Source organism: Acidovorax sp. IB03 (genome assembly GCF_016406015.1).
GTDB classification, from domain to species: domain Bacteria; phylum Pseudomonadota; class Gammaproteobacteria; order Burkholderiales; family Burkholderiaceae_C; genus Acidovorax; species Acidovorax temperans.
The window spans coordinates 57,672-104,576 of sequence record NZ_JAEFCH010000013.1 but is presented as its reverse complement, the minus strand read 5'-3'; the positions used below and the strand labels follow the sequence as shown (position 1 = coordinate 104,576).

At 62.9% G+C, this 46,905-nt stretch carries 49 protein-coding genes (1 of these 49 cut by a window edge); 21 read left to right on the top strand and 28 right to left on the bottom strand.

The annotated features are described in order from the left end of the window. Positions 1 to 225 precede the first annotated feature (225 nt). The 6 genes from IHV84_RS09870 to IHV84_RS09845 all read right to left on the bottom strand — a co-directional run bounded on the left by IHV84_RS09870 (position 226) and on the right by IHV84_RS09845 (position 5,449). A complete protein-coding gene (locus tag IHV84_RS09870) occupies positions 226 to 576 on the bottom strand; it encodes an RNA-binding protein (RefSeq protein ID WP_142083682.1) in 351 nt (116 codons plus the stop codon). Positions 577 to 688: 112 nt separating this feature from the next. Next, a complete protein-coding gene (locus IHV84_RS09865) occupies positions 689 to 928 on the bottom strand; it encodes a hypothetical protein (protein WP_370541244.1) in 240 nt (79 codons plus the stop codon). A 311-nt stretch (positions 929 to 1,239) separates the two neighbouring features. Next, the gene (gene coaD / locus IHV84_RS09860) at positions 1,240 to 1,740 is read right to left on the bottom strand and encodes a pantetheine-phosphate adenylyltransferase (RefSeq protein ID WP_044398053.1); all 501 of its coding nucleotides are present in this window, start codon (positions 1,738 to 1,740) and stop codon (positions 1,240 to 1,242) included. 159 nt (positions 1,741 to 1,899) lie between these two features. Beyond that, entirely contained in the window at positions 1,900 to 2,595 is a 696-nt protein-coding gene (rsmD, locus tag IHV84_RS09855; protein WP_198846726.1) for a 16S rRNA (guanine(966)-N(2))-methyltransferase RsmD, read from the bottom strand. Continuing rightward, positions 2,592 to 3,953 carry a pitrilysin family protein gene (locus IHV84_RS09850; RefSeq protein ID WP_198846725.1) on the bottom strand — a complete coding sequence of 454 codons (1,362 nt, stop codon included), beginning with the start codon at positions 3,951 to 3,953 and terminating at the stop codon, positions 2,592 to 2,594. Before IHV84_RS09850 ends, rsmD begins: the two co-directional genes overlap by 4 nt. 20 nt (positions 3,954 to 3,973) lie before the next feature. Beyond that, the gene (locus IHV84_RS09845) at positions 3,974 to 5,449 is read right to left on the bottom strand and encodes a pitrilysin family protein (RefSeq protein ID WP_198846724.1); all 1,476 of its coding nucleotides are present in this window, start codon (positions 5,447 to 5,449) and stop codon (positions 3,974 to 3,976) included. Between the two features lie 28 nt (positions 5,450 to 5,477). Here IHV84_RS09845 and ftsY point away from each other — a divergent pair, with 28 nt between their 5' ends. The 4 genes from ftsY to IHV84_RS20780 all read left to right on the top strand — a co-directional run bounded on the left by ftsY (position 5,478) and on the right by IHV84_RS20780 (position 9,617). Then, positions 5,478 to 6,812 carry a signal recognition particle-docking protein FtsY gene (ftsY, locus tag IHV84_RS09840; protein WP_198846723.1) on the top strand — a complete coding sequence of 445 codons (1,335 nt, stop codon included), beginning with the start codon at positions 5,478 to 5,480 and terminating at the stop codon, positions 6,810 to 6,812. A gap of 140 nt (positions 6,813 to 6,952) precedes the next feature. Next, positions 6,953 to 7,516: a LytS/YhcK type 5TM receptor domain-containing protein gene (locus IHV84_RS20790; protein ID WP_370541243.1), complete on the top strand. Its 564-nt coding sequence runs from the start codon at positions 6,953 to 6,955 to the stop codon at positions 7,514 to 7,516. Next, the gene (locus IHV84_RS20785) at positions 7,435 to 8,340 is read left to right on the top strand and encodes a PAS domain-containing protein (RefSeq protein ID WP_370541242.1); all 906 of its coding nucleotides are present in this window, start codon (positions 7,435 to 7,437) and stop codon (positions 8,338 to 8,340) included. Before IHV84_RS20790 ends, IHV84_RS20785 begins: the two co-directional genes overlap by 82 nt. Beyond that, positions 8,259 to 9,617 (top strand): putative bifunctional diguanylate cyclase/phosphodiesterase, encoded by a 1,359-nt coding sequence (locus IHV84_RS20780; protein WP_370541241.1) that lies wholly within the window; start codon positions 8,259 to 8,261, stop codon positions 9,615 to 9,617. The genes IHV84_RS20785 and IHV84_RS20780 overlap by 82 nt, the downstream gene beginning before the upstream one ends. A 39-nt stretch (positions 9,618 to 9,656) precedes the next feature. On the opposite strand, the gene IHV84_RS09830 is transcribed toward IHV84_RS20780, so the two are convergent. Then, positions 9,657 to 10,751 carry an ornithine cyclodeaminase gene (locus IHV84_RS09830; RefSeq protein WP_198846722.1) on the bottom strand — a complete coding sequence of 365 codons (1,095 nt, stop codon included), beginning with the start codon at positions 10,749 to 10,751 and terminating at the stop codon, positions 9,657 to 9,659. Between the two features lie 123 nt (positions 10,752 to 10,874). On the opposite strand from IHV84_RS09830, the gene IHV84_RS09825 reads away from it, so the two are divergent. The 3 genes from IHV84_RS09825 (at position 10,875) to IHV84_RS09815 (ending at position 13,516) form a co-directional block, all read left to right on the top strand. After that, complete coding sequence (locus tag IHV84_RS09825; RefSeq protein ID WP_066692852.1) at positions 10,875 to 11,294, top strand: Lrp/AsnC family transcriptional regulator; 420 nt, start codon at positions 10,875 to 10,877, stop codon at positions 11,292 to 11,294. 85 nt (positions 11,295 to 11,379) lie between these two features. Further along, positions 11,380 to 12,321: an RNA polymerase sigma factor RpoH gene (gene rpoH / locus IHV84_RS09820; RefSeq protein ID WP_142083671.1), complete on the top strand. Its 942-nt coding sequence runs from the start codon at positions 11,380 to 11,382 to the stop codon at positions 12,319 to 12,321. Between the two features lie 187 nt (positions 12,322 to 12,508). Further along, complete coding sequence (locus tag IHV84_RS09815; RefSeq protein ID WP_198846721.1) at positions 12,509 to 13,516, top strand: tripartite tricarboxylate transporter substrate binding protein; 1,008 nt, start codon at positions 12,509 to 12,511, stop codon at positions 13,514 to 13,516. 72 nt (positions 13,517 to 13,588) lie between these two features. On the opposite strand, the gene IHV84_RS09810 is transcribed toward IHV84_RS09815, so the two are convergent. The 5 genes from IHV84_RS09810 to IHV84_RS09790 are packed head-to-tail and all read right to left on the bottom strand — an operon-like array spanning position 13,589 to position 17,746. Beyond that, the gene (locus tag IHV84_RS09810) at positions 13,589 to 14,200 is read right to left on the bottom strand and encodes an SCO family protein (protein ID WP_044398036.1); all 612 of its coding nucleotides are present in this window, start codon (positions 14,198 to 14,200) and stop codon (positions 13,589 to 13,591) included. Between the two features lie 2 nt (positions 14,201 to 14,202). After that, entirely contained in the window at positions 14,203 to 15,096 is an 894-nt protein-coding gene (cyoE, locus tag IHV84_RS09805; RefSeq protein ID WP_198846720.1) for a heme o synthase, read from the bottom strand. After that, complete coding sequence (locus IHV84_RS09800) at positions 15,093 to 16,292, bottom strand: heme A synthase (RefSeq protein ID WP_198846719.1); 1,200 nt, start codon at positions 16,290 to 16,292, stop codon at positions 15,093 to 15,095. The genes cyoE and IHV84_RS09800 overlap by 4 nt, the downstream gene beginning before the upstream one ends. Position 16,293: 1 nt before the next feature. Continuing rightward, positions 16,294 to 17,037, bottom strand: coding sequence for a hypothetical protein (locus IHV84_RS09795; RefSeq protein WP_198846718.1), 744 nt, complete (start codon positions 17,035 to 17,037; stop codon positions 16,294 to 16,296). Then, complete coding sequence (locus IHV84_RS09790) at positions 16,979 to 17,746, bottom strand: SURF1 family protein (protein ID WP_198846717.1); 768 nt, start codon at positions 17,744 to 17,746, stop codon at positions 16,979 to 16,981. Before IHV84_RS09790 ends, IHV84_RS09795 begins: the two co-directional genes overlap by 59 nt. A gap of 15 nt (positions 17,747 to 17,761) precedes the next feature. Here IHV84_RS09790 and IHV84_RS09785 point away from each other — a divergent pair, with 15 nt between their 5' ends. After that, positions 17,762 to 17,983 carry a twin transmembrane helix small protein gene (locus tag IHV84_RS09785; protein ID WP_198846716.1) on the top strand — a complete coding sequence of 74 codons (222 nt, stop codon included), beginning with the start codon at positions 17,762 to 17,764 and terminating at the stop codon, positions 17,981 to 17,983. Positions 17,984 to 18,087: 104 nt separating this feature from the next. Here the strand turns inward: IHV84_RS09785 and IHV84_RS09780 are convergent, their stop codons facing one another. From IHV84_RS09780 to IHV84_RS09755, 7 genes are all read right to left on the bottom strand, one after another. Beyond that, positions 18,088 to 18,969 carry a cytochrome c oxidase subunit 3 gene (locus IHV84_RS09780; RefSeq protein ID WP_044398025.1) on the bottom strand — a complete coding sequence of 294 codons (882 nt, stop codon included), beginning with the start codon at positions 18,967 to 18,969 and terminating at the stop codon, positions 18,088 to 18,090. Positions 18,970 to 19,025: 56 nt separating this feature from the next. Further along, positions 19,026 to 19,238: a DUF2970 domain-containing protein gene (locus IHV84_RS09775; RefSeq protein WP_198846715.1), complete on the bottom strand. Its 213-nt coding sequence runs from the start codon at positions 19,236 to 19,238 to the stop codon at positions 19,026 to 19,028. Next, positions 19,235 to 19,852: a cytochrome c oxidase assembly protein gene (locus tag IHV84_RS09770; protein ID WP_198846714.1), complete on the bottom strand. Its 618-nt coding sequence runs from the start codon at positions 19,850 to 19,852 to the stop codon at positions 19,235 to 19,237. Before IHV84_RS09770 ends, IHV84_RS09775 begins: the two co-directional genes overlap by 4 nt. A gap of 10 nt (positions 19,853 to 19,862) precedes the next feature. Next, positions 19,863 to 19,973 (bottom strand): cytochrome oxidase small assembly protein, encoded by a 111-nt coding sequence (locus IHV84_RS20395; RefSeq protein ID WP_211360764.1) that lies wholly within the window; start codon positions 19,971 to 19,973, stop codon positions 19,863 to 19,865. Positions 19,974 to 19,983: 10 nt separating this feature from the next. Further along, positions 19,984 to 21,618, bottom strand: a complete 1,635-nt coding sequence (ctaD, locus tag IHV84_RS09765) for a cytochrome c oxidase subunit I (RefSeq protein WP_044398020.1) — start codon at positions 21,616 to 21,618, stop codon at positions 19,984 to 19,986. Positions 21,619 to 21,648: 30 nt separating this feature from the next. Next, positions 21,649 to 22,818, bottom strand: a complete 1,170-nt coding sequence (gene coxB, locus IHV84_RS09760; RefSeq protein WP_198846713.1) for a cytochrome c oxidase subunit II — start codon at positions 22,816 to 22,818, stop codon at positions 21,649 to 21,651. Positions 22,819 to 23,468: 650 nt separating this feature from the next. Next, positions 23,469 to 24,365 carry a methyltransferase domain-containing protein gene (locus IHV84_RS09755; RefSeq protein WP_198846712.1) on the bottom strand — a complete coding sequence of 299 codons (897 nt, stop codon included), beginning with the start codon at positions 24,363 to 24,365 and terminating at the stop codon, positions 23,469 to 23,471. A 277-nt stretch (positions 24,366 to 24,642) separates the two neighbouring features. Between IHV84_RS09755 and IHV84_RS09750 the strand changes: the two genes are divergently transcribed. After that, positions 24,643 to 25,134, top strand: coding sequence for a ComF family protein (locus IHV84_RS09750; RefSeq protein WP_338071819.1), 492 nt, complete (start codon positions 24,643 to 24,645; stop codon positions 25,132 to 25,134). 38 nt (positions 25,135 to 25,172) lie between these two features. Here the strand turns inward: IHV84_RS09750 and IHV84_RS09745 are convergent, their stop codons facing one another. The 5 genes from IHV84_RS09745 to IHV84_RS09725 all read right to left on the bottom strand — a co-directional run bounded on the left by IHV84_RS09745 (position 25,173) and on the right by IHV84_RS09725 (position 29,874). Next, positions 25,173 to 26,162, bottom strand: a complete 990-nt coding sequence (locus IHV84_RS09745) for a branched-chain amino acid ABC transporter permease (RefSeq protein WP_066693358.1) — start codon at positions 26,160 to 26,162, stop codon at positions 25,173 to 25,175. Positions 26,163 to 26,173: 11 nt separating this feature from the next. Then, positions 26,174 to 27,058 (bottom strand): branched-chain amino acid ABC transporter permease, encoded by an 885-nt coding sequence (locus IHV84_RS09740; protein ID WP_066693355.1) that lies wholly within the window; start codon positions 27,056 to 27,058, stop codon positions 26,174 to 26,176. Positions 27,059 to 27,123: 65 nt separating this feature from the next. After that, positions 27,124 to 28,320: an ABC transporter substrate-binding protein gene (locus IHV84_RS09735; RefSeq protein ID WP_198846711.1), complete on the bottom strand. Its 1,197-nt coding sequence runs from the start codon at positions 28,318 to 28,320 to the stop codon at positions 27,124 to 27,126. A 56-nt stretch (positions 28,321 to 28,376) separates the two neighbouring features. After that, the gene (locus IHV84_RS09730) at positions 28,377 to 29,102 is read right to left on the bottom strand and encodes an ABC transporter ATP-binding protein (RefSeq protein ID WP_066785538.1); all 726 of its coding nucleotides are present in this window, start codon (positions 29,100 to 29,102) and stop codon (positions 28,377 to 28,379) included. 1 nt (position 29,103) lies between these two features. Beyond that, positions 29,104 to 29,874, bottom strand: a complete 771-nt coding sequence (locus tag IHV84_RS09725; RefSeq protein WP_198846710.1) for an ABC transporter ATP-binding protein — start codon at positions 29,872 to 29,874, stop codon at positions 29,104 to 29,106. A 292-nt stretch (positions 29,875 to 30,166) separates the two neighbouring features. On the opposite strand from IHV84_RS09725, the gene IHV84_RS09720 reads away from it, so the two are divergent. Both IHV84_RS09720 and IHV84_RS09715 read left to right on the top strand, forming a co-directional pair. Beyond that, complete coding sequence (locus tag IHV84_RS09720; RefSeq protein ID WP_198846709.1) at positions 30,167 to 31,987, top strand: ABC transporter transmembrane domain-containing protein; 1,821 nt, start codon at positions 30,167 to 30,169, stop codon at positions 31,985 to 31,987. A 37-nt stretch (positions 31,988 to 32,024) separates the two neighbouring features. Next, positions 32,025 to 32,519, top strand: coding sequence for a tRNA (cytidine(34)-2'-O)-methyltransferase (locus IHV84_RS09715; RefSeq protein ID WP_198846708.1), 495 nt, complete (start codon positions 32,025 to 32,027; stop codon positions 32,517 to 32,519). Between the two features lie 6 nt (positions 32,520 to 32,525). On the opposite strand, the gene IHV84_RS09710 is transcribed toward IHV84_RS09715, so the two are convergent. Beyond that, positions 32,526 to 33,491 (bottom strand): LysR family transcriptional regulator, encoded by a 966-nt coding sequence (locus IHV84_RS09710; RefSeq protein ID WP_044397997.1) that lies wholly within the window; start codon positions 33,489 to 33,491, stop codon positions 32,526 to 32,528. 213 nt (positions 33,492 to 33,704) lie between these two features. Here IHV84_RS09710 and IHV84_RS09705 point away from each other — a divergent pair, with 213 nt between their 5' ends. Next, positions 33,705 to 34,022 carry a DUF4148 domain-containing protein gene (locus IHV84_RS09705; RefSeq protein WP_066785528.1) on the top strand — a complete coding sequence of 106 codons (318 nt, stop codon included), beginning with the start codon at positions 33,705 to 33,707 and terminating at the stop codon, positions 34,020 to 34,022. 80 nt (positions 34,023 to 34,102) lie between these two features. On the opposite strand, the gene IHV84_RS09700 is transcribed toward IHV84_RS09705, so the two are convergent. The 3 genes from IHV84_RS09700 to IHV84_RS09690 all read right to left on the bottom strand — a co-directional run bounded on the left by IHV84_RS09700 (position 34,103) and on the right by IHV84_RS09690 (position 36,059). After that, a complete protein-coding gene (locus IHV84_RS09700) occupies positions 34,103 to 34,567 on the bottom strand; it encodes a MaoC family dehydratase (RefSeq protein WP_044397993.1) in 465 nt (154 codons plus the stop codon). A 101-nt stretch (positions 34,568 to 34,668) separates the two neighbouring features. Next, complete coding sequence (locus tag IHV84_RS09695; protein WP_066694989.1) at positions 34,669 to 35,289, bottom strand: ParA family protein; 621 nt, start codon at positions 35,287 to 35,289, stop codon at positions 34,669 to 34,671. Between the two features lie 131 nt (positions 35,290 to 35,420). Next, positions 35,421 to 36,059, bottom strand: coding sequence for a LysE family transporter (locus tag IHV84_RS09690; RefSeq protein WP_198846707.1), 639 nt, complete (start codon positions 36,057 to 36,059; stop codon positions 35,421 to 35,423). Between the two features lie 185 nt (positions 36,060 to 36,244). Between IHV84_RS09690 and kefC the strand changes: the two genes are divergently transcribed. The 9 genes from kefC to IHV84_RS09645 all read left to right on the top strand — a co-directional run. Then, positions 36,245 to 38,155, top strand: a complete 1,911-nt coding sequence (gene kefC / locus IHV84_RS09685) for a glutathione-regulated potassium-efflux system protein KefC (RefSeq protein WP_198846706.1) — start codon at positions 36,245 to 36,247, stop codon at positions 38,153 to 38,155. Positions 38,156 to 38,364: 209 nt separating this feature from the next. Next, positions 38,365 to 39,771, top strand: coding sequence for a Fic family protein (locus IHV84_RS09680; RefSeq protein ID WP_198846705.1), 1,407 nt, complete (start codon positions 38,365 to 38,367; stop codon positions 39,769 to 39,771). A 150-nt stretch (positions 39,772 to 39,921) separates the two neighbouring features. Then, on the top strand, positions 39,922 to 40,563 hold the full coding sequence (locus IHV84_RS09675) for a trimeric intracellular cation channel family protein (protein WP_142083659.1): 642 nt from the start codon (positions 39,922 to 39,924) through the stop codon (positions 40,561 to 40,563). Positions 40,564 to 40,627: 64 nt separating this feature from the next. Beyond that, complete coding sequence (locus IHV84_RS09670) at positions 40,628 to 41,095, top strand: hypothetical protein (RefSeq protein ID WP_370541240.1); 468 nt, start codon at positions 40,628 to 40,630, stop codon at positions 41,093 to 41,095. Between the two features lie 119 nt (positions 41,096 to 41,214). Further along, positions 41,215 to 42,561: a tRNA (N6-isopentenyl adenosine(37)-C2)-methylthiotransferase MiaB gene (gene miaB, locus IHV84_RS09665; protein ID WP_198846704.1), complete on the top strand. Its 1,347-nt coding sequence runs from the start codon at positions 41,215 to 41,217 to the stop codon at positions 42,559 to 42,561. Positions 42,562 to 42,586: 25 nt separating this feature from the next. Further along, complete coding sequence (locus IHV84_RS09660; protein ID WP_198846703.1) at positions 42,587 to 44,035, top strand: sensor histidine kinase KdpD; 1,449 nt, start codon at positions 42,587 to 42,589, stop codon at positions 44,033 to 44,035. After that, a complete protein-coding gene (locus IHV84_RS09655; RefSeq protein WP_233099934.1) occupies positions 44,025 to 44,720 on the top strand; it encodes a hypothetical protein in 696 nt (231 codons plus the stop codon). The genes IHV84_RS09660 and IHV84_RS09655 overlap by 11 nt, the downstream gene beginning before the upstream one ends. Positions 44,721 to 44,732: 12 nt before the next feature. Next, positions 44,733 to 46,145, top strand: a complete 1,413-nt coding sequence (locus IHV84_RS09650) for a sigma 54-interacting transcriptional regulator (RefSeq protein ID WP_066692535.1) — start codon at positions 44,733 to 44,735, stop codon at positions 46,143 to 46,145. A gap of 192 nt (positions 46,146 to 46,337) precedes the next feature. Further along, positions 46,338 to 46,905: the start of a glucan biosynthesis protein G gene (locus IHV84_RS09645; RefSeq protein ID WP_198846702.1), read on the top strand. It continues 1,001 nt past the right edge of the window; the window shows 568 of its 1,569 coding nt (coding positions 1-568); its start codon is at positions 46,338 to 46,340; its stop codon lies off the right edge, out of view.

Below are 46,905 nucleotides of genomic sequence, written 5' to 3'. Positions count from 1 at the left end.
TGCTGGGTGCGGCCATGGGGAATCAAAGTGTCACTAGCATTCGCTAGAAGAGCCTAAAAAGTGCTTCTAGCGCTTATTGAGAAAGCGCAAGCAGCTACTATTTTGATAGCAAACTTATTCCTGGACGCACAGGGCCCAATGCCCCATCCACGCTGTGCGCAGACATAAAAAAACCGGCCTCCAGGGCCGGTGTGTGCAGGCAGCGCGGGACACCCCGCGCAGGGATCAGTACCGGCCGCCGCCGTAGCCGCCATTGCCGTAGCCCACATCGGCACGCTTGCTGGCAGTGAAACCGCCAGCGTTGTAACCGCCAGCGCCGCCACCGGCTTCACGGGGGCGGGCCAGGTTCACCACAATCGTGCGGCCATCTACGGACATGCCGTGCAGCGCATCAATGGCGGCCTGGGCGACCTCTGCGGAAGCCATTTCCACAAAGCCAAAGCCCTTGGAACGGCCGGTTTCGCGGTCTGTCATGACCTTGGCAGAAGAAACGCCGCCGAATTCGGCGAAGTTGCTTTGCAGGCTGGAATCGGTCACGGAGTAAGGCAGGTTGCCCACATAAATTTTGGTGCTCATGGAAATGTCTTTCTATGGAGAAGCGCGCAACGAAGGGCACGCAGGGGAGAAATGGGATGCGAATCGGGGACTGCGCTGCGATGGCCCGGAAGGCGCGCAGCGAAGGGGATGGTCAGCACACGGGTGGGCGGGACATGCACGCCTGCAACCAACCCTGGGTGACGGCAAACAGCCGGGCGATTTCGGGGGAGGCAAAGGTCTTGTCAAAGCGAAACACGCGGCAATAACCACCGTTGCTTTGGGAGCGCTGGACGGAGAACGAGGCGCGGAAGCGGCCGCAATCGGTCGGGTGTGTCGCGGGCGAAACGACGTACTGGCCCATGGAGATGGCTGTCTTGGAAATTGGGTGCATTCAGGGGAAACGCAAGCCCGGGCCGGGTTGCGTGAGCATCAAGGGATCACAGCTGGCTGCAGCTCTACAGTCCAACTGGGCGACAAGGATGTCGCAAAAGGCGGCCAGTGCGGGCGGCTGAAACCACCGGGCTGGCGTTGCAAGAACTGCGCGGAACCCGCGCAACGTCACTGCAATGGGGTGGAGTATATGGCTGCAAACATAAAAAGTCCAGCCAATATTCTCTAAAGTTTTAAAACGCCGTCCTCCCGCCCGTGCGGCGCGGCGTGCACCAACCGGCTCAGCGGCCGCCGGTGATGCACAGGGCACGCTCACCCTGCGGCCATTCCCTGGACTTTGGCAGCCAGGCGCTGCTGTACGGCGGGCGAAACGAATTTGTCCACCTCGCCGCCCAGCACGGCGATTTCGCGCACGAAGGTGCTGCTGATGAACTGGTATTTGTCGCTAGGGGTGAGGAAGACGGTTTCCACCTCGGGCATCAGGCTGCGGTTCATGCCGGCGAGCTGGAACTCGTAGTCAAAGTCGGTCACGGCGCGCAAGCCGCGCACCATGGCCTTGCCACCACGCGCCACCACAAAGTCACGCAGCAAACCCGAAAAACTCTCGACCTGCACCTGCGGATATTGGCGCGTAGCCTCGCGCACCATCTCGATGCGCTCTTCCAGGCTGAACAGGGTTTTCTTGTGGTGGCCCGCGGCCACGGCCACGATGACCTGGCCGAACAATTGGGTGGCTCTGCGCACCACGTCTTCATGGCCCAGGGTGATGGGGTCGAAGGTTCCGGGGTACACGGCGAGAACGTTGTTGGCCATGGCGGGTTGTCTCCTGTCTGGCGAAATGGGGCGTTGGCCGGGCATTCCCGGCCGCTGGGGCGCATTATGCAGTGCACTGCAACATGGGCGCTGCAATGCAAAGAAAACAGCCGCTAGCGCTTGATGGGTAAGCGCCAGCAGCTATCAAAAAAAGAGCAATTACAGCGCCCCCACCCGGCGCAGCAGGTGGGCATGCACCGCACCGGCCTTGAGGTGGCGGTGCACCGCCAGGCCCCAGGCAGCCAGTTCATCGTCGGCCCAGGCGCGGGGGGCTTCCAGGTAGACGAAGCCATCGGCTGCCACTGCCTGGGCCGCAGCCTGCAGGGCGGGGTTGAACAAATCGCTGTCAAAAGGCGGGTCCAGCAGCACCAGGTCCAGGCTGGCGGGCGCGGCTTGCTTCAGGGCCGCCACGCCATCGCCGCGCTGCACGCGCATGGCGGTGGCCTGCAGGCGCTGCTGCAGGGTGTGCAGCTGGGCGACCAAAGCGGCGTCGCTTTCCACCAGTTGCACGCTGGCGGCGCCACGCGAAGCGGCCTCAAACCCCAGCGCGCCGGTGCCGGCAAAGGCGTCCAGGCAGCGCCAGCCGCTCAGGTCCTGGCCCAGCCAGTTGAACAGGGTTTCGCGCACACGGTCGGGCGTGGGGCGCAGGCCCGGGCGCTGGGCCACGGGCAGGCGGGTACGCTTCCAGGCACCGCCGATGATGCGGATCTCGCCCGCGCCTTTGGGGGCTGCGGCAGCGGGCTTGTCTTTGGCCGTGGCCTTTTTACCTGCTGGGGCAGCGGGCGCGGCGGCAGCCACCTGGGCCTTGCGGATTTCGGCGTTGATGGCGCTGGTTTTGAGGGTGGAACGGCTCATGGCTTGCCCCCCACCACCACGGTGACCATGCGCTCGGGCTGTAGCTTGCGGGCCATGGCGGCGCGCACATCAGCCACAGTGAGGGCTTCGACCTTTTGCGTCCAGTGGTCCAGGTAGTCGAGCGGCAGGTCGTTCCAGGCGATGTTGGCCACGTTGCCAAGCAGCTTTTTATTGCTGTCGATGCGCAGGGCGAAGCCGCCGATCAGGTTGTCCTTGGCGGCGCGCAACTCGGCCTCGGTGGGGCCTTCGGCCACAAAACGCTGCACCACGTCGCGCACCACCTTCACCGCCTGGGCGGCCTGGTCGGGCCGGGTTTGCAGGCCGATGGTGAAGGCGCCAGCGTGCAGGCCGCCGGCAAAGTAGCTGTACACGCTGTAGCTCAGGCCGCGCTTTTCGCGCACTTCTTCCGTCAGGCGCGAGACGAAGCCGCCGCCGCCCAGGATGTGGTTGCCCACCAGCAGGGCCAGAAAGTCGGGGTCGCGGCGCGGAAAGCCGGGTTGGCCGATCAGCACATGGGCCTGGGCCGAGGCGAAGGGAATGGCCTGCTCGACTGCGGCTTTGAGGGGTTCCACCTCAGGCACTGCCGGCAGGGGCGCGCAGTTGCCGCTGCTGGCCGGCAGACGGCCCAGCAGCTTGGCCACCAGCTCTTGCGCCTGCGTGCGGTTCACCGCGCCGACGATGCTCACGCGGGCGCGGCAGGCGGCCACCGTTTGGGCGTGAAAGCGCTGCATGTCGTCCACGGAAATGCGCGCCAGCGTTTCGGGCGTGGTGCGCTGGCCGTAGGGGTGATTGCCGTACACGGCGGCGGCGAAGGCCTCGCCCGCCACGGTAGACGGGCGGGTGGCGGCTTCGCGCAGGCTGGCGGACCAACGGGCACGGTCCCGCGCCCAGATGTCGGCGGGCCAGCTGGGCTCGGCCATCTGGCGGGCGGCCAGGCGGGCGGCGCGGTCCAGCAGGGGCGCGTCGGTCAATGAGCGCAGCGAATAGCGCAGCGCGTCGTTGTCGGCCCCGGCTTCAAAGCCAGCGCCCAGGTCGGCCCAGGCTTCGCCCAGGGCGTTTTCGTCGAGGGCGTGCTCGGCGCCCTGCCCTTCTTTACCGCCCTTGACGCCCTTGGACGCCATCAGCGCCACGCTGGCCGCCAAGCCGGCCTGCGCTGCGGGGTCGCGGCGGCTGCCGCCATCGAAGTCCACCTGCACATCCACCATGGGGATGACGGGGCTTTCGACCAGCCACACCTTGGCGCCGCTGGGCTCCGTCCAGTGCTGAATGGGCAGCAGCGCCCAGGCAGATGGAGCATAAAAAATGGCTCCAGCGCAAGCGCATAAAGCGCTAGCAGCTACTTTTTTAATAGCAATCATGTGACAAATCCTGGTCCGGTTCAATGGCGGGCGCCAGCAGCGGGCGCGGGGCGCTTGCGGGCACCTTCCAGCGGCTGGGGCAGCAGCGTGGCAATGGTGAGCTGGTCGTCGCCAAAGTACTTGGCGGCCACGGCCTGGACTTCTTCGGCGGTGATGGTGCGCAGCAGGGCCAGCAGGCGCTCTTCGGCATCCAGCGGAAAGCCCTGCACCCAGTTGCTGCCCAATTCCTGCGCCTGGTTCTGCACGGAATCGCGCTCGTACACGGTGGAGGCGATCCACTGCGTCTTGACGCGGGCCAGCTCGGCTTCGCTGATGCCCTCACGGGCCACGCGGGCCAGCTCGGCGCGCAGTGCGTCTTCCACCTGCTGGGCGGTCTTGCCGCCCGCAGGCACGCCGGTCATCAAAAACAGCGCGGGCCCCCGCCCGGTGATCATGGCGGAGCTGCCTGCGCTGTCGGCCACGGGCTGCTCGCCCTGGGTCAGCGCGCGCTCCAGCCGGGCGCCGTCGTAGCCGCTGAACACGGCCGACAGCACCAGCAGCGCCAGCGCGTCGCGGTCGCTGGCCTGCAGATCCTGCACGCGGGTGAGAGACGGCACACGGAAAGCCAGGGCAACGTAGGCCTGCTCGGCAGGTGCCTTCACGGCGATGCGGCGCAGGCCACGTTGTTCGGGCTCGGTGCGGGGCTTGCGCTCGGGCACCGCATGCGCGGGCAGCGAGCCGTAATACTTCTCCGCCAGGGCACGTACCTTGTCTACCTGCACATCACCGGCCACCACCACCACCGCATTGGTGGGCGTGTACCACTGGCGATGGAAGGCGCGCACGTCGGCAGGCGTCATGGCGTCCAGGTCGCTCATCCATCCCACCACCGGGCGGCGGTAGGGAGACGCGTTGAAGGTACTGGCAAAGAGCTGCTCAGCCAACAAAGCACGGGGCTGGTCTTCGGTGCGCAGGCGGCGCTCTTCCTTGACGACCTCGATCTCTTTCTTGAACTCTTCGTCAGGCCAGTGCATGTTGGCGAAACGGTCAGACTCCAGCCGCATCACGTCTTCCAGCTTCTGGGCGGGAATCTGCTGGTAATAACCGGTGTAGTCGCGGCTGGTGAAGGCATTTTCACGCCCGCCCAGGGCCGCCACACGGCGTGAAAAATCGCCCGGAGCCACGGTTTTGGAGCCCTTGAACATCATGTGCTCCAGCACATGGGCCACGCCCGAGGTGCCATCCACCTCGTCCATCGAGCCCACGCGCAGCCACACCATGTGCACGGCCGTGGGGGCACGGTGGTCCGGCTGCACGATGAGCTGCATGCCATTGGCCAGGGTGAAAAGCTGGGCGCCTGCCGCGTTGGTGCGCGGGCTGTCGGCCGCTGCCGCACGCACTGGCGCGGCGGCCGTGGCCTGGGCCACAAGGGGTGAAGAACCCGGTGCAGCCACATTGGTGGCGGCCCCGGCGCTGATGCTGGCCAACAGGCCAAGTAGGGTGAAAGCGCGTTTCATAGAATGCAGTGATTCTAAGAACCCGCCAATGTTCAGTTTTTTCAAGAAAAAGCCCGCCCCCCCGCCCGCAGTCGCTGATGCCCCGGCACCCGCGCCCGCGCCCGTGACGCCCCCGCCTGCCACACCGGCCCCCGCTGAAGCCGCTGCGCCCCCTGCAGCCGCCGCCCCGGCCACAGGCTTTGGCTGGCTGCGCAACCCCTTCGCCACCAAGCCACCCGCCAGTGCCCCTGCGCCCACACCCACGCCCGCCGTCGATGCCGCGCCCACGCAGCCAGCCCCGGTCGGCCCACCTGCTGCTGCACCGGTGCAGCCAGTGGCCCCGGTGGCGAAGCAAGCGGCCCCAGCGCCCGCCCCTGTTGCCGTAGCGGCACCGGTAGTGCCCCCGGTGGTGCCAGCGCCTGTCGCTGCGCCAGCGCCCCTCCCAGCACCAGAACCTGTTGCAGCCCCCGCCCCCGTGGCGGCAGAGCGCAAAGGCTGGCTTGACCGCCTGAAAGCGGGCTTGCGCAAGACCGGCTCCAGCATCGCCACCGTGTTCACCGGCACGCAAATCGACGATGCGCTGTACGAAGAGCTGGAAGAAGCCCTGTTGATGGCCGACACGGGCGTGAAGGCCACCCAGCACCTGCTGGAAGACCTCAAGCGCCGCGTGAAGGAAACCAAGACCACCGACCCCGCCGCCGTGAAGGGCCTGCTGGCTGATGCCCTGGCCGAACTGCTGCGCCCGCTGGAAAAAGCCCTGGTGATTGGCGAGCACACACCCACCGTCATCATGGTGGCTGGTGTCAACGGTGCAGGCAAAACCACGTCGATTGGCAAACTCACCAAGCACCTGGCCAATGAAGGGGCCAGTGTGCTGCTGGCCGCAGCCGACACCTTCCGCGCCGCAGCGCGCGAGCAGCTGGGCGTTTGGGCCGACCGCAACACCGTGGAAATCGTGAGCCAGGAAGGCGGCGACCCCGCTGCCGTGAGCTTTGACGCCGTGACCGCCGGCAGGGCCCGCGGCAAGGACGTGGTGCTGGTAGACACCGCAGGGCGCCTGCCCACCCAGCTGCACCTGATGGAAGAGCTGAAAAAGATCCGCCGCGTGGTGACCAAGGCCGACGCCACCGCCCCGCACGAGGTGCTGCTGGTGATTGACGGCAACACCGGCCAGAACGCGCTGGCGCAGGTGCGCGCTTTTGACGATGCACTGCAGCTCACCGGCCTGGTGGTTACCAAGCTGGATGGCACCGCCAAGGGTGGCGTGCTGGCCGCCATTGCGCAGGAGCGCCCCATTCCCGTGTATTTCATCGGCGTGGGCGAGAAGCTGGAAGACCTGGAAACCTTCAACGCGCGCGAGTTCGCGCAGGCCCTGCTGTCCTGATCTTTTGAGCAGCTACCGTGGCGCCCCGGCTGGCGCCACGGGTGCGCGCCGCCACAACGCTACGGCGCGCACACGAATTCCGTTTACAAAATGTGGCTTCCCCCGGATGATGGGCTTAGATCCCACCCAGCCCGAAGCCCATGTTCCTTGAACTGATCAAAGGCGTTGCACTGTTGCTGGCGCTGTGCTTTTTGCACGGCGTCAACATCCGGCTCTGGCGGCAAAAGCCCCTGGTCGGGCAAATCGTTTCGGGCGTGCTGTTCGGCGGCATCTGCGTGGTGGGCATGTTGATGCCCCTGGTCTTGATGCCTGGCGTGATTTTTGACGCCCGCTCTGTTGTGCTGTGCATGGCAGGTCTGTTCGGCGGGCCGGTGGTGGCCATCATTGCCGGCACCCTGACCATGGCGTGGCGCCTGTGGCTGGGCGGCGCTGGCATGGGGGTCGGCTTGCTGGTGGTGGTGATTTGCGTGTCGCTGGGGCTGCTGTACCGCTATGCGCGCCAGCGCGGCAAGCTGGACGTGGGGCCCCGCACCTTGCTGCTTTTCGGACTGGTGGTGCATGTGGCGGTGGTGGGGGCGTTACAGCTTTTGCCTGCGCCGGTTGTGCAGCGCATCAATGGGTTGTGCAGCGCATCAATGAGATGGTGGCCCTGCCCTTCATCGCCATTTTCACGGTGGCCACCTTGCTGCTGGGCACCGCGCTGAAAGACCTGGAGGAGCGGCTGGCAACCGACCGTGCGCTGAGCGACAGCTCAGCCCGGCTGCGCGCCATCACGCAAGCCATTCCTGACGTGCTGCTGGTGCTGGACCGCAACGGGCGCTACCAGGAAGTGCTCTCTAGCGACAAGGCCGCCTTGGTCGCCAACGCCAACGACCTGCTGGGCAAGCACCTGAGCGATGTGCTGCCTGCCGACCAGGCACAGCGCTACCTGGAACTCATCCACGAAACCCTGCGCACCGGCCGCACCCAAACCCTTGAATATGAAATCTGCACCCTGGATGGCGTGCGTCAATTCGAGGGGCGCACCCAGCCGCTGGGCGTGCCCGTGCAGGGCCAGGAAGCCGTGGTGCTGCTGGCACGCGACATCACCGATCGCAAGCGTGCTGAAGCGGCCCTGCGCGAGTCAGAGCTGCGCTTTCGCTCCCTGTTGCTGAACATACCGTCCATCTCGGTGCAGGGCTATCTGGAAGACGGCACCACCAGTTACTGGAACAAGGCGTCAGAAGCGCTGTATGGCTACACCGCCGATGAAGCCATGGGCAGCAACCTGTTCGAGCTGATCATCCCGCCCGTGATGCGCGATACCGTGCGCAGCCACGTGGAGCACATGTTTGCCACCGGCGAGGCGATTCCGGCAGGGGAGTTGCAGCTACAGCGCAAGGACGGCAGCCTGGTCGATGTGTTTTCCAGCCACGCCTACATCCGCGTACCGGGACAGGCCCAGAGATGTTCTGCATCGACATCGACATTTCGGGTCGCAAGGCCGCCGAGGAAGAAGCCCGCTACCTGGCTTTTTACGATGCCCTGACCGAGTTGCCCAACCGCCGCCTGCTGGTAGACCGCCTGCAGCAGGTGCTGGCCAGCAGCAGCCGCACGGGAATGGCGTCTGCCGTGCTGTTTGTAGACCTGGACAACTTCAAGACCCTGAACGACACGCGCGGGCATGAGGTGGGCGACATGCTGCTCACGGATGTGGCGCGCCGCCTCAAGAGCCATGTGCGCGAACTCGACACCGTGGCGCGCCTGGGTGGAGACGAGTTCGTGGTGGTGCTGCAAAACCTGGGCACCGACCCCACCGAGGCCGCAGGTCAGACCCGCATGTTGGGCGAAATGCTGCGCGCGCACCTGGCACAGCCCTACGACTTGGCGGGGCACGAACACCATTGCTCGGCCAGCATCGGCATCACGCTGTTGCACGGGCAGCGCACCAGCGTGAACGAAATCCTCAAACAGGCCGATATGGCGATGTACCGCGCGAAAGACGCGGGGCGCAACACGCTGCGCTTTTTCGACCCCGACATGCAGCAGGCCGCGAACCGCCGCGCCACGCTGGAAGCAGCACTGCACAACGGTCTGCGGCAAAACCAGTTTCTGCAGCTCTACCAGGCCCAGGTGGATGAAACCGGCCGTATCGCAGGGGCAGAAGCCCTTGTGCGCTGGCAGCACCCGGAGCACGGCATGGTGTCCCCGGGTGAATTCATTGCCTTGGCGGAAGACACCGGCCTGATCGTGCCGCTGGGGCACTGGGTGATGGAAACCGCCCTGCGCCAGCAAGCGCAGTGGCGCCAGCACCCCCAACTCGCCCACCTCACGCTGTCGATCAACGTCAGCGCGCGCCAGTTTCACCAGGATGACTTCGTGAGCCAGGTGGTTCGCCTGCTTCAGCTCACGGGGGCCGACCCTACACACATCAAGCTGGAGCTGACCGAGAGCCTGCTGCTGAAAAATGTGGAAGGCGTGATCACCACCATGCTGGCGCTGCGCGAGCTGGGCCTGGGCTTCTCGCTGGACGACTTTGGTACCGGTTATTCATCGCTGAGCTACCTCAAGCGGTTGCCGCTGGACCAGATCAAAATCGACCAGGGTTTTGTGCGCGATGCACTGGTGGACCCCAACGATGCGGCCATTGCCCGCTCCATCATTGCTCTGGCCAACAGCCTGGGGCTTGACGTGATTGCCGAAGGGGTGGAAACCGAAGAACACCACCACTTCCTGCTCCAGCATGGCTGCCGGGCCTTCCAGGGTTACTTCTTTGGCCGCCCGGTGCCTCACACAGATTTCGAGCGGGCCGTGCTGAACCGCTAGACCGCCGGCATCAGCGCCTGCACGCTCCGCGGGCTCTCCTCAAGCCTCTGCCATCTCGGGCAAGTGCTGCAAGCGACTGGCCAGTGTGGGTTGCCGCAGGAGTGAAAACAGGTCCTTGGGATCGTCCAGCGCCGGGATCAGGGTCATGCGCTCGCCCATTCCCAGCGCCAGGGCCGTATCGCGCATGTAGCGCAGCGCAGAAAAATCTTCCAAAGCAAAACCGACCGAGTCGAATACGGTGACCTGGGTGGCGCTGGCGCGGCCCGCGTGGCGCTGGGAGAGAACCTCCCACACCTCCGTCACCGCAAAGTCGGAAGGCATTTGCTGGATATCGCCCTCCACACGTGTCTGCGGGGCATATTCCACAAACACGGCGGCGCCACGCAGCACATCTGGGTGCAATTCGGTCTTGCCGGGGCAGTCACCACCCACCGCATTGATGTGCATGCCGGGCTCCACCATGTCGGGCGTGATGATGGTGGCCTTGGCCTTGTCAGCCGTGACAGTGGTCACGATATCGGCACCACGCACGGCCTCTGCCACGCTGATGCATACACGCACCGTCACGGGCAGATCGCTCAGGTTGGCAAGCAATTTGCGGGTGGCCTCCCGGTCCGTATCGAAAAGACGCAGTTCGGTGATGCCCAGCAGGTGGTAGAAGGCCAGGGCCTGGAATTCGCTTTGCGCGCCGTTGCCGATCAACGCCATGCTGCGGCTGCCGGGCCGGGCCAGTGCGCGCGCCGCCACGGCAGACATGGCGGCAGTTCGCAATGCGGTGGTGAGGGTGAGTTCAGACAGCAGCAGGGGCATGCCCGTGGCCACGTCGGCCAGCACACCAAAGGCCATCACGGTAGATAAGCCCAGGCGCGTGTTGCCCGGGTGGCCATTCACGTATTTGAACGAGTAAGTCATCTCATCGGCAATGGGCATCAGTTCAATGACCCCTTGGCGCGAGTGGCTGGCCACCCGAGCTGTTTTGTCAAAGTCAGCCCAACGCAAAAAGTCCGCCTGGATGTTGTCTGCAATACCCTGCAAACAGGCGCGAAGACCCTGGCGACGCACCAGTTCAACGACTGCTGGAGCGCTGAGATACAACGTTTCTGAGGTGCGCGAAGTCGAGGGGGTGAAGTTCATGGCCAGTCTCCGTTGTTGTGATGGCCCAGTGTCTCGCGCACGGATGGCAAAGTGAATCGGCAATCTTGTACCGTATTGCAGATGTTTTTGCCAAAATGACAGTAATCAATACCATTTTGAAACATGGACGAACTGGACCACTCCCTCATCAGCCTCTTGCGCACCAACGCCCGGATGAACATCGCCGACCTGGCCCACAAGCTCGGCGTATCCCGCGGAACCGTTACCAACCGTCTGCGAAAGCTGGAAGACACTCAGGTGATCGTGGGTTACACCGTGCGGCTCAAACCCGAGGCAGAACCTGAACGCATCCGTGCATGGATGGGTGTCTTGGTGGAAGGCAACCAGACGCGACAGGTCATTGCCAGCTTGCTGGGCGAACCAGGGGTCTCGGCCTTGCACGACACCAACGGCCGCTGGGACCTTCTGGCAGAGCTTGAAGCGCGCTCCATGAGTGAGCTGTCGCAAGTGCTGGAACGCATCCGCCTCATCTCCGGCATTCGCAGCACAGAAACGAGCATCCATCTGACAACGTACCGATGAAAAGATAAGCCAGACGGGAACTTTGGACTTAGCACTCTCTCAAATCGAGTGCTAACATAATGCCCTTGAGGAAAGGATTCCCGGCATGACACTTTCATCTGGAACCACTGCAACCGCTCTGACACCCACCAACCCCTGGGCGCTGGTGCCTGCGTTGGGCAACCTCGACGCCTACATTTCTGCCGTCAACCGTCTTCCTTTGCTGACCCAGGAAGAGGAACAGAAATACGCCCGCCAGCTCAAGGAACACAACGATGTGGACGCTGCGGGGCGCTTGGTGCTGTCGCACTTGCGGCTGGTGGTTTCCATTTCCCGCCAGTACCTCGGCTACGGCCTGCCCCATGGCGACCTGATTCAGGAGGGCAACGTGGGCCTGATGAAGGCGGTCAAGCGCTTCGACCCCGACCAGGGCGTGCGGCTGGTGAGCTACGCCATGCACTGGATCAAGGCAGAAATCCACGAATACATCCTGAAAAACTGGCGCATGGTCAAGGTGGCTACCACCAAAGCCCAGCGCAAGCTGTTCTTCAACCTGCGCTCGATGAAGCAGGGCTTCAAGGCGGATGCCAGCGCCGCAGATGCTGCCACCCACCGTGACACGTTGTCTGACCACGAAATTGATGTGGTGGCCGCCCAACTGAACGTGAAGCGCGAAGAAGTCATTGAGATGGAAACGCGCATGTCTGGCGGCGATGTGCTGCTGGATCCCACACCTTCGGACGACAGCGAACAGGCCTTTGGCCCGATTGCCTACCTGTCGGACGCATCGCACGAGCCCACCGCCGTCATTGAGTCGCACCAGCGTGACGTGCTGGCCTCTGACGGCATCGCCAACGCCTTGGCAGGACTGGACGAGCGCAGCCGCCGCATTGTGGAAGAGCGTTGGCTCAAGGTGAACGACGATGGCTCGGGTGGCATGACGCTGCACGAGTTGGCTGCTGTGTATGGCGTGAGCGCAGAGCGCATTCGCCAGATTGAAGCGGCCGCCATGAAGAAGATGAAGAAAGCGCTGACAGAAGCAGCTTGATTCGCCCAGCGGCAGATGGGACAAACGTTACCATTTGCCACTGCGCCGCCCCCTAGGCCCGCTCATAGGCCGTTGAATCCTGCCCCAGCGAACCCAAAGGTTTGCTTCAGCAGACAACTCAGCGGACTTGGCGGGCTTTTTTCATGGTCCGGGCGGGTACCGTATTTCTTGTTGCTGAAAGACTCCCATGCAATCCCTGTTTTCGCGCCGTACCGCCCTTGCTCTGGCCTTGACGGCTCTGGCGGCACCATGGGCCGCAGCCCAGAAGGCGCCCAGCGCCGCCACCCCCTGGCCCACGAAACCGCTGAAGATCATCGTGGGCTTTCCACCCGGCTCGTCGCCTGACCTGACGGCGCGCACCTTCTCGGAGCCCCTGGCCAAAGCCCTCGGGCAACCGGTCATCGTCGAAAACAAGGTGGGTGCGGGTGGCAACATCGGCGCCGATGCCGTGGCCAAGGCCCGGGACGACCACACCATTGGGCTGATGATCAACGGCAACATGACGATTGCCAAGCTGATCAATCCAGCGGTGCCGTACGACCCGCTGAAGGATTTTGCGCCGCTGACGCTGGTGGGCACCTCGCCTTTGGTATTGACTGCGCCGGTGAGCCAGCCTGGCGTGGCAGCCACAGCGAGTGCCCGCGAATTTCTGGCAACGGCACGCAGCGCTGGGGACCAATGGAGCTATGGCACCCCTGGGGTCGGCACGGTGGGCCATATTGGCACCGAACTGCTGAAGTCACGCAGCGGGATCAACCCCGTGCACGTGCCGTATGCCGGCTATCCCCAGGTCGCGACGGCCATGCTGGGCGGCCAATTGCAGATGGCGCTGCTGCCGCCTGCGCTAGCGCAGGCGCAAGTGAAGGCAGGCAAGCTGCGGGCCATTGGCGTGACATCGGCCGGCCGCAGTGCGCTGGCGCCCGATGTGCCGAGCTTGGCCGAAGCCGGGATTCAGAATTTTGAACTGGAGATCTGGAACGCCTTTGCAGCCCCAGCGACCATGCCCAAGGCCTTGCAGGTGCGGCTGGCCACGGTGTTGGCCGACATTGCCCGCACGCCAGAGGTGCGCGCCAAGCTGTTCCAGCAAGGCTGGCAAGTGGCAGGCACATCGCCTGAGGGGCTGGCCAACCGGATCAAGGCAGATACCGCAGCGCTGGGGCAAATCATTGCGCAGCGGGGCATCAAGGCCGAGTAAGGGAATAAGGGCGCTGCGGGTTGCACGCCAAGGCAACCCCTGGGATTGGGCGCCCCCAGTGGGCGCTGCAACTTATTTCGCCTCTTTGAGCAACGTGGCCACGTCGGCGGCCAGGGCCTGTGCGCCGCTGCCGTAGCGGTGGTACACGCGCAACCGCCCGGCGGGGTCATAGACGTAACTGCCGGCAGAGTGATCCATCGTGTAGCTGGTGTCTGTTTTGCCTTCGACCTTTTTGTAATAGATCTTGAAGTCCTTGGCGACGGCGGCCAGTTGCTCGGGGCTGCCACGCAGAGCCAGGAAGCTGGGGTCGAAGTTGCCCATGTAGGCCTTCAGCACCTCGGCAGTGTCCCGCTCAGGGTCCACGGTCACGAAGATGCCTTGCAGGCGATCGCCATCTGCGCCGAGGGAACGCTTGACTTCGGCCAGTTCCTGCATGGAAGTGGGACACACGTCGGGGCACTGCGTGAAGCCGAAAAACACCACCACCACCTTGCCCGCGAAGTCTTTCAAGCTGCGCTGCTGGCCGTTGTGGTCCGTCAATGGCAGATCGCGGGCGTATTCGGCGCCAGTGACATCAATGCCCCGAAATTCCACCTTTTTCTCAGAGCAAGCAGAAAAAAGCACTGTAGCGCCCGCCAGCAAAGCGCAAGCAGCTACAGATTTAATAGCATTTCGTTTGTTCATGTTCACATCACGTAGTGGTCCACCAACAGCGCAGCAAACAGCACGCTCAGGTGAATCAGGGAAAAGCGGAAAGTCTTGCGGGCCAGGGCGTCGGAGTAATTGCGCCACAAGGCAAATCCATAGCCGCAAAATCCCAGGCTCAGCACCACGGCAAAGGCCAGGTACAGCCACGAACTCATGCCATACACGAAGGGCATGAGGCATCCCGCAAAAAGAATCAGCGTGTACAAAAAGACCTGCAGGCGCGTGAACTCGTTGCCGTGGGTGACAGGCAGCATGGGCAGGCCTGACTTGCGGTAGTCCTCCACCCGGTACAGCGCCAGCGCCCAGAAGTGCGGAGGGGTCCACAGGAAGATGATGAGAAAGAGAATCAGCGCTTCGGGCCCGACATCCCCCGTCATGGAAGACCAGCCCAGCACAGGCGGCATGGCCCCCGAGGCACCGCCAATAACGATGTTCTGGGGCGTGAGCGGCTTGAGGATGACGGTGTAGATCACCGCATAGCCCACAAAGGTGGCGAACGTCAGCCACATGGTCAGCGGGTTGATCCACACGTACAGCAATGCAGACCCTGCAGCGCACAGCACCGCAGAGAACACCAGGGTCTCCTGGTTCGACAACTCACCCTTGGCGGTAGGGCGCCAGGCAGTGCGCTTCATCTTGGCATCAATGCCCTGCTCCACGATGCAGTTGAAGGCAGCGGCGGCCCCAGCCACCAGCCAGATACCCAGGCTGGCCAGCGCCATCTGGCCCACCTGCGCCCAACTGGGCAAGCCCGGCACAGCCAGCACCATGCCGATCAAGGCACAGAACACAATCAATTGGACGACGCGCGGCTTGGTCAAAGCATAGAACTGCGCGAATCGCGACGGAGGGGAAACGGCAGCAACACTCATGCAATCACTCTCGGTGCGCGCGCTGGCGCAGAAATCTCGTTCGGGGCGGCGCTGGTGCGGCTGGCCGCCAAGGCCCAGGTCAATACCACCACCAATGCGGCAGCCCCCCCGGTGTGGAGCACCGCCGCCAGCAGGGGCCAATCCAGAATCACGTTAGACAAGCCCGTGGCCAGCTGCAGCGCAGCCAGCGCCAACAGCCAATGCGCTTGCGCTTTCAGAGAGGGACGCAGTTGAAGCGCGAGCCACACCATGGCTGCAAGGACGACATAGGCCATCAAGCGATGAACATAGTGAATGGCCGTCAAACCCGCAAAACTGATGTGACTGCCGTCTTGCAGCATGCCCAGTTCACGCCAAATCTGGAAGCCCTGCGCAAAGTCCATGGCGGGCCACCAGCTACCCTGGCACTTGGGGAAGGTGGTGCAAGCCAGCACCGCGTAATTGGTACTGACCCAGCCGCCCAAAACCACTTGTGCAGCCAGCAAGGCCATCGTGCCCCACAAGGCCCAACGCATCCCTTGGCTCAGACCGACAGGCGGCAGACCCCCGGCCGCCCGGGTGTGCTGCACCGCCTGAACGCACAGCAGCGCCAGGAGCACCAGCCCACCGATCAAATGCAGTGTCACGATGGCGGGGAACAGCTTCATGGTGACCGTGAGCGCACCAAACGCGCCCTGCAGACAGACCCAGACGAGGGTAAATGTAGGCCACCAGGGACTGCCAGCGGGCGGCCGTCCCACCGAAGCGCCCTGCCCCTTGGCGGCTAGTTGGCGCTTCCATGCACGGTGCTGCACCCATGCAGAGATCGTCATGACAATGATGAGCACCCCTACCCCGGTGGCCAGATAGCGGTGGATCATCTCCACCCAGGCTTTGCCGTGCGTGACAGGCCCCGTAGGCATGGCGCTTTGCGCTGCAGAAATTTCTTCACGGGCACCCACGGGGCTCGCGCTGCCGTAGCAGCCAGGCCAGTCCGGGCAACCCAGACCGGAATCGGTCAGGCGCGTGAAAGCACCAAACAGCACCAGATCGAAGGTAAGGAACAGAGTCAGCACCGTGAGCGCTTGCAAGCGCCGCAGCGGAGAAGCCCCACGGTTGCGCCAGCGCACCCATGCCAGCGGGCCCAAGGCAATCAGCAGCCCCAGGAGCATGAGCCGAGTGAGCGGAGCGAGGTCGTACAGAGGTTGCACGTCCATGTCAGGGCTTCCGGGGTCGGCCCGCCTCATCCCAGGATGCAGAGGCGCGCAACAGGCGTTCCAGATCCTTCTTGGCCTTGGCTGCGCCCGCAGCATCCATGCGGGCGGGGAAACGCATCATCCAGTGGCCCATGGGGTCCACGACATAGATGTGATCCCGCAGCGCCTGACCTGCAGCAGGCGCCAGCCACTGCGCCAACGCTGCTTCATCCACGCGCCGCACCTGGGCCTGTTTGAGGGCAGGCTCCAAGGCTGCGGGAGGCGCTTTGTCATCCGTCACCAGCCACACCCAATCCACGCGGTCTTTCTCACGCCCCACGCTTTCACGCAGCTGGCGCTGCAGGTACAGGTGCTTCTGGCAATCGGTATCGCACTGGCTATCGGCCACACTCACGAGAAGCCACTGCCCCTTGAGATCCACCAGTGCCCCGGCACCACCCTCCAACGTGGTGGCATCCATGGCGGGCATGGGCCGTTGTGGCTCAATCAACTCGCCGTAGTTCTTGCGTCCCTCTGGGCGAATCACGTAATAGGTGAAATAGGACGCAATGACGGGTGCAGCACAGACCAGCAGCACCCCCAGCATCTTCAGGCGGCCATGGCGGGTGCGCTGGGCAGCGTCCATCGCCCCTCCAGCCTCAGGCAGGGTATGCACCGTCAAACCCAGGGGGTGCTCTGGCGCCACTTCAGGAGGAACGCTCGCGGCGTGGGCGAATGAAGCGTCGGACGATTTGGAACCAGACATAAAGGAGTGCAATCAGGCCGCAAAGCCCGAACCATTGAAATGCGTAACCATAGTGTTTATCGACGCCCGAAGAGACGACAGGCCAGTCGCGCTGCATGCCTTCACCAGGCTCACCCAACTGAACCACCGACAAATCCAGCAGCGGCAGTTGCGTGGCGGAGCGAAATGCAGCCAGGTCGAGATTTTGCCGGATGCGGGAAGACCCCTGCGCACTGTCCCCTGGGCTGAATTCGTAGAGCCGCGAGGGCGGCGCAGCCACCCGGCCTTTGACCCGCACAGTCCCAGCCGGAGTCACGACATCAGGTACCTGGGTTCGGTCCTGGAAATTGCGTGGCACCCAGCCGCGCTGCACTAGTACCACGGCGCTGGTGCCTCGCAATTGCAGCGGGGTGATGACGAAAAAGCCGGGGCGCCCCTGCATCTGTCGGTTGTCGAGATATATGGTGTGCTCAGGCAACCAAAGGCCTTCCAGTTCCACCGTGCGATGCCGCAGGTCTTCTGCCGCGCCCGCCGCATCAGCCTTTGCCAAGCTCGCCCCATCCAAGGCCGGCAGCGCAGCGCGAGAAGTCAGCGTTTGCTCGTATGCCAGCTTTTCTGCGGCACGGCCCAACTGCCACCGCCCCAGCGATCCCGTAATGGCCACGCCCACCAGCGCGGCCAAGGTGACGACAACAAAAAGCACACCAGATGCACGAGGACGGGGCGTCACAGGATAATCAGCTCCATGAAATATCTAGTTGTTGCGGCATTTGTGGGCATTGTGGTCAGCCTGGGGTCTGCGCTCTTTTTCATGATGCGCAATGGCAACAACGATGCACTGAAGGGTAACCGCATGGCCAGGGCATTGGCAGTGCGGGTGGGGCTGTCGATCTTGCTCTTTCTGTGCCTGCTGGCCGCATGGCAACTGGGCTACATCCAGCCCACCGGCCTGCCGGCCACGCGCTGAACGCATCACGCTCACAAAAAACGCAGCCGAGACTGGCACTCAGCAAGGCAAGCTAAGCCACAAAAAAAGCGCCTTGCGGCGCTTTTTTTGTTGACTGTCGGCGCTTACATCCAATACACGAGGATGTACAAACCGAGCCAGACCACGTCCACAAAGTGCCAGTACCAAGCGGCACCTTCAAAGCCGAAGTGCTTGTCTGCCGTGAAGTGGCCTTTTTGCAGGCGCAGCGTGATGAACAACAGCATCAACATGCCGATGAACACGTGGAAACCGTGGAAGCCGGTCAGCATGAAGAAGGTGGAACCGAACACACCAGACGACAACTTCAGGTTCAAGTCTGTGTAGAGGTGGTAGTACTCGTAGCCCTGAACGAACAGGAACACGATGCCCAGCAATACCGTAGCCCACATGAAGGCGATGGTTTTGCCGCGTTGGTTCTCGCGCAATGCGTGGTGGGCAATCGTCAGTGTCACGCCCGACGTCAGCAGCAGTGCCGTGTTGATCGTGGGCAGCCAGAAGGGGCCCACGGTCTGGAAGGGCTCCACGATGCCTGCAGGAGAGGCCGTCGCACCAGCTGCCACACTAGGCCATACCGCCTTGAAGTCAGGCCAGAGCAGAGAGTTTTCGAGGCTGCCCAATGCGGGGACAGAATGCTCGCGCGCCCACCACAGGGCGGTGAAGAATGCGCCGAAGAACATCACTTCCGAGAAGATGAACCAGCTCATGCTCCAGCGGTAAGAGAGGTCAATCTTGCGGCCGTATAAGCCCGCTTCGCTCTCACGGGCTGCATCACGGAACCACTGGTACAGCACAAACAGCCACCACACCAAGCCCAGAGCCAGCGAGTACTTGCCCCATTCGTGTCCGTTGATCCACTGGCCTGCGCCCAGGATCACGAAGAACAGCCCAGCAGCAGCCATCACGGGGTGACGGGACTCTGCTGGCACGTAGTAGTACGGTGTTGTGCCGTGTGTTGATGCACTCATTTCAGCTCCTGACTCTCTCAATCGTTGTTATCTGTACCGGGGGCAAATCCACTGCGTCACACAATCCAGTTGACCAGCACAATGAGTGCCAGCACCAGAGAAAAAATTGCGATCAGTCCGACCACGATGATGTGGATGGGGTTGATCTTTTCCAAATCTTGCGCGTATTCACTGCCTTTACGCAATCCAATCAGAGACCATGCAACCGCACGCACCGTACGCAGCAGCGAACCTTTGCGTTGCAACGGGGAAACGGGGTCTCGGCTCATGAGCCTTGTCCTTCCGACGGTAAACCCCTCACTGAAACCGACTGTGGCGCTGCGGGAGTTTTCCCACCCACTTCGAAAAATGTGTACGACAGCGTGATGGTGGTCACGTCTTTCGACAGTTTCGGATCAATCACGAACGCCACCGGCCATTCCTTTTTCTCACCAGGCTCCAGCGTGTACTGGTTGAAGCAAAAGCACTCCAACTTGGTGAAATGTGCAGCTGCCTGACGCGGCGCGTAACTGGGAATGGCCTGTGCTGCCATGCGCCGGTTTTGCACATTCTGGAATTCGTACATCACTGTCGTCAACTCGCCGGGATGCACTTTGACGGAGCGTTGTGCAGGCTTGAAATCCCAAGGCCCGCGCGCGTTGGCGTCGAACTCCACCGTGATGGTGCGGGACTTGTCCACCTGACTGTTCGCAGGCAGCTTCGCATCCTTGCCGGCAACGCCGTTGCCTGGAACCTGGCGCTCGGACAGCGACAGGATGTTGATCCCCGTCATCTCGCAAATGTGCTTGTAGATGGGGATCAAAGCGTAGCCGAAGGCGAACATGCCGGCCGCAATCACGACCAGCTTGCCGACCATCTTGGCGTTTTCGCGGCGCAGGCTCATGGCAGGTTGCTCAGCGTGACAGCAAGGTCACCTTGACCATGAACCCGATGAAAAATACCGCAACCACTGACGCAAGGATCAACGCCAGGCGCAGGTTGTTCTTCTTTTGCTCGGGGGTCATGGCAGGCTCCTCAACCAATCACGCGAGTTGCGGTCGCGTCAAGCTTGGGTGGGTTTTCAAACGTATGGAATGGAGCAGGCGAAGGCACTTCCCATTCCAGGCCTTCGGCGCCGTCCCATGGCTTTTGAGGAGCCTTGGCACCCTTGCCGCGCATGGCGGGCAGCACCACAAACAGGAAGAAGTAAACCTGCATCAGGCCAAAGCCCAGGGCACCCACGGATGCGATGGCATTGAAGTCAGCAAACTGCATGGGGTAGTCGGCATAGCGGCGAGGCATACCGGCCAGACCCAAGAAGTGCATCGGGAAGAAGGTAATGTTGAAGGTGATCAACGAACCCCAGAAATGGATCTGGCCGCGAGTTTCGCTGAACATCACACCGGTCCACTTGGGAGCCCAGTAATAGTAGGCTGCAAACATCGAGAACAGCGAACCGGCCACCAGCACGTAGTGGAAGTGGGCCACCACGTAGTAGGTATCTTGCAGCTGGATGTCGATGGGAGCCATGGCCAGGATCAGGCCGGTGAAACCACCCATGGTGAACACGAAGATGAAGCCCACGGCAAACAGCATGGGGGTTTCAAACGTCATCGAACCACGCCACATGGTGGCAATCCAGTTGAAGATCTTCACGGCCGTGGGCACGGAGATCAGCATGGTGGCGTACATGAAGAACAACTGGCCAGTCACAGGCATGCCAGTCGTGAACATGTGGTGGGCCCAGACGATGAACGACAGGATGGCGATTGACGAAGTGGCGTACACCATGGAGGCGTAGCCAAACAGCTTCTTGCGAGCGAAGGCAGGAACGATCTGGCTGATGATGCCGAAGGCCGGCAAGATCATGATGTACACCTCGGGGTGACCGAAGAACCAGAAAATGTGCTGGTACATGACAGGGTCACCACCACCAGCGGGGTTGAAGAAGCTGGTGCCGAAGTGACGGTCGGTCAGCGTCATCGTGATCGCGCCAGCCAGCACGGGCATCACAGCGATCAGCAGATAGGCAGTGATGAGCCAGGTCCAGGCGAACATGGGCATCTTCATCAGCGTCATGCCGGGAGCGCGCATGTTCAGGATGGTCACGATGATATTGATCGAGCCCATGATGGAAGAAGCACCCAGGATGTGCATCGCAAAGATGCCGGCGTCCATGGAAGGGCCCATCTGCAGCGTCAGCGGTGCATACAAAGTCCATCCTGCAGCGGGAGCGCCACCGGGCATGAAGAACGATGCAACCAGCATGATGGCGGCAGGAATCATCAGCCAGAAGCTGAAGTTGTTCATGCGAGCGAAGGCCATGTCGGAAGCGCCAATTTGCAATGGCAGCATCCAGTTCGCAAAGCCCACAAAGGCCGGCATGATCGCGCCAAACACCATGATGAGACCGTGCATGGTGGTGAGCTGATTGAACAACTCAGGGTTGACCAACTGCAGGCCCGGCTGGAACAGCTCTGCACGAATCAGCAAGGCCAGCACCCCGCCCACCATCAACATAGTGAACGAGAACAGCAGATAAAGCGTGCCGATGTCTTTGTGATTGGTGGCAAACACCCAGCGGCGCCAGCCGGTAGGTGCATGGTGATGGTCGTGGCCGTCGTGTGCGTGGTCGCCAGCGTGCCCGTGGTTGTCGAGTACTGCGCTCATAGTGAATTCCTCAATGCGATTGGGCGATGTTTACTTGCTGCGCTGGGCCACGACTTCTGCGGGCTGCACCAGTTGACCCGTCTTGTTGGACCACGTGTTTTTCGTGTAGGTGGTCACGGCTGCAATGTCCGTATCGCTCAGTTGCTTCCAAGCTGGCATGGCGCCGTTGGCTGCTCCATTCAGCAGAATCTGAATCTGCTTGGCGTGATCGGCGTCCAGCACGATGGCGGAACCATCCAGAGGCTTGATCGGGCCAGCACCCTTGCCATTGGCTTGGTGGCAGGCGGCGCAGTTGGCTGCGTAGACCTTTTCACCGCGCTTGAGCATGTCTGCAATAGTCCAGATCTTCGCAGGATCGTCGAGCTTGGCGGCAGCCTTCTTCTTCTGGTCTTCAACCCATGCGGAATAGTCTTGCGCCGAAACCACCTTCACATGGATGGGCATGTAGGCGTGCTCCTTGCCGCAGAGCTCAGCACACTGACCGTAGTAGTCGCCAATCTTCTCCGCACGGAACCAGGTGTCACGAACAAAGCCGGGAATCGCGTCTTGCTTGATACCAAAAGCAGGCACCATGAAGGCGTGGATCACATCGTTAGCGGTAGTAATGATGCGAACTTTCTTACCCACAGGCACAACCATCGGGTTGTCTACCTTGAGCAGGTAATCGACGGGGGCCTGGGACACATTGCCGCTGTCCGACATGGTGCGGTGGCTGCTGTCCAAGGTGGAAATGAAGGCCAACCCTTCACCCTCTCCATTGAGGTAGTCGTAGCCCCACTTCCACTGGTAGCCAGTAGCCTTGATGGTCAGGTCGGCATTGGTAGTGTCTTTTTGAGCTACCAGCACTTTGGTGGCGGGCAATGCCATCAAGATGACGATGATGAAGGGGACGATGGTCCAGACGACTTCCACCGTCACAGACTCATGGAAGTTGGCAGACTTTGCGCCCTTGGATTTGCGATGCTTCCAGATGGAATAGAACATCACAGAGAACACAGCAATGAAGATCACCGTGCAGATGATCAGCATCATCCAATGTAGAAAGTGCTGCTCTTCCGCAATTTTGGTGACTGGCGGGGCCAGGTTCAGTTGGTTGACCGCAGGGCCTCCGGCCAAGTCCTGAACGGCATGGGCGACGCTCCCAAGCCATGCACCGGCCATCAGCAGCAGAGAAGCCAACTTATTGGAAATGCTCTTCATAGTTCTCATTTACTTCTAAGCCTCAAATTAACCAATCCCCGCAGCGCCTGCATGGGGTCAGGCGACGCGCGAGGTCGTGCAGGCTTCGAACAACGAGACCGTCCGTTGCGTGAGCCTGGAAGTAAAAAACAACCAAACCCACTGAACTACCTCGCGCCGAAAAGATCACAAGAGGCTGCGCACCGAATCAGGTGATGAAATGAACCGCCACCCAATAAACCCAGCCTGCTGATAACCACCCGCCGTCTCCAGCTACACCGCAACAACGAACCTTGCGGCAAATTTTTATATCGCCAGCCAGACGAAGACCGTACATGGCAAACGCGATTCTGACAACAGCACTTTCCTGAGATGCGGATGGACTAGCGAAACGTCGCACTCAAGCTCGCCGGCCGAAGAAATCATTTGCACATCGAGCCGCATCACCTTCGAGAGTTTTGGCATCTGCCCGGACCATCACACAAAGGCGATTGAGCCCGCATACCAGCGAAACACCGGGACCAATACCAAGCCACCAACTGCATCGCTACTACGTAACCAACCCGAAGTTTGACCCTCTGGGGTGTGCGAAGAAACGCCCAAAATTCCACATCACAGCACCCAGAATTGTAGCGCGCCTTGCGCTATATCATTGACACGAAACCTAGGAGTTATCCACGAGCAGGGCCATTACGCAACATGGCGCGCATGTCATTCAAGGAAACTGCGCTGCTGGAGCTAACGCGTACCCGTGGCGCAGGCTTGAATGCGTGGCCGTAAATGATTTCAAAGGTCAAGGAAAGCTGCCCCGAGCCACTTCCGTCTATCAGGCGCTGCTCAAGGGCCTTGTACAGTTGTTCGCGCCACGCCCGCCCGCGCAATGCGGCAAAACGGTCCGGGTGCAGGTTACACCCCAGCTCACGCAACTCCTCCAAAAGGCGTTGGGGCGTGGCAAACGTGAGCGTGATGCGCTCCATGTCCATCACGGGCTCAGCGAAACCCGCCTGAACCAACATATCACCCCAATCATGCATATCGGTAAAGGCGTGCCCTGCGGGCGGCCAACCCATGTCTGCGTAAACCGCCCGCAACTCTTTGGCAGTGTCGGGCCCAAGACAGGAAAACATGAGGTAGCCATCCACAGCGAGCGCACGGTGCCACTGCGCCATCAACGCCTGGGGGTCAGCCACCATATGCAAGGCCATATTGGCCCACAACATTTGTACCGCACCTTCGTCTGGCATCTCCAGACGCACCTGCTCACCCGTCCAGCGCGACCACCACGGTTTGCTGAGGGATTGGGAGGCAGCTTCGCGCGCCTTGCGGGTGGTCTCCACCACAAAGCAGCAGGCCTTGGGATAGCGTGCGCTTACCAGGGCGTGCCCTTCAAGGCCGCCTCGAACTGCCTCCCAGTTACACCAGGCTACGGGCGTCTGACGAATCCACTGAAGCCGGTCCTCCATACGCCGCGCGACCTCCTCATGCAGCCATGGGGACAAGGCGGGAGCGCTCTCGTGCCAGCGAGCTGCGGCGATGGGGTCGATTGTGGGTGGACGCTCGGTAGGCATGGGGCTTCGCAGACCTGATCAAAGGGCAGGCGAGTATATTGATTGCATGCATTTCGGGCGCATGTCAGGTCTCTTCCGCTCCGTATCGCACTGGCTGGAGCACATACCCAGCCAATGCGCGGTGTGCCATGCATGGCCTGCGCAAAGGGTGTGCAGTTCGTGTGTGGCACGGTTTGCACAACCTACCAATCGCTGCAAACGCTGTGCACTGGAGGTGCCCGAGCCAATGGAAGTGTGCGGTGATTGCCTGCTTCGCCCCCCGGATCTGGATGCCTGTGTGGCTGCCGTGTCTTATGGGTACCCCTGGGCACAAGCCATCAAGGCTCTGAAGTTTCAGGAAGATCCTGGTTGGGCTGCCACCTTGGCGACTTTGCTGCACCGAGCCCCAGCGGCGCAAGTAGCTATCGCTCAGGCCGATGAAGTGCTCTGCGTTCCGCTGTCTCGGCAACGGCTTCGCGAACGGGGGTTCAACCAATCTGCGCTGATCGCGCATGCGCTGGCTCCAGAAAAAGCCAACCCCCATGCATTGCTGCGCCTGCATGACACTGCCGCGCAAAGCGGCTTGAATCGATCTCAGCGTTTGAACAACCTGTGCAACGCATTCATGGTGGAACCAAACATCTCTTCGCAACTGAAAGGTAAGCGGGTGATCCTGGTGGACGATGTGATGACCACGGGCGCCACGCTGAACTCCATAGCCGCCACCTTGCGCGCTGCGGGTGTCGAGCACATCACTGCAATGGTGATTGCTCGCACCGAAAGAGACTGAGCACGGCCCCCGCTCTAGCGCGGGGAGCCGCACTTGCCTCAAGCTCCTTTGCGCCACCGAGCCTGCAGGGCAATGATCTCGCCCATGATGCCTCGGCGGAATGCAAGCACGCACACCACGAAGATCAGACCGGTGACCACGGTAACCGACTCGCCCAGGGTCTTGAACCACTCCACGCTGGTCATCATGGCCAGCAAGTTGCCCAGCTCACCAATCTTGTTCTCCAGCAAGACGACCACGGCCGATCCCACCAGAGGTCCCGACAGGGTGCCCAGACCGCCCACCAGGTTCATCAAGATCACCTGCCCCGATGCTGTCCAGTGCACATCAGACAGTGTGGCAAAGCCCAAGACCAGCGTCTTCAACGAGCCTGCCAGGCCGGCAATCGCCGCCGACAACACAAACGCCAGCAGCTTGTAGCGATGGGTGTCGTACCCCAACGAGATGGCACGAGGTTCGTTTTCCTTGATGCCTTTGAGCACCTGGCCGAAGGGCGAATGGATGGTACGCACAATCAGGCAGAAAGCCGCCACCACGATCACGAGGGCCACGTAATACATGGTCACATCGTTTTGGAGATCAATCAGGCCGAGCAGCTTGCCACGTGGCACGCCCTGCAGACCATCTTCACCACCGGTGAAAGGCGCCTGCAGACAGACGAAGAACAGCATCTGCGCCAGGGCCAGGGTGATCATCGAGAAGTAGATACCCTGACGCCGAATGGCAAGCCAGCCGAAGATCAGCCCCAACAAGGCACCACCAAAGGTGCCCAGCAACAGGCCGACTTCAGGGGTCAGCCCCCAGACTTTCATCGCGTGACCAGCCACGTACGCGGCGCCACCGAAGAAGGCCGCGTGGCCGAAAGAGAGAAGCCCGGTGTAGCCCAGCAGCAGGTTGAATGCACAGGCAAACAGGGCGAAGCACATGAGCTTCATGACGAACACGGGATACGCACCAACAAAAGGTGCTGCAACCAGGCCCAGCAACAGCAGGCCGTATCCCACATTGGTGATTCTTTTTGAGTTCATGGTGTAGCCCCTTATTTCTCTTTGCCGAACAGGCCGGCGGGGCGAATGAGCAGAACAATCACCATGATGACGAACACCACAGTGGACGATGCTTCGGGATAGAACACTTTGGTAAAGCCCTCGATCACACCCAAGCCGAGCCCGGTCAGGATCGAACCCATGATGGAGCCCATGCCGCCAATCACCACCACGGCGAACACCACGATGATGAGGTTTTGCCCCATGAGTGGCGACACCTGATAAACCGGAGCGGCCAGCACACCTGCAAACGCAGCCAATGCGGCACCGAATGCATAGGTCAAGGTCACCATCACTGGCACATTCACACCAAAGGCTTCCACCAGGCGAGGGTTCTCGGTACCAGCGCGAAGGTATGCGCCCAGCTTGGTCTTCTCGATCACGTACCAAGTCGCAATGCAGACCACCACCGACGCCACCACCACCCAAGCACGGTAGTTGGGCATGATCATGAAGCCGAGGTTGGTCGCACCTTCCAGCAGCTCGGGCGTGTCATAGCCGAGGCCAGACACCCCGTAGATGGAGCGAAACACGCCTTCGATCAGCAAGGTGATCCCCAGCGTCAGAAGCAGGCCATAGAGATGGTCCAGCTTGTAGATCCAGCGCAGCAGCGTGCGCTCGATCACGATGCCAAAGATCCCGACCACCAGCGGTGCCAGCAGCAGCATCCACCAGTACCCAATGCCCAGGTAGGTCATGGCCATCCAGGTAATGAGCGCCCCCATCATGAACAGCGCACCGTGCGCAAAGTTGATCACGTTGAGCAGCCCGAAGATGACCGCGAGGCCCAAGCTTAGGATGGCATAGAAAGACCCGTTGACCAGCCCCAATAGGAGCTGGCTAAGCAGGCCTGGCAGTGAGACACCGAAAATTTCCATGGGATGCTGCGCTGGTGATAAGTAGAGATCAGGTCAAGGGCGTGTAAAGCGTTACAGCCGAGCGGTTATTTCCAGTGCTGGCACTTGCTCTCGGCCTTGGTGGTGAACACCGCTTCGCCAGGCAGCTTCTTGACCATCTTGTAGTAGTCCCAGGGCTTGGTCGACTCAGATGGCTTCTTCACTTCCATCAGGTACATGTCGTGCACGTAACGGCCATCAGCACGGATCTGGCCCTTGCCGAAGAAGTCGTCAATCTTCATCTTCTTGAGCTCGGCCATCACCTTGTCCGCATCGGTGGTCTTCGCGGCAGCCACGGCCTTCAGGTAGGTCATGGTGGCGGAGTAATCAGCCGCTTGAATTTCGCCGGGCATGCGCTTGGTCTTTTCGAAGTAGCGCGCCGCAAACTTGCGGGTATCGTCATTCAGGTCCCAATACCAGCTGGTGGTGAACTGCAGACCTTCGGTGTTGCGCAGACCCATACTGTGGATGTCGCTGATGAAAATCAGCAAACCGGCCAGCTTCATGTTCTTGGTGATGCCAAATTCCTTGGCCGCCTTGATGGCGTTGATGGTGTCACCACCCGCATTGGCCAGACCCAAGATTTGGGCCTTGGAGTTTTGCGCTTGCAGAAGGAAAGACGAGAAGTCAGAGGCGTTCAGAGGATGGCGCACCGAACCGACCACGCTACCGCCCTTGGCCTTCACCACCGCTGTCGTATCAGCTTCCAGCGCCTGACCGAAAGCGTAGTCAGCCGTCAGGAAGTACCAGCTCTTGCCGCCTCCGTCCACAATCGCAGAGCCCGTGCCTTTGGCCAGCGCCACGGTGTCATAGGCATAGTGCACTGTGTAGGGGGTGCACTGCTCGTTGGTCAGAGCCGACGAGCCAGCGCCATTGTTGAAGTAAACGCGTTTCTTCTCTTCTGCGACCTTGGCAATGGCCAGGGCCGTGCCAGAGTTGGTGCCGCCAAACAGCATCGTCACGCCTTGGGTGTCCACCCACTCACGCGCCTTCGAGGCAGCAATGTCGGCCTTGTTCTGGTGGTCCGCCGAGATCACCTCGATGGGCTGGCCCAGCACCTTACCGCCGAAGTCGTCGATGGCCATCTGGATGGCCAGAGCGCCGTTCTTGCCTTCCACGTCGGAGTACAGACTGGACATGTCTGTGATGAAACCGATCTTGACCTTTTCCTGAGCGTGCGCGGCCGAGGTGGCCAGGCCCGCGGCGCCGAGCATGAGGGCCAGCACTGTGAGTTTGTTCTTCATGGATCTGTCTCCTGTGGGTGTGATGAAACGAAAACGAACGGAGGGTTGCTAAGCGATCAAACGCCCAGCAGCTCGGTGAGCACAGGCATCTTTTGCTCCAGCTCAGCAGCGCCAAACTGCTCAACGATGCGACCATGCTCCATGACATAGAAGCGATCAGCCAAAGGTGCAGCAAAACGGAAGTTCTGCTCCACCATCACCACGGTGTAGCCCTTTTGGCGCAACGTCGTGATCATTCGGGCCAGCGCCTGGACGATGACCGGAGCCAAGCCCTCGGAGATCTCATCGAGCAGCAGCAAGTTGGCACCGGTGCGCAGAATGCGCGCCACTGCCAGCATCTGCTGCTCACCGCCCGAAAGCCGGGTGCCCTGGCTGTTGCGACGCTCCGCCAGATTGGGGAACATGGCATAAATCTCTTGCACCGACATACCCGGTGTGCCCGTCTTGAGCGCAGGCGGCAGCAGCAGGTTTTCTTCGCAAGACAAGCTGGAAAAAATGCCACGCTCTTCAGGGCAGTAGCCCACGCCCAGGTGGGCAATGCGGTGGGTGGGTAAACCCACGGTTTCCACGCCATTGATCTTGACCGACCCTTTGCGGGCGCCCGTCAACCCCATGACAGCGCGCATGGTGGTGGTACGGCCAGCGCCATTGCGGCCCAGCAAGGTCACCACTTCACCGGGTTGCACGACGATATCCACGCCATGCAGAACATGCGATTCACCGTACCAAGCCTGCAGGCCACGAATTTCCAGCGTTGGCGTTTTCGATGTGGGAGAGACCATCTCAATGCGCTCCCTGCAGTTGACCGTCAGTCGTACCCATGTAGGCTTCCATCACTTGGGGGTTGCTTGATACCTCGGTATAAGGCCCTTCGGCCAGTACCGCTCCGCGCTGCAGCACCGTGATGCAGTCGGCAATCGTGGAGACAACTTTCATGTTGTGCTCCACCATCAGGATGGTGCGTCCTGCAGACACTTTTTTGATCAGCTGCGTGACGCGGTCCACGTCTTCGTGCCCCATGCCCTGCGTGGGCTCGTCCAGCAGCATCAGCTCGGGCTCCATCGCCAGCGTGGTGGCAATCTCGAGGGCACGCTTGCGGCCGTAAGGCAGGTTGACAGTGACTTCATCCGCCAGGTCGTCCAACCCCACCTCGGTGAGCAATTGCATGGCGCGGTCGTCCAGCTGGCGCAGGCTGCGTTCGCTGCGCCAGAAATGGAAGGAGGTACCCAGCTTGCGCTGCAAACCCAGCCGCACGTTTTCAATCAGCGTGAGGTGGGGGAAGACAGCCGAAATCTGGAAGGACCGGATGACCCCACGGCGCGCAATCTGCGCGGGCGCCTCCGCCGTGATGTCGTGCCCGTTGAACTGGATCGAGCCCGATGTGGGCACCAAAAATTTGGTGAGCAGATTGAAGCAGGTCGTCTTGCCCGCTCCGTTGGGTCCGATCAACGCGTGAATGGAGCCCCGGCGGACAGCCAGGTCCACGTTGCTGACAGCAGTGAAGCCTTTGAACTCTTTGGTCAGGCTTTGTGTTTTAAGGATCACGTCACTCATTGGGCCTGGTTCACTCCGTGGTGCGGGAAGAAAATTCGCCTGCACTAACGCAGGCGATCTACCGGTCTATTGGCCTGCATCGTATGTCTGGACAGACCTTCGCAGGTACTGGTACTAATGCCTATGTAGTAACGCCTATGTACTAACGCCTATGTACTAACGCCTATGTAGTAATGCCCATGCCAAGCCGCAATGTGTCCACTGACAAACAACCACCAACACCAGGCGCTCCAAGCCCTACCATGGGGGTATTGCGGGCCTGTGACCCCCGCCTTCAAAACCCTCTCACGCCATGCCCTCACCCCGCCCCGACACCCCCAGCCCGCGTGGCAAACCCCGCTCACTGACCGGGCTGCTGCCCTTCCTTCACCCCTACAGAGCGCGCATTGCATGGGCCCTGCTCTGCCTGGTGATGGCAGCACTGGCCACGCTGGCGTTTCCGCTGGCACTGCGCAATCTGATTGACACCGGGCTGGTCTCGGCAGATCGCGCTGACCAGGCCATGGCGCTGCGGGAGCACTTTGGTGCGCTGTTCCTGGTGGCGGTGGCGCTGGGTGTGTTTTCCGCCGCCCGCTTCTATGCCGTGAGCTGGCTCGGCGAGCGGGTCACCGCCGATCTGCGCCAGGCGGTTTACAGCCATGTGCTGCGCCAAAGTCCCCAGTTCTTCGAGAGCACGCAAACCGGCGAGGTGCTTTCACGGCTGACTGCAGACACCACCCTCGTGCAGACCGTGGTGGGCTCGTCGCTGTCGATGGGGCTGCGCAATGCCGTGATGGGCATCGGCGCCTTGGGCATGCTGGTGTGGACCAACCCCTATGTCATGTCGGTAGTGTTGCTGGCCGTGCTGCTGGTGGTGCTGCCCGCCATGTGGATCGGCCGGCGCGTGCGGCGGCTCTCGCGCGACAGCCAGGACCGCGTGGCGGACTCCAGCGCCATCGCGGCCGAGGTGCTCAACGCCATTCCGGTGGTGCAAAGCTATACGGCCGAGCAGCGCGAAGCCTCGCGCTTTGCCACGGCAGCCGAAAGTGCGTTTTCCACCGCTGTGCAGCGCACCCGCGCACGCTCCGTGCTGGTGGCTTTCATCATCATCGCCAACGCCGCCTTGCTGCTGTGGGGGCTGTACCGCGGCACGCAGGCCGTGCTGGCGGGCGAAATGACCGCAGGGCACCTGGGGCAAACGGTGGTGTACGTGATGCTGCTGGCGGGCGCTGTGGCCGTGCTAGGCGAGGTGTATGGCGACCTGCTGCGCGCCGCAGGCGCGACCGAGCGCCTGATGGAACTGCTGGCCAGCGAATCCCCGGTGGCAGAACCCGCCGCCCCTGTGCCACTGCCGTCCACGGGCCAGGGGCTGGCGGTAGAGTTTGCTTCGGTGCAGTTTCGCTACCCCTCGCGGCCTGACAAGCCCGCACTGGAGGATTTCTCGCTCACCCTGGCGCCCGGGGAAACCGTGGCCTTGGTGGGTGCCAGTGGCGCTGGCAAGACCACTGTTTTCCAGTTGCTGCAACGCTTTTATGACATTGAGCGACCTGCCGGGCACGCCCAGCGTTCCGGCATCTTCTTCAATGGGGTGGACATTCAGGACATCGCACTCACCACGCTGCGCAGCCACATTGCCACCGTTCCCCAGGATGCAGTGATTTTTGGCGCTTCCGCGCTCGAAAACATCCGCTATGGCACCCCTGGCGCGACGGCAGAGCAAGTCCAAGCCGCCGCCCAGGCGGCATTTGCCCACGACTTCATCATGGCCCTGCCCCAGGGGTACGACACCTTCCTGGGCGAGCGCGGCGTGCGGTTGTCTGGCGGGCAAAAGCAGCGCATTGCCATCGCCCGCGCCATCTTGAAAAACCCGCCGCTGCTGTTGCTGGACGAAGCCACCAGCGCGCTGGACGCCGAGAGCGAACGCATGGTGCAGGCCGCGCTGGACACCGCCATGCAGCGCCACACCGGGCAGCGCACCACCCTGGTCATTGCCCACCGGCTGGCCACGGTGCAAAACGCCGACCGCATCGTGGTGCTGGAGCATGGCCGCATCGTCGAGCAAGGCACCCACGCCACCCTGATGGCGGCCCAGGGCGTGTACGCGCGGCTGGCGCAGCTGCAGTTCACCGCATAAAGCCGGGAACCGGCGCTGCGGCAACGACAATAGCGGGATGTTCCACATTGTTCTTGTCGAGCCCGAAATCCCTCCCAACACCGGCAACGTGATCCGGCTGGCAGCCAACACTGGCTGCACACTGCATCTTGTAGAACCGCTGGGCTTCTCCATGGAAGACCGGCTCATGCGCCGCGCGGGGCTGGACTACCACGAGTACGCCCAGGTCATCAAACACCGCAACTGGGCTGCGTTTTTGAGCGAGGCCCAGCCCGACCCCACCCGCATGTTTGCCCTGACCACGCGCGGCACGCGCGGCGTGCACGACACGGCGTTTCAGCCGGGCGACTGGCTGGTGTTTGGCTCTGAAACGCGCGGGCTGGCGCCTGAGCTGCGCGACAGCTTCGACCTTGGCCAACGCGTGCGCCTGACGATGGTGCCAGGGCAGCGCAGCCTCAACCTCTCCAACGCCGTGGCGGTCACCGTGTTTGAGGCCTGGCGGCAAAACCACTTTGCCATGCCCGATCCCTCTTCTGGAAAGACCCCTGCCTGACGGGCATCAGCTCACGGTGTCGATGCCAGGGCAGCACTGCGCCAGCTTGCGTTGCTGCACCAGTTCCTGCACCCGTTCGCTCAGAAAGTCGAGAAACACCTTGGTGCGGGCGGGCAGCATGCGCCCCGATGGCAGCGCCGCATACACCGTGTAGCGGGCGAAGATCCACCCTGGCAGCAAATGCACCAGCTCAGAGCGCGCCAGGTGCTCCTGCGCCAGCAAGCGGGGCACCACGGCCACGCCCATGCCATCCAGCGCGGCGCGCATGAGCACCTCGGTGCTGATGGATTGCAACACCACCGACGGCACATCCACATCTTGCGCGGGGCGCTGTCCGTCGTCGCTCAACAGCCGCAGCTTGCGCCCCCCCACAGAATGCACGCGGGCCACGCTGGAATCGCGCAGGTAGTCGTGGTGCTCCAGGTCTTGCGGCTGCAGGGGCAGGCCTTTTCGCTCCAGGTAGGCGGGTGACGCCACCACGATCGACTCACCCTGCATCAACGGCCGGGCCACGATGTTGGCGTCAAACCCCTCGGCGGCCACCATGAAGGTCACATCGAACTCATCCACGCGCGCTGAAGCGTAGGGATCAATGTCGATGTCCAGCATCAGCAGCGGCTGCTGGGCGTGCCAATGGCTCAGCATGGGGGCAAGAAAATTCGTGGCGACCACGGGCGGCGCCACCACACGAACGGTGCCACGCAAGTCGCGGGTGCTGGCGGCAGCGGCGGCTTCGGCGTCCTCGATCTCGTGCAGGATGGCCCGCACGCGGGCCAGATAGGCATCTCCCGCTTCGGTCAACGCCAGCTTGCGCGTGGTGCGCTGCAGCAAGCGCGTGCCCAGGTGCTGCTCCAGGTCGGCCACCAGCCGGGTCACCACCGGGGGCGAGAGTTCCAGCAAACGGGCGGCCGCTGCAAAACCACCCTCATCAACAACGGTCTGGAACACCCGCATGGTCAAAAGTCTATCCATTTGGGCAATTATTCATCAGCATTCTTTTTGATTGTTTCTTTTTTCGGAATGATTCATTGCCGTGCATGCTATTTTTCAAAGGGAAAACCCTAGATAAAGTTCACCCCATCGATGAGCGATGCCGCCAGGGACACTCACCGAGGCAGGGGCCCACCGGCACATGGTGTACCGGGGCAGGCCTTGAGAAAAGCTCAATTTTGAAAGGGAATTTTCATGAACTCGTACCGCACACTCGCCGTTGCCGCCCTCGCTTTCAGCGCCTTCGCCGCCCAGGCTGACTCCGCCGTGCCCCGCGATGGCGACTGGAACAGCTACCCGCTGACCAGCCAGACCCACTCTTCCCTGACCCGTGAAGCCGTGGTGGCCGACTTGGTGGCCTCACGCGCCGCAGGCACCCTGCCCCGTGACGGTGAGTGGTACAACGTGCCCGCTCCTTTGAACATCCAAGGCGTCACAGCCACGGCCGGCACCGATGCAGGCAAGAATTCCGTAGCTGCCTCCCAGTCGGGCCGCAGCACTGCTGCTGAATAAGCCAGGCGCCACCATCAAAAAAGGCCTGCCGGGAGAAACCCCGGCAGGCCTTTTTGCTGGTGTGAAGAGAAAAGAGATAGTCAGGCCGCAGCGCCATAGTTGCGCGCCAGCGATTCGGCCACGCACACGGGCTTGTCGCTGCCTTCGCGCTCCACCGTCACCAGCCAGGTCATTTGCATGCCATCGGGCTCAATGCGCTCGGCAGCCTGCAGCAGCAGCCGGGCGCGCAGACGGCTGCCCACCGGCACGGGCGCCGTGAAGCGCACGCGGTTGAGTCCGTAGTTCACACCCATGCGGGCGCCTTCGATGGCGATGCCTTGGTCGAAGAACTTGGGAATCAACGACAGCGTGAGAAAGCCGTGCGCGATGGGCGCGCCAAAGGGCCCGGCCTTGGCACGTTCAGGGTCCACGTGGATCCACTGGTGGTCGCCCGTGGCGTCGGCAAACAGGTTGACTTGCTCTTGCGTGATGGTGATCCAGTCGGTCACGGCCACTTCCTGGCCCACGCAAGCGCTGACTTCGGTGTAAGAGCGGAAGGTTTTCATCGCCCCAATGTAGCGCCGCGCCGGGGGGAGGGCTTGTCCGGCACGTGACACGACGGGCCACCCGTGGGGCGCGGGTGAAACTCAGGCGCTCAGACACCCCATCAGGCGTCCAGCCATTGGCAAATGCTTTGCCACTGCTCCAGGTCGCGCGCCACGCGGGTGGTGGCTCCCACGTCAAACACCGAGAGCCCCTGGGCCGCCAGATGCACATAGTTTTGCGTGTCGCGCACATAGCCCAGCACGGGCAGGCCCAGGCCTTCCACAAAGTGGTGCAGCTGCTCGGCCGAGCGGGTGCGCTCGTCAATGCGCATGCCCACAATGCCCACTTGCACGCCAGCGGCGTGGCGGTGTTCGCGCAGCTTGTCGAGAAACGCCTGGGTGGCGTAGATGTCGAAGATGCTGGGCTGCAGCGGCACGATGACCTTGTCGGCCATCTTGAGCACGTCTTTCAGGGCGCTGCCGTGCAGGCCTGCGGGTGTATCGAGCACCGCGTGCGTGGTGCCCTTGGGCGGCTTGGCCAGGGCATCCACATCGGTGTCCCACCGGCCGATGGGGGCCACGGTGGCGGGGCGCAGGCTCAGCCACAGGTGGGCAGATTTTTGGGGGTCCACATCGCCCAGGATGACCGGATGCCCCTGGCTGGCGTAGTAACCCGCCACGTTCGTCGAAAGGGTGGACTTGCCCACACCCCCCTTGGGATTGGCAACAACAACCACTGGCATGTTGACCTCCTGGCGAAGAAAATAACAAACAAAAACAGGCTCCAGCGCTTATTCAGCAAGCGCTACCAGCTACCAAATCCATAGCAAACCACCCACCTTGCACACACGCAGTGCAGGGCTGGGCAAACACCTCAGGCGTGCTGGCCGCCGCGCTTGACGAAGAACAGGCCCGCGCCCACCGCCATCAGCAGCCCGCCAAAAACGCGATTTTGCATGCGCATGGCGCGGGCGCTGCGCATGAGGCGGCGCAGGGCGCTGGCACCGGCAGCGTAGCCGTGCATCACCACCACGTCCACCGCTACGGTGGTCGCGGCCATGACCAGCAATTGCGACCACAGCGGGCGCGTGTCGGTCATGAACTGGGGCAGCACCGCCACCATGAAGATGATGCCCTTGGGGTTGGTGGCGTTGGTCAAAAAACCGGCCAGGCAGCGCTTGGTCCACGGGCCAGCGGGTGCCGCTTCGTCGCCGTGAAGGGGGGAGTTGTCGCCCGCCCGCCACTGGCTGAAACCCACGTAAATCAGGTAGCAGGCGCCCGCCACCTTCACCACGCTGAAGGCCACTTCAGACGCCAGCAGCAGCGATCCCACGCCCGCCCCGGCAATCACCAGGATGAGTAACAGCCCGAGCTGCAAGCCCAGAATGGTGGCGCTGGCCTTGCGCACGCCGTACGAAAGCCCGTGGCTCATCGACAGCACGGCGCCCGAGCCGGGTGATACCGCAATCAGGCAAGACGCCGCAAAAAACGCCAACCAGGTCTGGAAATCCATAGCAAACACCGCGATGAGGAGCCGAGGGGGGACAGCATCATAGCGCCTTCTTTGCAAAGAAAGTGGCCTTGCGGCAAGCCAGACAAGCGCAGAATGCTATTAAAAAAATAGCGATAATTCCGCACTGGGCGGCGGTGCCAAAATCCTGCAGCCCCCCCCTCCAGCCTTCACCTCTTTTAGTCCTCATGGAACACGCACCCACCTGGCTCACCTACGGACTGATGTACCTGAGCGCCGCCGTGCTGGCGGTGCCCCTGGCCAAGGCGCTGGGGCTGGGCTCCATCATTGGCTACCTGGCGGCGGGCATTGCCATTGGCCCGTGGGGCCTGGGGCTGGTGAGCAATGTGCAAGACATCCTGCACTTTGCCGAATTTGGCGTGGTGCTCATGCTCTTTTTGGTGGGGCTAGAACTGCAACCCAGTCGCCTGTGGGCCATGCGCCGCCCCATCTTCGGTACCGGCAGCGCGCAGGTGCTGGGCTGCGCCGCCGTGCTGTTTGCGGCGGGCTGGCTGGCCGGGCTGCCCTGGCGCATCAGCCTGGTGGCGGCGCTGGGGCTGGCGCTGTCGTCCACCGCCATAGCGCTGCAGGTGCTGGCCGAGCGCAACCTCATGCGCACCAGCAGCGGGCAGGCGGGCTTTTCGATCCTGCTGTTCCAGGACGTGGCGGCCATTCCCATCCTGGCGCTGCTGCCCCTGTTGGGCGCGGCCGCGGGGGCCAGCGACGACCATTCGGCGGGCGAGGTGCTGCTGGAGGCCCTGAAGATCGTGGGCGTGATCGGCGCCATCGTGCTCGGCGGTCGCCTGCTGCTGCGCCCCCTGCTGCGCTGGATTGCCAAGAGCCGCACGCCTGAAATCTTCACCGCCGCCTCGCTGCTGCTGGTGGTGGGCATTGCGTATTTGATGGTGATGGTGGGCCTGTCGATGGCGCTCGGGGCCTTTCTGGCCGGGGTGCTGCTGGCCGACAGCGAATACCGCAGCGAGCTGGAAGCCGACATCGAGCCCTTTAAGGGCTTGCTGCTGGGCCTGTTCTTCATCGCCGTGGGCATGAGCATCGACTTTGGCGTGCTCATGCGCTCGCCCTGGCTCATGGCAGGTATCCTGCTGGGGTTTCTGGCCCTCAAGGCGGTGGTGATCTACACCCTGGCCAAAGTGGCAGGCGTGCCTTATCAAGAGCGGCCCGTGTTCACCCTGCTGCTGGCGCAAGGGGGCGAGTTTGCCTTCGTGGTCTTCCAGGCCGCCGCCGGGGCGCAGGTGTTTTCGGCCGAGACGGCCTCGCTGCTCATCGGTGCGGTGGCGCTTTCCATGCTCATCAGCCCGCTGCTGCTGGTGCTGGTAGACCGCGCCCTGCTGCGCCGCTACGCCCAGCTCAAAACCGCCGCGCCGCCCGCGCAAGAGATCTCGGAGCCGCAGGAAGCCCCGGTCATCATCGCCGGCTTCGGCCGCTACGGGCAGATCGTGGCGCGTGTGATGCTGGCCCAGGGCATACCCACCACCGTGCTGGACCACAGCGTGGAAATTCTCGAGATCGCCCGCGCCTTTGGCTACCGCGTGTTTTATGGCGACGCCACCCGGCTGGACCTGCTGCGCATTGCCGGGGCCGAGCACGCCCGCGTGCTGGTGGTGGCGGTGGACGACCCCGAGCAATCCCTCAAGATCGTCACCCTGGCGCGCAAGCACTTCCCGCAATTGCAGTTGGTGGCTCGCGCACGGGACCTGACCCACTGGAACGCGCTGCGCGACCTGGGGGTGACACTGGTGCAGCGCGAGCTGTTCGAGTCCAGCCTTGAAAGCGCCCGCACCGTGCTGGAGCTGATGGGCCAGAGCCCCACGCGGGCGCAGGAGATGACCCGGCGCTTTCGCGAGCACAACATCACGCTGGCCGACCGCATGTACCCCCACCACAAAGACCGCGCCAAGATGATGGCCGTGGCCCGCGAAGGCCGCGCCCAGCTGGCCGAGCAAATGGCCAAGGAACGCCAGGAACACACCGAGCGCGAAGCCAGGGCGCAGATCTACCCAGGGTATGGCGGAGTGGAGAATGCTGGAGAAGGCGGCAAATCTACCAACGCCCGTGATTCAGATAAAAATAGGCTCTAGCGCTTATTCGTAAAGCGCTTCAAGCTACTTATTTGATAGCAAATTAACACTTGAAACAGGGCTACCGGGTTTTGCCCCGGCCATGCGCAGAGAGGGCCGATCCTATAGTGGCGCGCAAACGCTTTCGCGCCACTTTATTTGGCGCGTAAAATATTTTCGCGCCACTTTATTTGGTGCAATGCCGATTCGCGCCACTAGGAGCCTCGAACATGCCCCGCCTCACGCCGCCCCAAGCGCTGGACCAACTCGCCGAATGGATCAACACCAGTACCGACGAGGTAGGCATTGACGGTCTCCTCCAGCAGCATGGCAACCGCATACCCCGCCGAACGCTGCAGCGTCACCTGGCGTTGCTGGTGGAGCAAAAACGCATAGGGGTGCGCGGCGAAGGCCGGGCCACCCGCTACCACCGCCTGCCACAGCCCGGCGCATCTGCGCAGACATCCACCGCTGTGGCAACAGCAGTGCCCCCCAGCACCGCAGACTACGTCCCCACCTCCAAAGAGGGCGCAGACATCCGTGCCACTGTCTCCCAGCCCCGCCACCTGCGTAAACCGGTGGGCTACCAACTGGACTTTTTATCGAGCTACGAGCCCAACCACACGGCCTACCTGCCGCCGGGCCTGCGTGAACAACTGCACAGCCTGGGCCGCTCACCGGCAGACCAAACACCTGCGGGCACCTTTGCCAAAGACATCCTCCAACGCCTGCTCATCGACCTGTCTTGGGCCTCCTCCCACCTCGAAGGCAACACCTACAGCCACCTCGACACCGAACGCCTGATCGAGTTCGGCCAGGCCGCCGAAGGCAAAAACGCGCTAGAAACCCAGATGATCCTGAACCACAAGCAGGCCATCGAATACCTGGTGCTCAACCCCGAAAACGCCCGCGTACACACAGACACGCTGATCGCGCTGCACGCCTTCCTGTCCGACGGCCTGATGGCCGACCCCACCGCCGTGGGCCGCATTCGCCGCCGCGCCGTGGAGATCGGGGGCAGCGTCTTCTTACCCATTGCCTTGCCCCAACGGCTCGAAGAACTCTTCGGCATCGTCACGCAGATGGCCGCCGAGATCACCGACCCGTTTGAGCAAGCCTTCTTCTTGATGGTGCACCTGCCGTACCTGCAGCCGTTCGAGGATGTGAATAAACGCGTCTCGCGCCTGGCCGCCAACATCCCCTTCATCCGTCACAACCTGTGCCCGCTGTCGTTCATCGACGTACCGCAGCAAGCGTATGTGGACGGCATGCTGGGCGTGTACGAACTCCACCGCGTGGACCTGCTGCGCGATGTGTTTGTGTGGGCCTACGAGCGGTCTTGTCAGCAATACGTGGCGGTGAAGCAGAACCTGGTGCCACCAGACATTTTTCGGCTGCGGCATCGACAAGCGCTGGCGGAGGTGATTGCAGCCATCGTGCGGCAGGGGGATGCGCCCACGGAGCAGGCGGTGACAAGCAGGATGCCAGCTTCCGTTGCGGCGGCCGACCACGCGCATTTTGTGCAACTGGCGCTGGCCGAGTTTGGCGCGCTGCACGCCGGGAATGCCGTGCGGTTTGGGATCCGGCCGCTGGAGTTTGGGGAGTGGGAGCGGCGTGCCCAGGACATGAAGGGGTGAAGGCAGCGGGCCTGCCAACGCCAATAATTCAGACAAAACAGGCTCCAGCGCTTATCCATCAAGCGCAAACAGCTATAAATTAAATAGCAAAACCACCCTCACACCCGCTGGGCAGGCCCATGCGCCGCAGCGACGCACGACAATCGCGCCATGAAATGGATCGACGCCCCCTGGATTGAACTGCTGCGCATCGCCCTGGAAGTGGCGGCAACCGTGGCCTTTGCCCTGTCGGGCGTGATGATGGCGGCGCGCAAGCGGTTTGACGCGGTGGGTGTGTGCGTGGTGGCGTTTGTGTCGGCCTTCGGCGGCGGCACGCTGCGCGACTTGCTGTTGGACCAGCGGCCCTTCTTCTGGGTGCGGCACACCGAATTTGTCTGGGGCATTCTGGGGCTGAGCGTGGCCGCCATGCTGTTCATGCGCCAGCGGCACTTTCAACCCACCGAGCGCGCCATGCTGCTGCCCGACGCCATCGGCCTGGGGCTGTTCGCTGCCGTGGGCGTGGACATTGCCACCGCTGTGGGCATGCCCGCGCTGATTGCCGTGATGATGGGCGTGACCACCGGCGTTTTTGGCGGCGTGCTGCGCGATGTGCTGTGCAACGAGGTGCCCCAGGCATTCAGCGACCACCGCCCCTACGCGCTGTGCGCCTTTGCCGGCGGCTGGGCCGATGTGGCACTGCGGCAGGTGGAGGGCACCGTGGTCAGCCCCTTGCTGGCGTGTGTGCTGATCACGGCCGGTCTGCGGGGTTTGGCGCTGTGGCGCAACTGGGAGCTGCCCGCCTGGCGGGTATGAACGGGGCCAGGCCGTAAAATCGCGCACCCAGCCCCTGGATGTACACCACGAATTGCTGACCCCCATGAACACACCTTTTTGCCCTCCCTCCCACGCAGTTGCCGAACCCGCGGCACGCGGGGCCCTGCGCCGCCGCTGGCGTACCCCGCTGGCGGCCGCAGCGCTGATAGGCGCCGCAAGCATCGCTGCACTGACCCCCGCCCAGGCGCAGGTGGTCAACCCGCTGGGCGCCGTGCGCAACTTTCCTGACGCTGCAGAGCGCGGCACGCTGACCATCCTGGGGGTGCAAGAGGCGCGGCTCAACAGCCGCGACATCCGCATGGCCCCCGGCATGCGCCTGTTCAGCCCGCAAAACACACTGGTGCCACGCCACACCGTGATCGGCCAGACGTACAAGGTCAACTACGTGCTTGAAGCCAGCACCGGCATGCTGCACGCGGCCTGGATCCTGAGCGAAGCCGAGGCGGCCAAGCCGCTCAAGGGCAAGAACCCTGCGCCCACCAACATCACCACGGACAACGTTCTGAAGTAACGCGTCCGGCCGCCGCACCTGCGGCAGCGTTTCGGCCCCTCAGGATCCTTGGGGCTACCCCACCCTCAGTCACCGCGCCCCGTGGGCAGCGGTGTTTGCTTGCTATTTGTGAAATTGCCATGGCCAAAAAAGTCTTTATCAAAACCTTCGGCTGCCAGATGAACGAGTACGACTCGGACAAGATGGCCGACGTGCTCAACGCCGCCCAAGGCTACGAGCCCACCCAGAACGTGGACGAGGCCGACCTCATCCTTTTCAACACCTGCTCGGTGCGCGAAAAAGCGCAAGAAAAGGTCTTCAGCGACCTGGGCCGCATCAAGCACCTGAAGGCACGCGGCGTGAAGATTGGCGTGGGCGGTTGCGTGGCCAGCCAGGAAGGCGCCGAAATCATCAAGCGCGCCCCCTATGTGGACGTGGTGTTCGGCCCGCAAACCCTCCACCGCCTGCCCGAGATGTTGAACCAGCGCGAGCAACTCGACAAACCCCAGGTGGACATCAGCTTCCCCGAAATCGAAAAATTCGACCACCTGCCGCCCGCGCGCGTCGAAGGTGCCTCGGCCTTTGTGTCGATCATGGAAGGCTGCAGCAAATACTGCAGCTACTGCGTGGTGCCCTACACCCGTGGCGAGGAAGTAAGCCGCCCGTTTGACGATGTGCTGGTGGAAGTGGCCGGACTGGCCGACCAGGGCGTGAAAGAAATCACCCTGCTGGGCCAGAACGTGAACGCCTACCTGGGCAAGATGGGTGGCACGGCCGAGATTGCCGACTTTGCGCTGCTGCTGGAATATGTGTCGGAAATCCCCGGCATCGAACGCATCCGCTACACCACCAGCCACCCCAACGAGTTCACACCCCGGCTGATCGAGGCCTACGCCAAGCTGCCCAAGCTGGCCAGCCACCTGCACCTGCCGGTGCAGCACGGCAGCGACCGCATTTTGATGGCCATGAAGCGCGGCTACACCGCCATGGAATACAAGAGCACGGTGCGCAAGCTGCGCGCCATTCGCCCCGACCTGGCCATGAGCAGCGACTTCATCGTGGGCTTCCCCGGCGAGACCGAAGACGACTTCAACAAGATGATGAAGCTGATCGACGACATTCACTTCGACAACAGCTTCAGCTTCATCTTCAGCCCCCGCCCTGGCACGCCCGCCGCAGGCCTGCACGACGACACGCCGCACGACGTGAAGCTGCGCCGGCTGCAGCATCTGCAGAGCGTCATCAACGCCAACATCAAGTCCATCAGCGAAAGCCGTGTGGGCACGGTGCAGCGCATTCTGGTGGAAGGCGCTTCCAAGCGCGATGCAGGCGAGCTGATGGGCCGCACCGAATGCAACCGCGTGGTCAACTTTGCCGGCCAGCCCCGCTTGGTGGGGCAGATGGTGGATGTGACCATCACCGAGGCCAAGGCCTACACCCTGCGCGGCGAGGTGCTGGTGCGCGAGGGCGCAGCCCTCACCGCCTGACTTTCACCGCCTGCCCCTCACGGCCATGGCCCAGGAAGCCACCAGCCCCGCCAAGGCCCGGCACTACGGCCCGTCCTTCCAGCAACTGCTGCTGCTCGCGTTCTTGCTGATCGCGGGCTTGCTGGGCACCAGTGCGCTGCGCACGCTGTTCACGCTGGAAGCGCTGATGACCGAGAGCCAGGCCAGCGCCGCACAGGCAGCGGCCCTGAACGTGGCCGCGCAAACCCTGAACCAGCGGGGCCAGGCGCTGGAGCGTGCAGCGCGCCAGTCACTGGTGCTGGGCGATGCACAACTGCGCCAGAGCTTTGACGACATGGCGGCCGATGCGCGGCGCCTGGTGCAGCAGCTGGAAGACGCGGGGCTGCCGCCCGAGCACGCCCGGCAGTGGCGCTGCCATATGGACACCGTGCACGAGCTGCTGCGCGCGCCGCCCGGCTTGTCGCTGGAGCACGAACGCAGCGTGGCCGATGAATTTGTGGCGCTGGACAACCTGCACGCGGCCATCAGCCAGGCGGTGCAGGAACTCAACGCGCGCAAGAGCAGCGAACTCGACGCCATGGTGCAGGCCAGCCGCGAAGCCGTCACGCACCAGCTGCTGGGCGCCATCGTGCTGGCCCTGGTGCTGGCACTGTCTCTGGGCGTGTGGCTGGCGCGGCCCTTCAAGCGGCTGGAACGCGCCATTCGCCGCCTGGGCGAGAACCAGCTGGAGCGGCCCGTGGCCATCACCGGCCCGGCCGACGTGCGCCGCGTGGGCCAGCAGCTGGAATGGCTGCGCCTGCGGCTGCTGGAGCTGGATGCCGACAAGGCGCGCTTTTTGCGCCATGTGTCGCACGAACTCAAAACCCCGCTGGCCGCGCTGCGCGAAGGCGTGGCCCTGCTGCAAGACGGTGTGACCGGGGAGCTGACCGAGGGCCAGAAGGAAGTGGCGCAGATCCTGCACCAGAACACGCTGGTGCTGCAAAGCGAGATCGAAGCGCTGCTGCGTTTCAACGCGGCGGCGTTTGAAGCCCGCCAGCTGCAGCGGCGCGAAACCGAACTCATCGGCCTGCTGGAAGACCTGGTGGAAAGCCAACGCCTGCAGTGGCAGGCCCGCCAGCTGCGGGTGGAGGTGAGCGGCGAGCGCACTACCTTGCAGCTGGACCCCGAAAAAATCGCCTCGGCCGTGGGCAACCTGCTGTCCAACGCCATTCGCTTTTCGCCTGAACAGGGTAGGGTACGCTTGGCCGTTTCGCGCGCGCCCGGTGCGGTGCTGATTGACGTGTCCGACCAGGGGCCCGGCGTGGCCCCGGCAGACAAGGCCCATGTGTTCGAGCCCTTCTTCCGTGGTGAACGCCAGCCAGAAAACGCGGTGCGCGGCACCGGGATCGGGCTGTCCATCGTGCAGGAATACATCCATGCCCACGGCGGGCGCGTGCACCTGCTGGGCGAAGCGCCCCACTCTTTTTTCCGAATCGAACTCCCTGATGCATCCTGAAGCCACCCACCCCCGCCACACGCCGCGCCACCCTCTGCTGTGGGGGGTGGCCTTGTGCGTGGCGGTGCTGGCCGGCTGCGCCACCTCAGCCCCGCAGCCGCAAGCGGCCGAAGCGATCGAGGTGGCACCACCAGCGGCCACGGCAGAGGCCAACCGGACACTAGCGCCCACGCCCCCAGAGCCGACCCTGCCCGAGCTGGAAGAGCCCGCATCCCCCGCCAAAGACCTGCTGCGCGACACACTGGCCTATGCCGACCGCGCGCTTGACGCCAGCGCCACCACCCTGGCGCGCGAGATGGCCCGCCTCTCGGTGCCCGACGACACCAAGCCCGCCCGCCACCTGCGGCTGGCACTGCTGCTGACCCAGACCCGACAGCCCGCAGACACGGCCCGCGCGCTGGGCCTGGTGCAGCGCACCTTGGCCGACGCCAACGCGCAGGAGCTGCACCCCCTGGCCCGGTTGCTGGAAGCGCGGCTGACGCACCAGCGGCGGCTGGAGGAACAACTGGAGCGGCAAGGCCAGCAACTGCGCGATGCCCAGCGCCGCAACGACCAGCTGAGCGAACGGCTCGAAGCCGTGCGCGCCATCGAACGCAGCCTGCAAACACGCCCAGCGCCTGCGGCCGCATCGCCTTCCGCACCCGCTGCGGGCGCCAGCAGCCCGGGCAACGGCACCAAACCCTGATCCCCACACGCCATGCCTTCCTCCACGCCCCCATCACGCCCGGCCCAGCACCGCATTCTGGTGGTGGACGACGATGCCGACATGCTGCGCCTGCTCTCGCTGCGCCTGAAGGCGGCGGGGCACGAAGTGGTGGCTGTGGGCTCGGCCGAGGCAGCCCTGGCCCAGCTCGACATTGCCCGGCCGCAGCTGGTGCTGAGCGACGTACGCCTGCCCGGCAAGGATGGCCTGGCGCTGTTTGACGAAGTGCACGCGCGCCACCCCTCGCTGCCCGTCATCCTGCTCACCGCGCACGGCACCATTCCTGATGCCGTGCAGGCCACCGCGCGCGGTGTGTTCACCTACCTCACCAAGCCCTATGACGGCAAAGAGCTGCTGGAAAAAGTGGCCGAGGCCCTGGCCCTGAGCGCCCCGGCAGTGCACCAGGCGCATGACAACCAGGCATGGCGTGCCGATATCGTGAGCCGCTCGGCCCGCATGACCGATGTGCTGTCCGAAGCGTTCATGGTGGCGCAATCCGATGCGAGCGTGCTGCTGCTGGGCGACAGCGGCTCGGGCAAGGAACTGCTGGCCCAGGCCATCCACCGCGCAAGCCCTCGCGCCTCCAAGCCCTTTGTGGCGGTGAACTGCGGCGCGATTCCCGAAGCACTGCTCGAATCCGAACTGTTCGGCCATGTCAAAGGCGCTTTCACCGACGCCGTGAGCAACCACAAGGGCCTGTTCCAGGCGGCCGATGGCGGCACGCTGCTGCTGGACGAGATTGGCGACATGCCGCCCGCGCTGCAGGTGAAGCTGCTGCGGGTGCTGCAGGAGCGGGCCGTTCGGCCCGTGGGCGCGAGCCAGTCCATACAGATCAACGTGCGCATCATCTCGGCCACGCACCGCAATCTGGAAGCCGCCATGGCTGCAGGCCAATTCCGCGAAGACCTGTACTACCGGCTCAACGTTGTCACGCTGCTGCTGCCCACCCTGGCAGAGCGGCGCGAGGACATCGCGCTGCTGGCCAACCACTTTCTGGACAAGCTGGCCCACAAATACGACAAGCGCCTGTCTGGCTTTGCGCCTGAAGCCCTCAAGGCCCTGACCACCGCGGCTTGGCCCGGCAATGTGCGCCAGCTCTACAACGTGGTCGAGCAGGTGTGCGCGCTGTCCACCACGCCGCTGGTGCCGCTGTCGCTGGTGCAGCGGGCCCTGCGCATTCCGTCGGCCCAGGTGCTGAGCTTTGCCGAAGCACGGCAACGGTTTGAGCGCGAGTACCTGGTGGGCCTGCTCAAGATGACCGACGGCAACGTGGCCGACGCCGCACGGCTGGCCCAGCGCAACCGCACCGAGTTTTATCGGCTACTGCAAAAACACGCACTCACGCCCGGCCAGTTCAAGGCCGACGGCGCCATGGGCGACGATGTCGCCGATGAGCGACAAGAGTAAGTACCTGATTTGCAAAGACTTTGCTTTCCGCACGGGGCAAAGCGTCGCCAGCAGGCGACAAAAACGCGGCATCCAGCCGCCTTGAAGGCCCTTGGCAGGTGCCCGCACAATTGTTTACACGTTGCAGTGCATTCAAGCCATTGATTTAAAAGCGTTTTTTCAAGCTGGCACAGGGTTTGCCCTAGTGCTGGCATGCAAGCTGTTTTTTCCTCCTTTTTTTCGCGCCCGCACCGGGTGGGGCTGCGTGCCGTGGCACTGTGTGCCGCGCTCATGGCCTCGGGTGTCCACGCGCAGATGGTGGACCTGGACCACATCACCCAGCTGGCCAAGCAGCGTGCGGCGCAGCCCTACAGCGCTGCCGATGGGCGCCTACCCCCTGCGCTCGCCGCGCTGAATTACGACCAGGTGCGCGACATTCGCTGGCGCCCCGAACGCGCCCTGTGGCGTGCCGAGCAGTTGCCGTTTGAGGCCATGTTCTTCCACCTCGGTCTGTACCAGCGTGAGCCGGTGCTCATCAACGAGGTGTCGCCCCAAGGCACGCGCCACATCCCCTACCGCACGGCCGACTTTGACTATGGCAAAAACAAGGTGCAGCCCCAAAGCTGGGGCGACCTGGGGTTTGCAGGCTTTCGGCTGCACCACCACCTGAATTCGCCCGCGTACAAGGACGAGCTGGTGGTCTTCCAGGGCGCCAGCTACTTCCGGGCACTGGGCGCGGGCCAGCAGTACGGCCTGTCGGCACGGGGCCTCGCCATTGACA

Coding starts and splice junctions, on each gene's coding strand:
- IHV84_RS09870 (WP_142083682.1), bottom strand. CDS start 576: ATGAGCACCAAAATTTATGTGGGCAACCTGCCTTACTCCGTGACCGAT.
- IHV84_RS09865 (WP_370541244.1), bottom strand. CDS start 928: ATGCACCCAATTTCCAAGACAGCCATCTCCATGGGCCAGTACGTCGTT.
- coaD (WP_044398053.1), bottom strand. CDS start 1,740: ATGGCCAACAACGTTCTCGCCGTGTACCCCGGAACCTTCGACCCCATC.
- rsmD (WP_198846726.1), bottom strand. CDS start 2,595: ATGAGCCGTTCCACCCTCAAAACCAGCGCCATCAACGCCGAAATCCGC.
- IHV84_RS09850 (WP_198846725.1), bottom strand. CDS start 3,953: ATGATTGCTATTAAAAAAGTAGCTGCTAGCGCTTTATGCGCTTGCGCT.
- IHV84_RS09845 (WP_198846724.1), bottom strand. CDS start 5,449: ATGAAACGCGCTTTCACCCTACTTGGCCTGTTGGCCAGCATCAGCGCC.
- ftsY (WP_198846723.1), top strand. CDS start 5,478: ATGTTCAGTTTTTTCAAGAAAAAGCCCGCCCCCCCGCCCGCAGTCGCT.
- IHV84_RS20790 (WP_370541243.1), top strand. CDS start 6,953: ATGTTCCTTGAACTGATCAAAGGCGTTGCACTGTTGCTGGCGCTGTGC.
- IHV84_RS20780 (WP_370541241.1), top strand. CDS start 8,259: ATGTTCTGCATCGACATCGACATTTCGGGTCGCAAGGCCGCCGAGGAA.
- IHV84_RS09830 (WP_198846722.1), bottom strand. CDS start 10,751: ATGAACTTCACCCCCTCGACTTCGCGCACCTCAGAAACGTTGTATCTC.
- IHV84_RS09825 (WP_066692852.1), top strand. CDS start 10,875: ATGGACGAACTGGACCACTCCCTCATCAGCCTCTTGCGCACCAACGCC.
- rpoH (WP_142083671.1), top strand. CDS start 11,380: ATGACACTTTCATCTGGAACCACTGCAACCGCTCTGACACCCACCAAC.
- IHV84_RS09815 (WP_198846721.1), top strand. CDS start 12,509: ATGCAATCCCTGTTTTCGCGCCGTACCGCCCTTGCTCTGGCCTTGACG.
- IHV84_RS09810 (WP_044398036.1), bottom strand. CDS start 14,200: ATGAACAAACGAAATGCTATTAAATCTGTAGCTGCTTGCGCTTTGCTG.
- cyoE (WP_198846720.1), bottom strand. CDS start 15,096: ATGAGTGTTGCTGCCGTTTCCCCTCCGTCGCGATTCGCGCAGTTCTAT.
- IHV84_RS09800 (WP_198846719.1), bottom strand. CDS start 16,292: ATGGACGTGCAACCTCTGTACGACCTCGCTCCGCTCACTCGGCTCATG.
- IHV84_RS09795 (WP_198846718.1), bottom strand. CDS start 17,037: ATGTCTGGTTCCAAATCGTCCGACGCTTCATTCGCCCACGCCGCGAGC.
- IHV84_RS09785 (WP_198846716.1), top strand. CDS start 17,762: ATGAAATATCTAGTTGTTGCGGCATTTGTGGGCATTGTGGTCAGCCTG.
- IHV84_RS09780 (WP_044398025.1), bottom strand. CDS start 18,969: ATGAGTGCATCAACACACGGCACAACACCGTACTACTACGTGCCAGCA.
- IHV84_RS09775 (WP_198846715.1), bottom strand. CDS start 19,238: ATGAGCCGAGACCCCGTTTCCCCGTTGCAACGCAAAGGTTCGCTGCTG.
- IHV84_RS09770 (WP_198846714.1), bottom strand. CDS start 19,852: ATGAGCCTGCGCCGCGAAAACGCCAAGATGGTCGGCAAGCTGGTCGTG.
- IHV84_RS20395 (WP_211360764.1), bottom strand. CDS start 19,973: ATGACCCCCGAGCAAAAGAAGAACAACCTGCGCCTGGCGTTGATCCTT.
- ctaD (WP_044398020.1), bottom strand. CDS start 21,618: ATGAGCGCAGTACTCGACAACCACGGGCACGCTGGCGACCACGCACAC.
- coxB (WP_198846713.1), bottom strand. CDS start 22,818: ATGAAGAGCATTTCCAATAAGTTGGCTTCTCTGCTGCTGATGGCCGGT.
- IHV84_RS09755 (WP_198846712.1), bottom strand. CDS start 24,365: ATGCCTACCGAGCGTCCACCCACAATCGACCCCATCGCCGCAGCTCGC.
- IHV84_RS09745 (WP_066693358.1), bottom strand. CDS start 26,162: ATGAACTCAAAAAGAATCACCAATGTGGGATACGGCCTGCTGTTGCTG.
- IHV84_RS09740 (WP_066693355.1), bottom strand. CDS start 27,058: ATGGAAATTTTCGGTGTCTCACTGCCAGGCCTGCTTAGCCAGCTCCTA.
- IHV84_RS09735 (WP_198846711.1), bottom strand. CDS start 28,320: ATGAAGAACAAACTCACAGTGCTGGCCCTCATGCTCGGCGCCGCGGGC.
- IHV84_RS09730 (WP_066785538.1), bottom strand. CDS start 29,102: ATGGTCTCTCCCACATCGAAAACGCCAACGCTGGAAATTCGTGGCCTG.
- IHV84_RS09725 (WP_198846710.1), bottom strand. CDS start 29,874: ATGAGTGACGTGATCCTTAAAACACAAAGCCTGACCAAAGAGTTCAAA.
- IHV84_RS09720 (WP_198846709.1), top strand. CDS start 30,167: ATGCCCTCACCCCGCCCCGACACCCCCAGCCCGCGTGGCAAACCCCGC.
- IHV84_RS09715 (WP_198846708.1), top strand. CDS start 32,025: ATGTTCCACATTGTTCTTGTCGAGCCCGAAATCCCTCCCAACACCGGC.
- IHV84_RS09710 (WP_044397997.1), bottom strand. CDS start 33,491: ATGGATAGACTTTTGACCATGCGGGTGTTCCAGACCGTTGTTGATGAG.
- IHV84_RS09705 (WP_066785528.1), top strand. CDS start 33,705: ATGAACTCGTACCGCACACTCGCCGTTGCCGCCCTCGCTTTCAGCGCC.
- IHV84_RS09700 (WP_044397993.1), bottom strand. CDS start 34,567: ATGAAAACCTTCCGCTCTTACACCGAAGTCAGCGCTTGCGTGGGCCAG.
- IHV84_RS09695 (WP_066694989.1), bottom strand. CDS start 35,289: ATGCCAGTGGTTGTTGTTGCCAATCCCAAGGGGGGTGTGGGCAAGTCC.
- IHV84_RS09690 (WP_198846707.1), bottom strand. CDS start 36,059: ATGGATTTCCAGACCTGGTTGGCGTTTTTTGCGGCGTCTTGCCTGATT.
- kefC (WP_198846706.1), top strand. CDS start 36,245: ATGGAACACGCACCCACCTGGCTCACCTACGGACTGATGTACCTGAGC.
- IHV84_RS09680 (WP_198846705.1), top strand. CDS start 38,365: ATGCCCCGCCTCACGCCGCCCCAAGCGCTGGACCAACTCGCCGAATGG.
- IHV84_RS09675 (WP_142083659.1), top strand. CDS start 39,922: ATGAAATGGATCGACGCCCCCTGGATTGAACTGCTGCGCATCGCCCTG.
- IHV84_RS09670 (WP_370541240.1), top strand. CDS start 40,628: ATGAACACACCTTTTTGCCCTCCCTCCCACGCAGTTGCCGAACCCGCG.
- miaB (WP_198846704.1), top strand. CDS start 41,215: ATGGCCAAAAAAGTCTTTATCAAAACCTTCGGCTGCCAGATGAACGAG.
- IHV84_RS09660 (WP_198846703.1), top strand. CDS start 42,587: ATGGCCCAGGAAGCCACCAGCCCCGCCAAGGCCCGGCACTACGGCCCG.
- IHV84_RS09655 (WP_233099934.1), top strand. CDS start 44,025: ATGCATCCTGAAGCCACCCACCCCCGCCACACGCCGCGCCACCCTCTG.
- IHV84_RS09650 (WP_066692535.1), top strand. CDS start 44,733: ATGCCTTCCTCCACGCCCCCATCACGCCCGGCCCAGCACCGCATTCTG.